A 48,262-nucleotide genomic window follows, 5' to 3' on the forward strand; every position below is an offset into this window, starting at 1 on the left:
TGGGAGCGGGCTTGCCGAGACGTCGGACCGCCCGCGAAGCAGGCACCGCGCTGGATGGCACGGGCTTCGCCCGTGTTCGCGGGACAAGCCCGCTCACACAGGGATCGCGCAGCTTTCTAAGTTTTGTGAAAGACAGTTGCTCCCACCAGATACCGCGCTGACCCCGGATGCAGCACAGAATCTGTGGGAGCGAGCTTGCCCGCGAATAAGCCCTGGCAGATTTAATCAGACCGCCAGGCCAATCGCCGGCTGCACCTGCGACGCCCGGTACGCCGGGTAGATAGTCGCCAGGAAGCTCATCACCAAGCCCGCCGCGCAGATCATCGCCACATCGCCCCACTGCAACTCGGACGGCAAGCTGCTGATGAAGTAGACGTCCGAGGTAAAGATGTGCTGCCCGCTCACCCGTTCCAACCAGCCAACGATCTGGCTGACGTTAAACGCAGCGATCACCCCAAGTACCCCGCCAATCAATGTCCCGACGATGCCGATCAAGCTACCCTGGACCATGAAGGTGCCCATGATCTGCGCCGGCGTGGCACCAAGCGTGCGCAGAATAGCGATGTCCGGGCCCTTGTCGTTCACCACCATCACCAGCGTGGCGATGATGTTGAATGCCGCCACGGCAATGATCATCAGCAGCAACAGGCCGATCATGGTCTTTTCCATCTTCATGGCGCTGAACAGGCTGCCTTGGGTGTGCGACCAGTCATCGGCGCGGTAAGCGTCGCCCAGGCCAGCGGCGATCGCCTTGGACACCTGCGGGGCGGCATACAGGTCGTGCAGCTTGAGGCGCACGCCCTGCACCTGACCCGGCGCCCAGCGCTGCATCTCGCCAGCGTCGGCTACATGCATGTAGGCCTGCGAGCCGTCCAGCTCGGCGCCCACCTTGAAGATGCCGACCACGGTCAGGCGCTGCATGCGCGGGGTGATGCCGCCCGGCTCCTTGCTGATTTCCGGCACGATCAGGGTCAGTTTGTCGCCGGTATTGAGGCGGAATCGCCGTGCGGTCAACTCACCGATCACCACGCCATACTCGCCCGGCTGCAGGTCCTGCAGCCGGCCCTGAACGATGTGCTGGCCAACGATCGAGACCTTGCCCTCCTTGGCCGGGTCGATACCGCTTACCTGGATCGGCTGCATCGCGCCTTTGTAGGAGAGCATGCCCTCCATTTCGGTGATCGGCGCCGCTGCCATCACCGCAGGGTTCTGCAAGGCGGCATCGGCGGCCTTGCGCCAGTCATCCAGCGGCTGCACGCCGAGGATGCTGGCGTGCGGCACCAGGCCGAGGATGCGCGAGCTCATTTCGCGCTGGAAGCCGTTCATCACCGACAACACCACGATCATCGCCAGCACGCCCAGCGACAGGCCGATCATCGAGGTCATCGAGATGAACGAGATGAAGTGGTTGCGGCGCTTGGCCCGGGTGTAGCGCGCGCCGATGAAAATGGGCAAGGGTCTGAACATGTTTGAAACACCCAATGAAAACTGAAAAACGGGGCGGCTCAGGCCTCCCCGTGCAAGCGGCTCAGATCGCCACCAGGTGACCGTCGTCGAGCTTCAGCACGCGATCCATCTGGCGCGCCAGGTTGAGGTCGTGGGTCACCACCAGGAACGCGGTGCGCGAGGAGCTGGACAGTTCCCGCATCAATTCCTGGATGCCCTGGGCAGTGTGGTGGTCGAGGTTGCCGGTCGGCTCGTCGAGCATCACCAGGCCCGGGCGGTTGACCAGTGCACGAGCAATGGCCACGCGCTGGCGCTCACCGCCAGACAGCTCGGCCGGCTTGTGATGCAGGCGGTGGCCCAGGCCGACACGCTTGAGCAGCGCCTCGGCACGCTCGCGGGCCTCGGGGATCGCGGTGCGGCCGATCAGCAGCGGCATGCACACGTTCTCCATCGCGGTGAACTCCGGCAGCAGGTGGTGGAACTGGTAAACGAAGCCCAGCTCGCGGTTGCGCAGCAGGCCGCGTGCGCGCTCGCCCAGGGCCGACAGCTCTTCACCGGCCAGCCAGACACTGCCCTGGGTCGGCCGGTCGAGGCCACCCAACAAGTTGAGCAAGGTACTCTTGCCCGAACCGGAACTGCCGACGATGGCAACCCGCTCACCGGCGTGCAGCTCAAGGTTGAGCCCGGACAGCACCTGCACCGACTCCGGGCCCTCGTCATAGGACTTGCCCAGGTTGCGGCAACTCAGAACGGCTTTATCACTCATGCGCGACTCACTCATAACGTAGCGCCTCTGCAGGCTGGGTGCGCGCCGCGCGCCAGGCCGGGTACAGGGTGGCGAAGAAACTCAGGACCAGCGCCGCACCGCAGACCATGTACACGTCCTGGGCCTGGATCTGCGACGGCAGGTAATCGATGAAATACACGTCGGCGTTGAGGAACTTGTGCCCGATCAGCGTCTCGATGCCGGCGATCGCCGCGCTGACATTGAGCGCCGCGAGGATCCCGACCACGGCGCCGATCAGGGTACCGATCACCCCGATCACCGTGCCCTGGACCATGAAGATGGCCATGATCTGCCCGGGCGTGGCGCCCAGGGTACGCAGGATGGCGATGTCTCCGCGCTTGTCGTTGACCACCATCACCAGGGTGGAAATGATGTTGAACGCCGCCACGGCGACGATCAGCAGCAGCAGCAGGCCGATCATCGCCTTTTCCATGCGGATCGCCTGGTACAGGTTGCCGTGGGTACGGGTCCAGTCGCGGCTGTAGTACTCCTGGTCACCCAACTGCTGGGCGATGCTCCAGGCCACGCGCGGCGCCTGAAACAAGTCGTCGAACTTCAGGCGCAGGCCCTGCACCTGGTCCGGCTTCCAGCGATGCAGGCGGGACAGGTCAGCGATGTTGGTCAGGCCCAGGTAGCCGTCGATTTCGCCGGCGCCGACGTGGAAGATGCCGACCACGGTGAAGCGCTTCATGCGTGGAAACATGCCGGCCGGGGTGACGCTCACCTCCGGGGCGACGAAGGTCAGCTTGTCGCCGATGGCCACACCCAGCTTGGCGGCGGCCTTGTCACCGATCATGATGCCCCACTCGCCCGGCGCCAGCTGGTCGAGGCGGCCTTGCTGGATGAAGTTGTCGATGATCGACACCTCACGCTCGCGGTCCGGGTCGATGCCGTTGAGCAGCACCTTCTGCACCTTGCCATCGTGCGTCAGCAGGCCCTGCATCTGGGTGTAGGGCGCAACCGCCAGTACCTGCGGATTCTGCTTTACTTGTTGGGCAAGGGCAGGCCAGTCGTTAATGGGCTGGCCGCTCTCGAGCGTGGCGTGAGGGACCATGCCCAGCACGCGGGTACGCATCTCGTGGTCGAAACCGTTCATCACCGAGAGCACCACGATCATCACCACCACGCCCAGGGCGAGGCCGATCATCGAGGTCAGGGAAATGAACGAGACGAAGTGGTTACGGCGCTTGGCACGGGTGTAGCGCGTACCAATGAATGCGAAAAGAGGTCTGAACATGTCGGGGCTTGTTCGGAGGAAAGGGAACGTCCTTGTGGCGAGGCGCCTGTGGCGGCTTTACACTCGGACCACCGCCGCTACCATGGGTTCGCCATGACGACATTAGACGAAGAAGATCGCCGCGAATACTACCGCATCGAAGATCGGATCGCACTGGAAATCAGCCCCTTAAGCGCGGCCGAAGCCCTTGAGCCAGAACTGTTGCAGGATGATTCCCCGCTGTTCAACCTGCTCAGTGAGCTGCACTTGTCCGACTTCGAATCGCAGCACCTGCTGCGCCAACTGAGCGAAAAGGACCGTACCCTCGCCGCCTTCCTGCGCGCGCAGAACAAACGCCTGGACCTCCTCAGCGCAGTAGTCGCGCAAACCCTGATTGGCGAAATCGGCCAACCGCAGCGGGTGGTCATCTCCGAAGGCGGCATCGAATTCGCGCAAGCCCAGCAGATTGCCCCCGGCACCCGGGTCAAGGTGAAGATGGTGCTAATGCCCCGCGCCCACGGCCTGCTGCTGCGCGGCAAGGTCACCCACTGCGACTCGCGCCCGGAGGGCGATTTCGAGGTAGGCACGGAATTCACCGACATGACCGATGCCCAACGGCAACTGCTGGCCCGCTATATCCTGCAACGCCAACAGCAGCAACGGCGTCAGCAACTGGAACAAGACGGCCCCGCCTCCTGAAGCCCATTTCTCTGATTTGAAGGAACGAACGTGACCCTGATCTACGGCCACCGCGGCGCCAAGGGCGAAGCGCCCGAGAATACCCTGCACAGCTTCCGTCAGTGCCTGTCCCACGGCGTTACCCGCTGCGAACTGGACCTGCACCTGTCGGCCGACAACGAGCTGATGGTCATCCACGACCCCACCCTCAAACGCACCACCGGCCGCCGCGGCAAGGTGGTCGAGCACCCGGCGGCCGACCTGGTCACCATCGATGCACGCAAGGGCGGCCCGGGCCATGTCCAGCCCTGCCCTATCCCACGCCTCGAAGAACTGTTCGAAAAGTGCGCCTTCGAGCACTGGCAGCTGGAGGTCAAGAGCGCCTCGCGCACCCGCGCTGCCACCACAGTGCTGGCCATCCGCGAACTGGCGCAGCAGTACGGCCTGCTGGACAAGGTGACCATCACCTCGAGTTCACGGGAAGTATTGGGTGCCGCGCTGGAACTGGTGCCGGACGTGAAGCGCGGCCTGGTCGCCGAGTACGCCTGGCTCGACCCGCTGAAGGTCGCGCAGAACTACGATTGCGAGATGCTGGCGCTGAACTGGACACTGTGCACCCCCGAGCGCCTGCTCAAAGCCCAGGGCCAGGGTTTGCATGTGTCGGTGTGGACAGTCAACGAACCGGCACTGATGCGCCGGCTCGCCGATTTTGGCGTGGACAGCCTGATTACAGACTTTCCCGGTTTGGCCAAGACCACCCTCGGGTAGGGCTGAAATCGGTCTCCCCGACCGGCTCAGGCCACCGGCCGGAGCCGCTCAAAAAAGCCGGTTCAGGCCGTCGTAGGCAGCTACCCGATAGGCTTCAGCCATGGTCGGGTAGTTGAACGTGGTGTTGACGAAGTACTTCAGGTTATTCAGCTCACCCGGCTGGTTCATGATTGCCTGGCCGATGTGGACGATTTCCGAAGCCTGGTAGCCGAAGCAGTGCACACCGAGGATTTCCAGGGTTTCGCGGTGGAACAGGATCTTCAGCATGCCTTGCGGCTCGCCGGCGATCTGCGCACGCGCCATGCTCTTGAAGAAGGCCTTGCCGACTTCGTATGGCACCTTGGCCTGGGTCAGTTCCTGCTCGTTCTTGCCGATCGAGCTGATTTCCGGAATGGTGTAGATGCCGGTCGGCACGTCGTTGACGAAGCGCCAGCTGCCGTTGTCGACGATGCTGCCTGCCGCCGAGCGGCCCTGGTCGTGGGCGGCGCTGGCCAGGCTCGGCCAGCCGATCACATCACCGGCGCCATAGATGTTCGGCACGCTGGTGCGGTAGGCCTCGTCGACTTCGATCTGGCCCCGGCTGTTGACCTTGATGCCGATGTTTTCCAGGCCCAGCTTGTCGGTGTTGCCGGTACGGCCGTTGCACCACAGCAAGGCGTCGGCTTTGATCTTCTTACCCGACTTCAGGTGCAGGACCACACCATTGTCCAGGCCTTCGACCCGCTCGTAGTCTTCGTTGTGGCGGACGGTGATGTTGTTGTTGCTGAAGTGGTAGCTCAGCGCCTGGGAAATTTCCGAGTCGAGGAAGCTCAGCAACTGGCCACGGTTATCGACCAGCTCGACCAGCACGCCCAGGCCGCTGAAGATCGAGGCGTACTCGCAACCGATCACACCGGCGCCATAGACGATCAGCTTGCGCGGGGTATGGCTGAGGCTGAGGATGGTGTCGCTGTCGTAGACGCGCGGGTGATGGAAGTCGATGTCGGCCGGGCGATAAGGGCGCGAGCCGGTGGCGATGATGATGTGCTTGGCATTGAGTTTTTCTACCACGCCGTTGGGGCAGACCACCTCGACGGTCTGCTCGTCGGCGAAGCTGCCGGTGCCGAAGAACAGGTCGACGCGGTTACGCGCGTAGTAGCCGGTGCGCGAAGCGACCTGTTTGGAGATCACCCGCTCGGCGCTCTTGAGCACGTCGGGGAAGGAGAACCAGCGCGGTTCACCGATGGCCCGGAACATCGGGTTGGTGTTGAACTGCATGATCTGCCGCACCGAGTGACGCAGTGCCTTGGAAGGGATGGTGCCCAGGTGGGTGCAGTTGCCACCGACCTGACGACGGCTGTCGACCATCGCCACCTTGCGCCCTGCTTTGGCGGCGTTCATCGCCGCACCTTCTCCGGCCGGGCCGGAACCCAACACCACTACGTCGTAGTTGTAGACAGCCATGCGTACTCCTTCAGAACTGGCCCGCTGGCCACGGTCGCCGCGGGACTCGATCATGCCGCCGCGGCGCCATGAGAAAATTCGGGTGCAGTCTAATCAAGCGTGAACGCCGCGCACATTAACCCTTGGTCGCGTCGTAGGCCAATTTTGCCTGCACTACATGTGCACTCACCGGTCCCTGGCGATCATCCTTGCTTGCGCTTTCACTCGCCTTTCAGCGCCCGTTCGAACGCGGGCGTAGCTCGAGAGACGAAGCCACCCTCGGCCCGAGTCACCAATACCGCCGCCAGGTCGTGGGCGATGGCGAAGTCCCAGCCCTGCTCAGGGCCAAGAATCAACAGCAACGTCGAATAGCCGTCGGCCTGCAGCGCCGAGGCATCGAGCACGGTGACGGCGGCCAGGTCATGATCGACCGGGCGCCCGAGGCGGGCATCGAAGGTGTGCGAATAGCGCCGGCCATTCTGCTCGAAATAGTGCCGATAGTCACCTGAGGTCGACACGCCCAAGCCATTGATCGGGACGACCTGGCGGGCGATCTGGCGGTCTTCGCGGGGCAGTTCCAGGGCAATGCGCCAAGGACTGCCGTCTGGCTTATGGCCAACCGCCTTGAGTTCACCGGTGGCTTCAGCGATGAAATTGCCAATACCCATGGCGCGCAGCCGGGCGGCGATCAGGTCCACGGCGTGGCCGGCGGCGATGCTGTTGAAGTCCAACTGCACCGGGGCATCCTTGCACAACGCCTGGCCCTCGATGCGCAGGTGCTGGTAACCCACGCGCTGGCGGGCCTGGGCCAGGGCCAGTGGGTCGGGCACTTGTTCGTGGCGGGCCTGGGGGCCGAAACCCCAGAGGTCCAGCAGCGGTTCGACGGTGAGGTCGAATGCGCCATCGCTCTGTTCGGCCAAATGCTGGCCGAGGGTCACCAGTTCGAGCATGTCGGGTGGTAAGGCCAGGCACTGGTTCACAGGGAGCTGGTTGAACTGGCTGACGGTGGAATCGCCGCGGTAGGTCGAGTAGTGCTTATCGACGTCCTGGAGGATGGTTTCCACAGCTGCCTGAACCTGAACTGGCGCAGGGCCGCCGGGTTCGCGCACGTACTGGATGCTGTAGCTGCTGCCCATGGTGGGGCCGCCAAGGCGCTCCAGGGTCGAGCCCTGGTTGCAGGCGGTCAGGAGCATCAGGGTGAACAGGAGGGCTGTGCGCAATATTGGGCTCTCGGTTGCCTGTGCTGGCCTCTTCGCGGCTAAAGCCGCTCCCACAGGAATTTCAGCACCTACTGTGGGAGCGGCTTTAGCCGCGAAGAGGCCAGCAAAGGCAACACAAAATCTGGATAAAAAAACGGGAACCCGAAGGTTCCCGTTTCTTTAGCACTTTACAAGCGGATCAGCGTGGAAACGCTGGCGGGTTCACACCAGCCATGTCTTCCATCACACGCACCACCTGGCAGCTGTAACCGAACTCGTTGTCGTACCAGACGTACAGAACAACGCGGTTATCGTTGGCGATGGTCGCTTCAGCGTCAACTACACCGGCGTGGCGCGAGCCCACGAAGTCGGTGGAAACCACTTCCTGCGAGCTGACGTAGTCGATCTGCTTGTGCAGCTCCGAGTGCATGGCGGTCTGGCGCAGGTACTCGTTGATTTCTTCGCGAGTGGTGGCCTTCTCGAGGTTCAGATTGAGAATAGCCATCGAGACGTTCGGCGTCGGTACGCGAATGGCGTTGCCGGTCAGCTTGCCCTTGAGCACTGGCAGCGCCTTGGCGGCAGCAGTGGCGGCACCGGTTTCGGTGATGACCATGTTCAGCGGCGCGGCACGACCACGACGGCTGCCCTTGTGGAAGTTGTCGATCAGGTTCTGGTCGTTGGTGAACGAGTGAACGGTCTCGACGTGGCCATTGACGATGCCGTACTGATCGTTGACAGCCTTCAGCACCGGCACGATGGCGTTGGTGGTGCAGGAAGCGGCCGAGATGATCTTGTCATCGGCGGCGATCTCACCGTGGTTGATGCCGTGCACGATGTTCTTCAGCGCGCCCTTGCCAGGTGCGGTGAGGATCACGCGGGCAGCGCCCGGGCAGGCCAGGTGCTGGCCCAGGCCGTCGGCATCACGCCATACGCCGGTGTTGTCGACGATCAGCGCGTTTTCGATGCCGTACTGGGTGTAGTCGACTTCGCTCGGGCTCTTGGCGTAAATGATCTGGATCAGGTTGCCGTTGGCGGTGAGGGTGTTGTTGGCCTCGTCGATGGTGATGGTGCCATCGAACGGGCCGTGCACCGAGTCACGACGCAGCAGGCTGGCGCGCTTGACCAGGTCGTTTTCAGCACCCTTGCGCACGACGATGGCACGCAGGCGCAGGCCGTCGCCGCCACCGGTCTTCTCGATCAGGATACGCGCCAGCAGGCGGCCGATGCGGCCAAAGCCGTACAGGACGACGTCGGTGCCTTTGCGCGCCGAAGCGTTCTGTTGGCCAACCACGTCGGCCAGCTCTTCACGGACGAACTGCTCGGCGCTGCGGCCGTTGCCTTCCTGCTTGAACTTGTTGGCCAGCTTGCCCAGGTCAACCGAAGCGGCGCCCAGTTTCAGCTCGCTCATGGCCTTGAGCAGGGGGAATGTCTCGTGGACGGACAGTTCGGTTTCGTCAGTTTGACGGTGACGCGCAAAGCGGTGGGCTTTGAGGATCGAGATAACCGAACGGTTGATCAGGCTGCGGCCATAGATCGAGCTCACCACATTGTTGTTGCGGTAGAGCTGACCGATAAGCGGGATCATAGCTTCAGCAAGCGCTTCACGATCGATCCACTCACCAAGACACTGGTCGGGCTTCTGAGTCACGGGAACCTTCCACATGTAGGGACAGAAAAAAGGGGCTACATTATGACGCCCCAACGCGTAACCGGCAATGAGCGCCTGTCGCAGTAGCCAAAGCCTGCGGTCATGCCCCTTTGGAGCCTGACAGCACGCACCGGCACCGGTACAATCGATCTCTTTGCCGCAACGCTTGGAGTGCAATCTCCCGTGTCAGTTCTGCGCCTACCGCAAATGTCGGCCACGGCCGGCAAACAAACCTGGGGCAACCTGCCCGGTGCCGCCCTCAGCCTCGCCATCGCCGAGGCCGCCAGCAGCGCTGGCCGCTTCACCTTGTTGCTGACCGCCGACAGCCAAGCTGCCGACCGGCTGGAACAGGAGCTGCGTTTCTTCGCCCCGGACTTGCCGGTGCTGCCGTTCCCGGATTGGGAAACCCTGCCCTACGACCTATTCTCGCCGCACCAGGACATCATCTCCCAGCGCATTGCCAGCCTCTATCGGCTGCCGGAGCTGAGCCATGGCATCCTCGTCGTGCCGATCACCACCGCCCTGCACCGCCTGGCGCCGACGCGCTTTTTGCTCGGCAGCAGCCTGGTGCTGGACGTAGGCCAGACCATCGACGTCGAGCAGATGCGCACGCGCCTTGAGGCCAGCGGCTACCGCTGCGTCGACACGGTCTACGAGCACGGCGAATTTGCCGTGCGCGGTGCGCTGATCGACCTGTTCCCAATGGGCAGCAAGCTGCCCTACCGCATCGACCTGTTCGATGACGAGATCGAGACCCTGCGCACCTTCGACCCGGAGACCCAGCGCTCGATCGACAAGGTAGACTCGATTCGCCTGCTGCCTGCGCGCGAATTTCCCATGCAGAAGGAAGAAGTGACGCGCTTCAAAGCGCGCTTTCGCGAACGTTTCGACGTTGACTTCCGCCGCAGCGCGATCTTCCAGGACCTGGCCAGCGGCATCATCCCAGCCGGTATCGAGTACTACCTGCCGCTGTTCTTCGAAGAAACCTCGACCCTGTTCGACTATCTGCCCAGCGACACCCAAGTATTCTCCCTGCCAGGCGTCGAACAGGCTGCCGAGCATTTCTGGAACGATGTGCGCGGGCGCTATGAAGACCGCCGCGGTGACCTGACCCGGCCCCTGCTGCCGCCGGCCGAATTGTTCCTGCCGGTGGAAGACTGCTTCGCCCAGCTTAAACAGTGGCCACGGGTAGTGGTCAGCGCCGACGACGTCGAAGCTGGCGTCGGCCGCGAGCGCTTCCCGGCCCGCGCCTTGCCCAATCTGGCCATCGAGGCCAAGGCCAATCAGCCAGTGGCGGCATTGTCGGCGTTTCTCGACCAGTTCGACGGCCGCGTGCTGTTCACCGCCGAATCGGCGGGCCGCCGCGAAGTGCTGCTTGAATTGCTCGAACGCCTCAAGCTGAAGCCGCAGACGGTCGAAGGCTGGGCCGACTTCATCACCGGCAACGCGCGCCTGGCGATCACCATTGCCCCGCTCGACGACGGCCTGCTGCTCGAAGACCCAGGCCTGGCCCTGGTCGCCGAAAGCCCGCTGTTCGGCCAGCGCGTGATGCAGCGTCGTCGCCGCGACAAGCGTGGCGAGGCGGCCAACGACGCAGTCATCAAGAACCTCACCGAGCTGCGCGAAGGCGCGCCGGTGGTGCACATCGACCACGGCGTCGGCCGCTACCTGGGCCTGGCCACGCTGGAAATCGACGGCCAGGCCGCCGAGTTCCTGACCCTCGAATACGCCGAAAACGCCAAGCTCTACGTGCCCGTGGCTAACCTGCACCTGATCGCCCGCTACACCGGCAGCGACGACGCCCTGGCGCCACTGCACCGGTTGGGCTCGGAAGCCTGGCAGAAGGCCAAGCGCAAGGCCGCCGAACAGGTCCGCGACGTTGCCGCCGAGCTGCTCGACATCTATGCCCGCCGCGCGGCGCGCAAAGGCTATGCATTCGCCGACCCGGCCGCCGACTATGCCACCTTCAGCGCCGGCTTCCCGTTCGAAGAGACTCCCGACCAGCAGAACGCCATCGAGGCGGTGCGCACCGACATGCTTGCCGCCAAGCCGATGGATCGCCTGGTATGCGGCGACGTCGGCTTCGGCAAGACCGAAGTGGCCATGCGCGCGGCCTTCATCGCCGTGCACAGCGGCCGTCAGGTGGCAGTGCTGGTGCCTACTACCCTGCTCGCCCAGCAGCACTACAACAGCTTCCGCGACCGCTTCGCCGACTGGCCGGTGACGGTCGAGGTGATGAGCCGCTTCAAGTCGGCCAAGGAAGTGGCCGCCGCCGCCGCCGACCTCGCCGAAGGCAAGATCGACATCCTTATCGGCACCCACAAGCTGCTGCAAGACGATGTCCGCTTCAAGGACCTGGGCCTGGTGGTGATCGATGAAGAGCACCGCTTTGGCGTGCGCCAGAAGGAACAGCTCAAGGCCCTGCGCAGCGAGGTGGACATCCTCACCCTGACCGCCACGCCGATCCCGCGAACCCTGAACATGGCCGTGGCCGGCATGCGCGACCTGTCGATCATCGCCACGCCGCCGGCGCGGCGCCTGTCGGTGCGCACCTTCGTCATGGAGCAGAACAACAGCACGGTGAAAGAAGCCCTGCTGCGTGAACTGCTGCGCGGCGGCCAGGTGTACTACCTGCACAACGATGTGAAGACCATCGAGAAATGCGCCGCCGACCTCGCCGAACTGGTCCCGGAAGCGCGTATCGGCATCGGCCACGGGCAGATGCGCGAGCGCGAGCTGGAACAGGTGATGAGCGACTTCTACCACAAGCGCTTCAACGTGCTGATCGCCTCGACCATCATCGAGACCGGCATCGACGTGCCCAGTGCCAACACCATCGTCATCGAACGCGCCGACAAGTTCGGCCTGGCCCAGCTGCACCAGCTGCGCGGTCGCGTCGGTCGCAGCCACCACCAGGCGTATGCCTATCTGCTCACCCCGGCGCGACAAAAGGTCAGTGCCGACGCCGAAAAACGCCTGGAAGCCATCGCCAACACCCAGGACCTGGGTGCCGGTTTCGTACTGGCCACCAACGACCTGGAAATCCGCGGCGCCGGTGAACTGCTCGGCGAAGGCCAGAGCGGGCAAATCCAGGCTGTGGGCTTCACGCTGTACATGGAAATGCTCGAACGTGCGGTCAAGGCCATTCGCAAGGGCACCCAGCCGAACCTGGAGCAACCGCTCGGCGGCGGCCCGGAGATCAACCTGCGCCTGCCGGCGCTGATCCCCGAGGACTACCTGCCTGATGTCCACGCGCGACTGATCCTTTACAAGCGCATTGCATCGGCGGCCGACGAAGAAGGCCTCAAAGACCTGCAAGTGGAGATGATCGACCGCTTCGGCCTGCTGCCCGAGCCGACCAAGAACCTGATGCGCCTCACCCAGCTCAAGCTGCAGGCGGAAAAACTCGGCATCAAGAAAGTCGACGCCGGCCCCAACGGCGGCAAGCTCGAGTTCGAGGCCGAAACCCCGGTCGACCCGCTGACCCTGATCAAGCTGATCCAGGGCCAGCCCAAACGCTACAAGTTCGAAGGCGCCACCCAGTTCCGCTTCCTGGTGCCCATGGAACGCCCCGACGAACGTTTCAACACTCTTGAGGCGCTTTTCGAGCGCCTGACCCCACAGACAGCCTAAGGAAGATCCATGCGTGCCATCCGTTGCCTGACCTTGTTGCTTGCGCTGATCGCGCCGGCCGCCTTCGCCGAAGGCCAGTATCAGGTGGAAATGATGCTTGTGCGGCAAAACAGCGTGCCAGCCTTCACCAGCCAGTTCGCGCCGGAAAGCTGGAGCGCTGGCGCCGCGCGCCTGGACAAAGGCGCCGAACGCCCATTGGCGCTGGAAGATGAAGCCACACGGCTGCAGGCGACCTCCGATTACACCGTATTGCTGCACAAAGCCTGGCAGCAGCCGGTCGTCGACGGGCCGAGCCGCATTGCACTGAGCGATGGCCAGGAGCAGTTCGGGCACTTTCCAATCGAGGGCAACCTGAGCATCACTTCCGGGCGGTTCATAGCCGTGGATGCCAACTTCTGGGTCAACCAGCTGGACGGCAATGGCAACGTGCAGCAAAGCGAGCAGTTCAAGCAGAGCAACAGCAACATGAAAGGTGGCCAGCTGACCTTCCTCGACGGCGGGCACTTGGCACTGCTGCTAAAGGTCACGCCGCCGGGAACACCAAAGATGCCGGTGATGGACCCGGAAATGATGGAGCAGTGATGTGAGCAAGGGCGATGCCCAGCAGTTGTTGAGAGCCTATCCGGACTGGGTCGATTTCATCGACGCCGGCGCGTTGGCACGGGGCCGCAAGTATGCGGCGCAGGGGCGCATCCGCATCCTGGCGCTTCACGCTACTGAGGTTGAAGCGGTCTGCACGGGTTCTGCGGGCCAGGCGTACAACCAGGAAATCAAACTGGTCCTCAACCGGGGAGAGCTTCGTGTCTTTGGCAGTTGCAACTGCCCGGTACGGGTGAATTGCAAGCACTGCATCGCCGCACTCCTGCATCTGGAGAACGATGGCAGCGGGCGTGAGCCTCCGGTTAGCCAGGCGCAAGCTGCGTTATCGCTGCCACCGGACCTGAATCAGTGGGTGCAGGCCCTGGAATCACCCGCACAGCCTGCGGCCAGCCACGAACCTGTGCGCAAAGGCCCGGCAATCTACTACCAGATCCGCAAGGACCAGGAGCACTATCGACTCGAACCGGTCAAGGGCACACGGCAGGCCGACGGCTCACTGAAGATCGGCCGCATCACCTCGATGCCTGAGATGATCTATTACACCCCCCGCTACGTTACCGACGACGATGCGCGGCTCTTGCGCCTGATCGATGCCCGCAGCCCGACCATCACACCAGTGGTGCAACTGGAGGGCAAACAGGGCGCTGAAATCTTTAGCTACGCTTTGGCAACTGGCCGTCTTCTGATCGAAGACGACCCTGAACCACTTGCCTACGGGCCTCAACTGCATGCTGACTTCCGCTGGGTCAGGCTGGACAATGGCAGCTACCGAGGCGCTTGGTACCATGATGATCATCTGCAACTGCAGGTGCTGCCCCTCGAACCTCTACATTATCTCGACGGGCAGTCGCACAAGACTGGCATCCTGAACCACGACCTCGACCCCTTCATCGCCAGCCAGCTTGCACGCGCCCCAGTGGTGCCGGAACACCTGGTCGTGCCTCTGAGCCATCGACTGAACGCCTTGAATCGCCAAGTCCCCACACCGACCGCCGTGAGCACCGAACAGATCGAAAACATTGCACCAAAAGGTCGGCTGACCCTAGGCAGCCTCGAATTCAGCGCCTACGTGCCCAAGACCGGCCGCATGCAGCGCCAGATGCAGCACCGCGCGGCGCTGTCTTTCGACTATGACGGCCTGCGCGCCAACGGCAGCGACGACAAGCCGCTGACCCGCCTGGTCGACGCCACCAGCCAACGTATCCGCCGCCAGCCCCAGGCCGAGCAGGCGCTGCGCAAGAGCCTGCGCGACCTGGGCTTCAAGCCCGCCACCCGGCAAAGCAAGGCCCTGCCCGACAGCGCCGGCGAAATGCTTCAGCTGCCCGACGACGAAGCCTGGCTGCGTTTCGCCCGCGAAGGCCTGCCGCGCCTGCGTGAGGCCGGCTGGGACATCGACACCCACCGCGACTTCGCCTTCAACCTGCAGGACGTGGACGACTGGTACGCCAGCATCGATGAAGCGCCGGGCCACGAATGGTTCGACCTGGAGCTGGGCATCGTCGTCGAAGGCCAGCGCCACAGCCTGTTGCCGATCGTGCTGCAGCTGCTGCGCAGCAACCCCGAACTGCTGCGCCCCAGCGAGCTGGCCCGACGCAGTGACGACGAGCACCTGCTGATCGACCTCAACCGCGGCCGCGTGGACAGCCCTGCGCTGCGTGTCGCCCTGCCCTACGGGCGGATCAAGTCGGTCATGGGCACCCTCGGAGACTTGTACCTGCATGAGGACAGCGCTGGCCCCGCTCTGCGCATGGACCGCGCCGACGCAGCACGCCTGAACGACATCGAACACCTGCCGCTGCACTGGGAAGGTGGCGCTCATCTACGCGACCTCGGCCGGCGCCTGCGCGATGCACGCGACCTGCAAGTTGAACCGCCCGCCGCGCTCAACGCCACGCTGCGCCCTTATCAACAGCAGGGCCTTAACTGGCTGCAAGCGTTGCGCGAAATGGGCACTGGCGGCATTCTTGGCGACGATATGGGCCTGGGCAAAACGCTGCAAACCCTGGCCCATTTGCTGTTGGAAAAGCAGAACGGGCAGCTGACCCACCCTGCCTTGGCGGTCATGCCGACCAGCCTGATCCCCAACTGGCTCGACGAAGCCAAGCGCTTCGCCCCTGACCTGCGCGTGCTGGCCCTGCACGGCCCGGGCCGCAGCAAGCATTTCACCAAGCTGGATGAGTTCGACCTGGTATTGACCACCTACGCCTTGGTACCACGCGACCTCGAACACCTGCGTGCGCAGCCCTGGAGCGTGCTGGTGCTGGACGAGGCGCAGAACATCAAGAGCAGCACCAGCAAGGCCGCCCTCGCTGTCTGCGAGTTGGAGGCCAATCAGCGCCTGTGCCTGACCGGCACGCCGATGGAAAACAACCTGGGCGAGCTGTGGTCGATCTTCCACTTCCTCATGCCCGGCTGGCTGGGAGACGTCAAACGCTTCAATCAGGACTATCGCACCCCGATCGAGCGCCATGGTGACGCCGAACGCCTTGCCCACCTGGTGACCCGCATCCGCCCGTTCCTGCTGCGCCGGACCAAGGAGCAGGTGGCCACCGAGCTGCCCCCCAAGACCGAGATGGTCCACTGGGTCGAACTCAGCGATGCCCAGCGTGATACTTACGAGGCCGTGCGTGTGGCCATGGACAAGAAGGTGCGCGACGAAATCGCCCGCAATGGCGCAGCGCGCAGCCAGATCGTGATCCTCGATGCCCTGCTCAAGCTGCGCCAGGTGTGCTGCGACCTGCGCCTGGTGAAAGGGGTCGAGACCAAGGGCAACCAGGCCGACAAAGGCAAGCTCGGCGCGCTGCTGGAAATGCTCGAAGAGCTGCTCAGCGAAGGCCGCCGGGTGCTGCTGTTTTCCCAGTTCACCTCGATGCTGGCGCTGATCGAGCAGGAGTTTGAAAAGCGCAAGATTCGCTACAGCCTGCTCACCGGCGACACACGTGACCGGCGCACGCCGGTACAGCAATTCCAGCAGGGCGACAGCGAAGTGTTTCTGATCAGCCTCAAGGCTGGCGGCGTAGGGCTGAACCTGACCGCGGCCGACACGGTGATCCACTTCGACCCGTGGTGGAACCCGGCCAGCGAGAACCAGGCTACCGACCGCGCTTATCGCATCGGCCAGGACAAGCCGGTGTTCGTGTTCAAGCTGATCACACGCGGCACGGTGGAGGAGAAGATCCAGCAGTTGCAGCAGGAAAAAGCGGCGCTGGCGGCGAGCTTGCTCGATGGTGGGGAGGCTGGGCAGTGGCGTCTGGGGGACGAGGAAATCGAGGCGTTGTTTGCGCCGTTACCAGGAAAGCGGGGGCGTTAGTACCGGCCTCTTCGCGGGCAAGCCCGCTCCCACAGGTTCAACACCGCCATTGAGAACGGTGCTGTATCTGTGGCAGCGGGCTTGCCCGCGAAGAGGCCGGTGTGATCAGTCGACCAACTGCGCCTCGCGCAACGCTCCCATCGCCTCCAGCCAGCGCGGCTGCTGGCGATAATCGGTACGCGCAAAGCCCTGCCCACGCATCCGCGCAATCCGCGGCGATGGCGTGACTTTCAGCCGCTGCGCCGCGCCCAACGCCAGCTCCGCCGCTGCCCGGTCGTTGCACACCAGGCCCATGTCGCAACCGGCACTCAGCGCCGCTTCGATGCGATTGGCCGCATCGCCGACCACATGCGCACCGGCCATGGACAGGTCATCACTGAAGATCACCCCGTCAAAGCCCAGCTCACCGCGCAGGATATCCTGCAGCCAACGACGGGAGAAACCGGCAGGCTGATTGTCGATTTGTGGATAGATGACATGCGCCGGCATCACCGCCGCCAACTGGCCGCTCAAGCGGGTGAACGGTACTAGGTCGGCCTGACGCAGCTGCTCAAGGCTACGCTCGTCAGTTGGAATCGCGACGTGCGAGTCCGCCTCGGCCCAGCCGTGGCCTGGGAAGTGCTTGCCACACGCCGCCATGCCTGCGGCGTTCATGCCACGGATGAACGCGCCGGCCAATTGCGTCGCACGCTGCGGGTCGCCCTCGAAGGCACGACTGCCAACCACGGCACTGCGCTGGTGATCGAGGTCGAGCACCGGGGCAAAGCTCAGGTCGAGGCCGACCGCCAGGACCTCGGTAGCCATCAACCAGCCACACTGTTCCGCCAGGAGGTCGGCATTGGCGTTATCGGCGATCGCGCGCATCGCCGGCAGGCGCACGAAGCCCTGGCGCAGGCGCTGCACCCGCCCACCTTCCTGGTCGACAGCCAGAATCAGATCGGGACGTATGGCGCGGATCGACGCGCACAGCTCACGCACCTGGCGCGGGCTTTCGATGTTGCGGGCAAAGATGATCAGGCCGGCCACTTCCGGCTGGCGCAGGAGCTGGCGGTCTTCGGCGGTCAACCATTTACCGGCGATATCCACCATCAGGGAGCCTTGCAGGCTGGCGGTCATAGGCAATCCTTCATTGCAGACTTAAAGAAGCCCACTGGGGGCATGCGGCCTCGTCGATGCGCACCGGACAATGCGCCGGGACACGCTCGAACAGGCTAAGCAGATCGGTGTTGCGCAGGCGTATGCAGCCATGGGACAGCGGAATGCCCAAGGGTTCCGTGTCGGGCGTGCCATGCAGGTAGATATGGCGACGGAACGTGTCCACTGCACCCAGGCGATTGATGCCTGGCTCGCAGCCACTCAGCCAGAGAATGCGCGTGAGTATCCAGTCACGCCGGGGGTGTTGCCCATGCAATTCGGGCGACCAGACCTCACCCGTCCAGCGCCGCCCGCTCAGCACGGCATTGAGCGGCAGGCCCGCACCGATCATCGCGCGCACCTGGTGCAGACCGCGCGGCGTGCAACCCGAGCCGTTGCGCTCACCGCCGCCTCTGCGCGCGGTGGACACGTCAAGGCGCAGGCACAGCCGCCCGTGGGCAAAGCCATAAAGGCGCTGGTCGGCGAGGGAGATGTGCAGGAAATCGAGGTCTGGCATGGGCGCTAGCTTAGCCGAAGCGCCCTGTCCCGCCCAGCCTTCAGGCCTTGGCCGTGGTGCTGCCAGTCTTGCTGCGCGGGCGCAGCTGGGCGGCGGCCATGGCGTCGTCGGTCACACCGCTGTCGGCGCGCATGCCGGCGGCCAGGAATGGCACCATCAGGCGCATGACCTGCTCAATGGACGTATTGATACCGAAATCGGTTTCGGCAATGGCACGCAGCGCCTTGATACCGGACATGCTGAAGGCTGCGGCACCGAGCATGAAGTGCACGCGCCAGAACAACTCGATCGGCGGAATGCGCGGCGCGGCTTCGTTGACCAGCAGCATGTAGCGGCGGAACACCTTGCCGTACATGTCTTCCAGGTAACGCCGCAAGTGCCCCTGGCTCTGGCTGAAGGCCAAGCCCAGCAAACGCATGAAGATCGACAGGTCGTTATTGCTCCGCGGTTGCACCACCAACGCCTGCTCCACCAGCATTTCCAGCAGCTCTTCGAGACTCGGCTTCTGGTCAGGCTTGGCCTGGCGACGCTCCAATTCGCGGTCGAGGCTGGCGCAGAACGGCCCGAGGAAACGCGAGAAGACCGCCTGGATCAACGCTTTCTTGGAGCCGAAATGGTAGTTGACCGCCGCCAGATTGACACCAGCCTTGCTGGTAATCAGCCGCAACGAGGTTTCCGCGAACCCTCGCTCTGCGAACAGCTGCTCGGCAGCATCGAGAATGCGTTCAACGGTTTCCGATTGGGCCATGACCACTCCGCCAGACAGACAAACAAACAGGTGTTTGAAACATACGTTTCAGTCCTGCCGATGTCAAGGCTCGGTGACTGTGCGGTCGCCATTAGAAAGCCCCGAGATGCAAGCTGCAAGCGGTAGATCGGGGTGAGAGGCTTTTTCTTGCTGCTTTAAGCTTGCAGCTCATCCAGTACTGTATATAATCCCAGTCACTGTATAAAAAGACAGAGCGCCCGCCATGTTGAAACTGACGCCACGCCAAGCCGAAATCCTGGCCTTCATCAAACGCTGCCTCGAAGACAACGGCTTCCCGCCGACGCGCGCGGAGATCGCTCAGGAGCTGGGCTTCAAATCGCCAAACGCCGCTGAAGAGCACCTCAAGGCTCTCGCGCGCAAAGGTGCCATCGAGATGACCCCCGGGGCTTCACGCGGGATCCGCATTCCAGGCCTCGAAGCCAAAGCCGAAGAAAACGGTTTGCCGATCATCGGCCGGGTCGCTGCCGGTGCGCCGATCCTCGCCGAGCAGCATATCGAGCAGTCCTGCAACATCAACCCGACCTTCTTCCACCCCCCTGCCGACTACCTGCTGCGGGTGCACGGCATGAGCATGAAGGACGTCGGCATCTTCGACGGTGATCTGCTGGCGGTGCACACCTGCCGCGAGGCTCGCAACGGCCAGATCGTCGTCGCCCGGATCGGCGATGAAGTCACCGTCAAGCGCTTCAAGCGCGAAGGCAGCAAAGTCTGGCTGATCGCCGAAAACCCCGAATTCGCCCCCATCGAAGTCGACCTGAAAGATCAGGAACTGGTGATCGAGGGTTTGAGCGTCGGCGTTATTCGCCGCTGATCCAGGAGGCGTCATGCAGCAGTTCGTCCAAGCACAACAGCAGATTCAGCTTCCGCTGTTCGAAGCGTTCCTTGCCCAACCGGTACTGCCGGGCCTGAAGGCCAGCGAGCAGGCACGCAAGCACAGCCAACCGGCCCAGTTCAGTGAATTATCCCTGCGTGGCGCTCCCGAACATTGCCAGAGCCTGCTGGCACCGGTTCTGCGCGAACTGAGCGAAGAGGAAGAAGCGCGCTGGCTGACGCTGATCGCCCCGCCCGCCAGCCTGACCCAAGCCTGGCTGCGCGAAGCCGGCCTCAACCGCGAACGCATCCTTCTGCTGCAACCGCGTGGCAATCAGAGCGCCCTGCAACTGACCTGTGACGCCTTGCGTCTTGGCCGCAGCCATACCGTGGTCAGCTGGCTAGGCAGCGTCAATGCCACCGCCCGGCAACAGCTGCTGCGTGCTGCCAGCGCCGGAAACGCACAAAGCCTGAACATCCGCCTCGGCTGATGTTCAGGCTTTGCCTGCATTCGAGTAAAACTGGGTATCAGTGAAGTACGCGCGGCCCTTCGTCGCGCTCCAGTTCGCCATCCATAAGGCGACCTGCCATCTGCACACCGACGCTCAGCATGGCCTTGGCGACCTCGACATGTTGGCCCTGCAGAAACACCTTGGCGTCTTCCGAGAAATCCAGGGTTACCAGGGAGCCTTCATCCTCGGCGCGACGCAGTTCGATCCGGCCATCAGGCAACTCGACAATTTCCAGAAAAGACGTAGACATAAAGGGCTGTTCTCCGCGAAAGGCCAGCATTGTACCAGCCACGGCGGCTATCAGCACTCACTCAACGCGTCACGGAAACGTCTCACCAAGCCTTTAAGATTATTCCGCCAGCTCTCCAGCTCGTGCCGCGACAGCCCAGGCTGCTCGATTTCGTCTAGATTGACGGCCTGAATCAGTGGCTGGGTGACATCGGTTTTTGCGGTTTTTGTCGCGACCGGTGGTCGGAACAAATCGGCATAAGCACTGAGCAACTGCGCCAACCAAGTCTCCCGCTGCCTGGCCAACTCCAACAACTCCGCAACTTCGGGGATGGCAATGCCATTGAGGGCGTCGTCGGCTAGCGCTTGCTCCACACTGGCTGCAATCGGCAGGCGGTAGAAGCCCCCAATCTCATGGCACAACCCCAGCAACGCCCCGTACAGATGGAACAGCGCCGCTTCACGCTCGGCCTGAACCAAACCCTGGGCGTTCATGGCTTGGCTTTCAGTCGCCTTGACCATGGATTCAAGGGCGAGGCCCGCAAAGAAGAGTTTCTGGTTGGTGCGGGTGTAGAGTTCCTGGGCCATCTCGAGTGACCTCCCTAAGGCAGCAAGGCGAATACCTGCAGTTTCAAGGATCGGGATGTACTTGTCACCAATGAAATGGGGCCGCGTAGCGGCCCCATTTATCGATCAGAACGATCAGCGCTTGTCTTCAACCTTCCAGCCGCTGCCGTCGTAGAAGGCCTTCCAGCCGGTAGGCTTGCCATCGACCTCGGACTGCACGTACTGCTCCTTGGTCTTGCGGCTGTAGCGGATCACCGCGGGACGGCCATCCGGATCCTTCTGCGGCGCCTCGCACAAGAAATGGTACTTCGGATCGATCTCATGCTTGTGCGGCACGATCTCCAGCACCAGCGGTGCGCGAGTTTCGCGGTTCTTCGGGAACTGACTGGCAGCCAGGAACAACCCCGAAGCACCGTCACGCAGCACGTAGGTATCGTCGACCTTCTCGCACTTGAGCTCAGGCATGTCCACCTTGTCCATCTTCGGTGGCGCCGCCTCACCGCTCTTGAGCAGTTTGCGAGTGTTCTTGCACGTCGGGTTGGTACAGCCAAAGAACTTGCCAAAACGGCCGGTCTTGAGCTGCATCTCGCTGCCGCACTTGTCGCACTCCAGGCTCGGCCCTTCGTATCCCTTGATGCGGTAGCTGCCCTCTTCGATCTCGTAGCCGACGCAGTCCGGGTTGTTACCGCAGATGTGCAGCTTGTGCTTCTCGTCGAGCAGGTACGCGTCCATCGCCGTGGCGCAGATCGGGCAGCGGTGCTTGCCCAGCAGCACGCGCGACTCCGATTCACCCTCGTCGTCCGCGGCAATTTCATCGCCCGGCACCAGGTTGACAGTGGCCTTGCAGCGTTCTTTCGGCGGCAGGCTGTAGCCAGAGCAACCGAGGAATACACCCGTGGAAGCGGTACGGATCATCATCGGCCGGCCACATTCCTTGCACGGAATGTGGGTCATGGTCGGCTGGTTGGCGCGCATGCCGCCTTCCGCCGATTCGGCAGTCTGCAGCTTCTTGCTGAAATCGCCATAGAACTCGTCCAGCACGTTCTTCCAGTCACGCTCGCCCTGGGCCACGTCGTCGAGGTTCTCCTCCATGCCGGCGGTGAACCCGTAGTCCATCAGGTTGGCGAAGCTTTCAGAAAGACGTTCGGTAACGATGTCGCCCATCTTCTCGGAGTAGAAACGGCGGTTGTGCAGCGTGACGTAGCCACGGTCCTGGATGGTGGAAATGATCGCCGCGTAGGTCGATGGGCGGCCAATGCCGCGTTTTTCCATTTCCTTGACCAGGCTGGCTTCGGTGAAGCGCGCCGGTGGCTTGGTGAAGTGCTGGCTCGGGTCGATCTGGATCAGCTTGAGTGATTCGCCCTGGACCATTTCTGGCAGTACGTCGTCCTCGCCCGGCTTGCTTTGTTGAGGCAGCACGCGGGTGTAACCGTCGAACTTGAGGATGCGACCTTTGGCGCGCAGCTCAAAGTCGCCCGCCGCCACGGTGACGCTGGTGGACAAGTACTGGGCCGGCGGCATCTGGCAGGCAAGGAACTGGCGCCAGATCAGCTCATACAGCCGCTCGGCGTCACGTTCCATGCCGTTGAGTTTGGTCGGATGGGTATTGACGTCGGAAGGACGAATCGCTTCGTGCGCTTCCTGGGCACCCGCCTTGCTGCCGTACACCACTGGCGCTTCCGGCAGGTATTGCTTGCCGAATTCGCGCTCGATGTAGCTGCGCGCCATGTCCAGGGCGTCGGCCGACAGGTTGGTCGAGTCAGTACGCATGTAAGTGATGTAACCCGCTTCGTAGAGTCGCTGGGCCATCATCATGGTCTTCTTCACCCCGAAGCCCAGGCGGTTGCTCGCCGCCTGCTGCAGGGTGGAGGTGATGAACGGTGCCGACGGCTTGCTGCTGGTCGGACGGTCTTCACGCTTGAGCACGCTGTAGCTGGAGGCCTTGAGCTTCTCCAGCGCGGCCATGGCCTGGGCTTCGTTGAGCGGCTTGAAAGCTTCGCCCTTCTCACGCGCCACTTCGAAACGCACCTTGGCATTTTTGCCGGTACCGAGGTCGGCGTGCACTTCCCAGTATTCTTCCGGGATGAAGGCGCGGATCTCGCGCTCACGCTCGACCACCAGCTTCACCGCCACCGACTGCACACGCCCGGCCGACAGGCCGCGGGCGATCTTGGCCCATAGCAGCGGCGAGACCATGTAGCCCACCACGCGATCGAGGAAGCGCCGCGCTTGCTGGGCGTTGACACGGTCGATGTCCAGCTCGCCCGGCTGCGAAAACGCATCCTGGATGGCTTTTTTGGTGATTTCGTTGAACACCACGCGCTTGTAGCGGGTGTCGTCGCCGCCGATGGCCTCGCGCAGGTGCCAGGCGATGGCTTCCCCCTCGCGGTCCAAGTCGGTTGCGAGATAGATGGTGTCGGCATCCTTGGCCAGGCGGCGCAGCTCTTCGATCACCTTTTCCTTGCCAGGCAGGATCTCGTACTTGGCCTTCCAGCCGTGCTCGGGGTCGACGCCCATGCGTGCCACCAGCTGACGCCGGGACTTTTCTTTCGGCGAAAGGGCCGGAGCCTCACCCGCAGCCTTGCCCCGCTTGGCAGCCGGCTCTTTGCTGGCGCTGGCCGAACCGCTGGTGGGGAGGTCACGGATGTGGCCGATACTCGACTTCACCACGTACTGGTTGCCCAGGTACTTGTTGATGGTCTTGGCCTTGGCCGGGGATTCCACAATGACCAGCGATTTGCCCATGGATCGGAGTATTCCTGAATCTGAAGATGAAAAACGCGTCAGGTGCCGGACGCGGCACCGCTATATATAGTGGCGAAACAGTGAGGTCAAGCGCAGTCGATCATTCGTGCGCCTTGCCAAGCAGTTCCGGCAACCCCGCTTCGGCCTTGACCAAAGCAAAGCGTGGCACCTGCTCGCCGTCAACCTCGACGGACTCCTGGAACATCGACAGTGGCCGCACCCAGAAGCTGTAATCACCATACAGGCATTGGTAGAAGACCATCCACTCTTCGCTCTCGGAGTGCCGTGCGACACTGAAGACACGGTACTCAGGCCCTTTGTAATGCCGGTATACGCCTGGTTGTATCTGCATGTCGCCTTTCCTCTTGAAACAAAATCTGTAAAAAACAAAAACCGGGGCACAGGGCCCCGGCTGCTGCCTTGCAACGCGATCAGACGCGTTCGAAGACCGTGGTAATGCCCTGGCCGAGGCCGACGCACATGGTGGCGACACCCAGGGTACCGCCATTCTGCTTCATGACGTTGAGCAGGGTGCCGGAAATCCGTGCACCCGAGCAACCGAACGGATGGCCCAAAGCGATGGCGCCGCCGTGCAGGTTAACCTTCTCATTCATCTTGTCGAGCACTTTCAGATCTTTGAGCACTGGCAGGGCCTGTGCGGCAAAGGCTTCGTTGAGCTCGATGAAGTCGATGTCGGCCATGGTCAAACCGGCGCGCTTGAGGGCTTTCTGGGTCGACGGCACTGGGCCGTAGCCCATGATTGCCGGGTCCACACCCGCGACGGCCATGGAACGGATTACCGCCAATGGCTGAATGCCGAGGTCCATCGCGCGCTGGCCAGACATGACGATCATGCACGAAGCGCCGTCGGTGATCTGCGACGAGGTACCAGCAGTGACGGTACCGCCTTTGGGGTTGAACGCTGGCTTCAGCGATGCCAGGCCTTCGAGGGTGGTTTCCGGGCGAATGGTCTCGTCGAAGTCGAAGACCTTCAGGAAACCGTTCTCGTCGTAGCCCTGCATCGGGATGATCTCATCCTTGAACTTGCCTTCGACCGTCGCCTTGTGGGCGAGTTGATGCGAACGCACGCCGAACAGGTCTTGCTGCTCACGGGTGATGCCGTGCATCTTGCCAAGCATCTCGGCGGTAAGGCCCATCATCCCGGAAGCTTTGGCGGCGTGCAAGGACAGGTGCGGGTTGGGGTCGACGCCATGCATCATGCTGACGTGGCCCATGTGCTCGACACCACCGACCACGAACACGTCGCCATTGCCGGTCATGATCGCCTGGGCGGCAGTGTGCAACGCACTCATCGACGAGCCGCACAGGCGGCTGACAGTCTGGGCGGCCGAGGTGTGCGGGATCTGGGTCATCAGCGAGGCCATGCGGGCGATGTTCCAGCCCTGCTCCAGGGTCTGGTTGACGCAGCCCCAGATCACGTCCTCGACTTCTTTCGGGTCGACCTTGCCATTGCGCTCAAGCAACTTGCTGATCAGGTGCGCCGACATGTCTTCGGCGCGGGTGTTGCGGTGCATGCCACCCTTGGAGCGGCCCATCGGGGTGCGACCGAAGTCGACAATCACGACGTCTCTTGGATTCAGGCTCATATCAAATTTCTCGCTCTAGCTCGTTGACCACTCAGTTGAAGAAGCGCTGGCCGTTCTTGGCCATTTCACGCAGCTTCGCGGTCGGGTGGTACAGCGGCCCAAGGTCGGCGTACTGGTCGGCCAGGGCAACGAATTCAGCCACACCGATCGAGTCGATGTAGCGCAGCGCACCACCGCGGAACGGAGGGAAACCAATGCCGTAGACCAGGCCCATGTCAGCTTCGGCAGCGGTCTCGACGATGCCGTCTTCCAGGCAGCGCACGGTCTCCAGGCACAGCGGGACCATCATCCAGTTGATGATGTCCTCATCAAGGACTTCACGCTGCTCGAAGACGACGGGCTTGAGCACGTCGAGCACGGTGGCATCGAAGACTTTCTTCGGCTTGCCGCGCTTGTCGGTCTCATAGGCGTAGAAGCCTTTGCCGTTCTTCTGACCCAGGCGGTTGGCCTCGTACAGGGCATCGACAGCGGAGCGACGGTCGTCCTTCATACGGTCCGGGAAGCCATCGGCCATCACGTCACGACCATGGTGGCCGGTGTCGATGCCCACCACGTCCATCAGGTAGGCAGGGCCCATCGGCCAGCCGAACTTCTCCATGACTTTGTCGATACGTACGAAGTCGACACCGGCGCTGACCAGCTTGGCGAAGCCGCCGAAGTACGGGAACAGTACGCGGTTCACCAGGAAGCCCGGGCAATCGTTGACCACGATCGGATTCTTGCCCATCTTCTTGGCGTAAGCCACGGTGGTGGCAACCGCCACTTCACTGGACTTCTCGCCACGGATGACCTCCACCAGCGGCATCATGTGCACCGGATTGAAGAAGTGCATGCCGACGAAGTTTTCCGGCCGCTTGAGCGCCTTGGCCAACAAGTTGATGGAGATGGTCGAGGTGTTGGAGGCGAGGATCGCATCCGCCTTCACCTGGCCTTCCACTTCCGCCAGCACGGCCTGTTTGACTTTCGGATTTTCGACCACGGCCTCGACGACGATGTCGACGTTGGCGAAATCACCGTAGGACAGGGTTGGACGAATGGCGTTGAGTGCCTCGGCCATTTTCGCCGGGGTCAGGCGACCTTTTTCGACGCGATTGCCGAGCAGCTTGGAAGCCTCGTTCAAGCCCAGCTGGATGGCGTCTTCGCGGATGTCCTTCATCAGGATCGGCGTGCCCTTGACCGCCGACTGGTAGGCGATACCGCCGCCCATGATGCCGGCGCCGAGCACGGCAGCCTGCTTCACGTCGCGAGCGATTTCGTCGTGGGCCTTGGCCTTGCGCTTGAGCTCCTGGTCATTCAGGAACAGACCGATCAGGCTTTCGGCGACCGAGGTCTTGGCCAGCTTGGCAAAACCCGCGGCTTCAACTTCCAGGGCCTTGTCACGGCCAAAGTTGGCGGCTTTCTGGATGCTCTTGATGGCTTCGACCGGGGCCGGGTAGTTCGGACCGGCCTGGCCTGCGACGAAGCCCTTGGCGGTCTCGAAGGCCATCATCTGCTCGATGGCATTGAGCTTGAGCTTTTCCAGCTTTGGCTGGCGCTTGGCCTTGTAATCCAGCTCGCCGCTGATGGCGCGCTTGATCAGGTCCAGGGCACCGGCCTGCAACAGCTCAGGCGCAACCACGGCGTCGACGGCACCGACTTTGAGGGCGTCTTCGGCACGGTTTTCCTTGCCGGCGGCGATCCACTCGATGGCGTTGTCCGAACCGATCAGGCGTGGCAGGCGCACGGTACCGCCAAAGCCCGGGTAGATGCCCAGTTTGACTTCCGGCAGGCCGATCTTGGCGGTGCTGGACATGACCCGGTAGTCGGCCGCCAGGCACATTTCCAGGCCACCACCCAGCGCGATGCCGTTGATCGCGGCAACGGTCGGCACTTCGAGGTCTTCGAAGGCATTGAAGATGCGGTTGGCTTCCAGGTTGCCGGCGACCAGCTCGGCCTCGGGCAGCTTGAAGTTGTCGACGAACTCGGTGATGTCGGCGCCGACGATGAACACGTCCTTGCCACTGCTGACGATCACGCCCTTCACCGAGGCGTCGGCCTTGATGGCATCGACGGCCTGGCGCAGCTCGTCCAGGGTCAGGCGGTTGAACTTGTTGACGGACTCACCCTTGAGGTCGAACTTCAGTTCGACGATGCCACTTTCAAGAGCCTTAACCGTGATGGCTTTACCTTCGTAAATCATCAACTGATCTCCACGATATGGAAGCTGAACTGTACACGCCGATCGCTGGTGGAAAGCAGCCGTTCGCTGCCCTTGCCCAGGCACACCCGTCAGCGCGCTAGTCGGAACTATGAATGAGCGGTGTGACATACAAACGCTCAATTCATACGCCCGTTTGATTTGGGTATGCACACATTCTCCGAAAAGATCGGCGTTGTCAAATGATCTAAAGCACCGTGAAAACGCGACTTTCCGGTCACTTTGTATCGTCCTGGTACAAATCATGGTGACAGTGATTGCCGATCATTCATGTCAGCGATTGACCACATAGAAAGCCTGCCGCTGCATTTTTTTCATGCACCGCCCCACAGGATGGCTACACTGCGACTGGCTTGAAGAAATTCCCGGCCTGCCTGGCCTTTTCTGCGCGGCAGAAACGACAAAGCGGCAACCTGGCACCTACCCTCATTGGGGTGCTGCCAGGTTGCCGCTTTGTCGTTATGGAGGCGTTAAGCGAGGGTTTCGAAGGCGTGGGCAATATCCTGCAACACAGATTTATCGCCACGCTCGCTCCAGTACAGGGCAATCATGCGCTTATCGGCTTCGACCTTGTAGACGGTTGCAGGCAGCCGCGTGAACACCTCGTTCAGGCGCGGTTCTTCACACACTTCACGCCACTGGTTCCACCACACCCCTGGGCTGACCTGCCAGTAACACCAGCTGTCCTCGCGCCCCCGACTGCGCCCGCGGTGGTACTGCGGGCATGGGCTCGGCGGCTCTTTTTCCAGCCAGTGCGGCCACTGCTGCGGCGCCAGCTGCATGGCCAAACCCATGCGCCGCGCTTCCAGGCGCAGGCTCATCTGCTCACCCTGCTTGCGCGACTGGCGCAGCCAGGCGAACGGGCTGAGAATCAGCGCAAGGATTGACACCACCAGCAATACCGTCATATCTGTAGATCCCATAAAGCGTTGCAAATGAGCGGGTTACTCGGTTTCACGGAAGATCCGCCCGAAAGCGACCATACTTCTACTATCGCGATTGTCAGGAGTACTGCACATGTCCTATGAACATCTTCTGGTCGCTGTCGACCTGACCGAAGAATGCGACCCGGTGATCAAGCGCGCCAAGGCAATTGCTCTGGCGAGCGGCGCGAAGGTATCACTGGTCCACATCGTCGAGCCCATGGCCATGGCCTTTGGCGGTGACGTGCCGATGGACCTGTCGCAGTTGCAACAGCAGCAGTTCGACCAGGCGAAGGAGCGCATGGAGCGTCTGTTCAACAAATACCCGGATATCAATCGTGGCGATTCGCATCTGGTCTATGGCCAGCCGCGCCAGGAAATCCACCAACTGGCCAAAGACCAGAAGTGCGACCTGATCGTGGTCGGCAGCCATGGCCGGCATGGGCTGGCGCTTCTGCTGGGATCTACCGCCAATGACGTGCTGCACGGCGCGCCGTGCGATGTGCTGGCGGTGCGGTTGCAGAAGAAGGAATGATCTAGCCTGCACCGGCCTCTTCGCGGGACAAGCCCGCTCCCACAGATACTATGCACACCTTGTGATTTGTGCAGTACCTGTGGGAGCGGGCTTGCCCCGCGAAGAGGCCGGTGCAGACTAAAAGCAAATCAACCTTCCAGCTCAGCCCAGCGCTCTACCAAGGCATCCAGCTCGCCCTGCATCTGCTCCAGCTTCGCCAGCACCGCTGCGGTTTCCTCGATAGGCCGCTGATAGAAGCCCGGTGCAGCAACCTCTTCCTGAGCCACTGCCATACGCTGCTCGACTGCGTCGATCTGCCCAGGCAGCATCTCCAGCTCACGCTGCAGCTTGTAGCTGAGTTTTTTCTTCGACGCATCGGCCACGGCTGCCACTGGAGCTGTTGCGGCTTGCACTTCCTGCTTCTCGACCACCGCACTGTTGAGCTCGGACTTGCCGCTCTTGCTCTCGGTCACGCCCAACAGCCGCGGCGAACCGCCCTGACGAATCCAATCCTCATAGCCGCCGACATACTCGCGCACCTTGCCCTCGCCTTCGAACACCAGGGTGCTGGTGACGACGTTGTCGAGGAAGGCCCGGTCGTGGCTGACCATCAGTACGGTGCCCTTGTAGTTGGACAGCACTTCTTCCAACAGCTCGAGGGTTTCCACATCCAGGTCGTTGGTCGGTTCGTCCAATACCAGCAAGTTGGCTGGTTTACTGAACAGCTTGGCCAGCAGCAGGCGCGCACGCTCGCCACCCGACAGCGCTTTGACCGGTGTGCGGGCACGCTGCGGGCTGAACAGGAAATCGCCGAGGTAGCTGAGCACGTGGCGGTTCTGGCCGTCGATTTCGATGAAATCGCGGCCTTCGGCCAGGTTGTCGATCACGGTCTTTTCCAGCTCAAGCTGGTGGCGCATCTGGTCGAAGTAGGCCACTTCCAGCTTGGTGCCGCGCTCAACCTTGCCAGAGGTGGGTTCCAGGTCGCCGAGCATCAGCTTGAGCAACGTAGTTTTGCCGGTACCGTTGGCACCCAGCAGGCCAATACGGTCCTGACGCTGCAGAACCATGGAGAAGTCCTTGACCAACATAGGACCTTCGGCGTGATGGAAACTGACGTTTTCCAGCACCATGACCTGCTTGCCGGACTTGTCCGCCGCCTCGATCTGGATGTTGGCCTTGCCCTGACGCTCCCGGCGCTCACCGCGCTCTACACGCAAAGCCTTGAGTGCACGCACACGGCCTTCGTTGCGGGTACGACGGGCCTTGATGCCCTGGCGAATCCACACCTCTTCCTGGGCCAGGCGCTTGTCGAACAGCGCATTGGCGGTCTCTTCGGCCGCCAGCGCCGCTTCCTTGTGCACCAGGAAGCTGGCGTAATCGCCGTTCCAGTCGATCAGCCCACCGCGGTCCAGTTCGAGGATCCGCGTGGCCAGGTTCTGCAGGAAGGAACGGTCGTGGGTGATGAACAGCACCGCACCGTTGAAGCCGCGCAGGGCCTCTTCGAGCCAGGCGATGGCACCGATGTCCAGGTGGTTGGTCGGTTCATCGAGCAGCAGCAGGTCGGGTTCCGAGACCAACGCCTGTGCCAGCAGCACACGGCGGCGCCAGCCACCGGACAGCTCGGCCAGAGTCTTGTCGGCCGGCAGTTGCAGACGGCTCAAGGTGCTTTCCACCACTTGCTGCAAGCGCCAGCCATCACGGGCTTCGAGCTCGTGCTGGACGTGCATGAGCTTGTCCAGGTCGTCGTCGCCCTGGATGTTCTGGCTGAGGTGATGGAACTGCGCCAGCAACTCGCCAACGCCATCCAGGCCTGCGGCCACCACGTCGAACACCGTCCGCTCATCAGCGACCGGCAGCTCCTGCGGCAACTCGCCGATCTTGAGGCCGGGGGCGCGCCAGATCTCACCGTCATCGCCTTTCTGCTCGCCCTTGACCAGGCGCAGCATGCTCGACTTACCGGTGCCGTTGCGGCCGATGATGCACACCCGCTCGCCACGGGCGATCTGCCAGGACACTTTGTCCAGCAGCGGCATCGCGCCGAATGCAAGCGACACATCGCTGAATTTGAGCAGGGTCATGTTCGTCTCCAGAAAGCGGGCGCGCATTCTACCTGAGTTGGGCCATTCCGGCATTAAGTTGACTGCGCTGCCAGGGCATTGCGACATCCGGTCGATGTTAATGCCTTGATACAAGCGCAGTGCTTTCACCCGTAGCCGGCAAACGGCTAAGCTAACGCAATAGCTTCCAACAGTGCTGGCATCGCCGTCACTTTCCCATGGTTCAAACGCCCGGACGTATCATGCGCAGCCGCCTGTTACAGATTGCCTCCTGCCTGCTGCTTAGCGCCGCCACCGCCAGTGCGGCGCAGGCCATCGACCTCTCACAGCAACGTCAGTACTACGACGAGGCCAAGCGCGCGCTGGCCAAGGGCGACAAGGGCCCTTACCTGCGTTACTCCCAGGCCCTGCGCGACTACCCGCTCACGCCCTATCTGGCCTACGACGAACTCACCGCGCGCCTGAAAAGCGCCAGCAACGAGGAAATCGAAGGTTTCCTGGCCAAGCATGGCGACCTGCCCCAGGCCAACTGGATGAAGCTGCGCTGGTTGCGCTGGCTGGCCGAGCGTGGCGAGTGGAATACATTCGTCAAATACTACGACCCCAAACTCAATTTCACCGAACTGGACTGCCTCAACGGTCAGTACCAGCTGAGCCACGGCAAGCGAGCCGAAGGCTACGCCAGTGCCGAAAAGCTGTGGAACGTGGGCAAGTCGCAACCGGCCGCCTGCGACACCTTGTTCGGCATGTGGGCCGCCGAGGGGCAGCTGACGGAGGCCAAACGCTGGAATCGCGCAAAGCTGGCAGCCCAGGCGCGCAACTATACCCTCGCCAACAACCTGGTCAGCTCGCTCACCACCCTGGCCCCACAGGGCCGCCTCTTGGTCGATGTGGCGCAAAAGCCCGAGCTGCTGAACCAGCCGTCGCGCTTCACCCCGGTCAATGAAGCCATGTCCGACGTGGTCAGCCTGGGCCTTCGCCGCCTGGCCCGCCAGAACCCGGAGCGCGCCATGGCGCTGCTCGATGACTACGCCCAGCGCATGCATTTCTCCCGCGACGAGAAGGTCGCCATTGCCCGCGAGATCGGCCTGACCTTGGCGCGCCGCTACGACCCGCGCGCCCTCGACCTGATGACCCGTTACGACCCGGAGCTGCGCGACAATACCGTTAGCGAGTGGCGTCTGCGCCTGCTCCTGCGCCTTGGCCGCTGGGAGGACGCCTACGAGCTGACCAAGCGCCTGCCGCAGGACCTGGCCAGCAGCAACCGCTGGAAGTATTGGCAGGCGCGCAGCCTGGAACTGGCGCAGCCGAACAACCCGCAGATCCCCCAGCTGTACAAGATGGTGGCGCGCGAGCGTGACTTCTATGGTTTCCTCGCCGCCGACCGGGCGCAGACACCGTACCAGCTGAACAATCGACCGCTGGTGCTGAGCCCGCAACTGGTCAAAAAAGTGCGCAATACCCCGGGCGTCCAGCGCGCCCTGGAGTTTCACGCCCGCGGCCAGATCGTCGATGGCCGTCGCGAGTGGTATCACGTCAGCCGCCACTTCAACCGCGACGAGATGGTTGCCCAGGCGCGCCTGGCCTATGACCTGCGCTGGTACTTCCCGGCCATTCGCACCATCAGCCAGGCGCAGTACTGGGACGATCTGGACATCCGTTTCCCGATGGCCCACCGCGACACCCTGGTGCGTGAGGCCAAGGTACGCGGGCTGCATTCGAGCTGGGTGTTCGCCATCACCCGCCAGGAAAGCGCCTTCATGGAGGATGCACGCTCCAGCGTGGGCGCCAGCGGCCTGATGCAGCTGATGCCGGCCACCGCCAAGGAAACCGCGCGTAAGTTCAGCATTCCACTGGCGTCACCGCAGCAGGTGTTCAACCCGGACAAGAACATTCAGCTCGGCGCGGCCTACCTGAGCCAGGTGCACGGCCAGTTCAACGGCAACCGAGTACTGGCCTCGGCAGCCTATAACGCAGGCCCAGGGCGCGTGCGCCAGTGGCTCAAGGGTGCCAAGCACTTGAGCTTCGATGTGTGGGTGGAATCGATCCCGTTCGACGAGACGCGCCAGTACGTACAGAACGTGCTGTCGTACTCGGTGATCTACGGGCAGAAGCTCAATTCACCGCAGCCGTTGGTGGATTGGCACGAGCGGTATTTCGACGATATGTGAATCAGTTCCGCCCCCTTCGCGGGGCAAGCCCGCTCCCACAGGTGCTCACTAGTTTCAGATTCAGTGGCAAACTGTGGGAGCGGGCTTGCCCCGCGAAGAGGCCAGCACCAACAAGCACTATTCCAGCACTTCTACGTCCATCCCCACCTCAACCCGCCCACTGCCATCCACCGCCAGGTTCTGCCCGAACAGAATATCCCCTTCCTTTTCCCGGAAGGTCTTCAGCGTGGTCAATGGCTCACGGTCCAGACTGCGCTCCCCAGTTGCAGGATCAAGCGTGGTTAAAATGCAACGCACGCTGGGCTTGAGCACGCGAAACTCCAGCTCGCCAATACGAATCCGCTTCCAACCATCTTCGGCAAACGGCTCAGCCCCCTGCACGACCAGATTCGGGCGAAATCGCAGCATCTCCATAGGGCGGCCAATCCGCCTGCTTAGCTCATCGAGTGAGCCTTGCCCTATCAGCAACAACGGAAACCCATCGGGGAACGCCGCCCGATCACTGTTCAAGCCATAACCGCTGGGCAAGTAGCGTGCTCGTTGTTCCGGGCAATAAACCAGACGCACAGGCTTACCGAGCAACTGCGACAACCAGGCCGCCGCTGCGTCGCCGCCATCGGGCACGCGCAGGGTGTCACGCCAGATCGTCACACCGCGCAGGTCATCATCGGCAGGTGGCAGCGCCACGTGCAACGGCTCCATCCCCGTAGCCTCCAGCAACAACCCGCCATCCGGACCGTCGCTCGCCTTGAGCCGGCCAAGCAGCGGCCAGGCGCGCTGGGTAAGAAAGCGGCCATTCTCTTCCTCGACCACCATCCAGCGTCGATCACCCAGCAATCCCAGGTGCCCCACCGACGAACCCTGCAGGCGTTGCGCCTGCCCCGACTTCACCGGATAACGATACAACTCACTCAGATACATCCCTGCCTGCCTCGTGCCACGCCAAAAGCCGAGCTTAAACCCGGTAGGCGGAGAGATCACGCAGTGGTTGTATCCAGGAGCAGGCGTTGCTTGACCACATCGACAAGGCGATCAGGCTGGAACTTTGAGAGAAAATTGTCACAGCCGACCTTTTTGACCATGGACTCATTGAAGCTGCCAGACAGCGAGGTATGCAGCACCACGTAGAGCTTGCGCAGACGCGCATCATTGCGGATTTCGGTAGTCAGCCGGTAACCGTCCATTTCGGGCATCTCTGCGTCGGTGAACACCATCAGCAGTTTTTCGCAGACATCCTCGCCCGCATCGGCCCAGCCCTTGAGCATACGCAAGGCTTTCAACCCATCACTGGCCACGTGCAGTTTCACCCCCAGTTGCGACAGGGTGTCGCGCAGTTGCGCCAGGGCCACGCTGGAGTCGTCCACCAGTAGCACTTCCCGTCCACGGGCGCGGGCTAGGACCGGGTCGGCGAGCTTGTCGTTGGACACCTTTGCGCTGTAGGGCACGATCTCGGCCAGCACCTTTTCCACGTCGATCACTTCCACCAGCTTGTCCTCCACCTTGGTGATGGCGGTCAGGTAATGCTGGCGGCCGGCACTGGTAGGCGGCGGCATAATGGCTTCCCAGTTCATGTTGACGATACGGTCGACCCCGCCCACCAGGAACGCCTGCACCGAGCGGTTGTACTCGGTAACGATGATGGTGCTGTCCGGCCCAGGGGTCAGCGGCCGCATGCCGATGGCCTGAGACAGATCGATCACTGGCAAGGTCTGCCCACGCAGGTTGACCACGCCACAGACGAAAGCGTGGCGCTGGGGCATCAAGGTCAGCTTGGGCAATTGCAGCACTTCCTGCACCTTGAATACGTTAATGGCGAACAGCTGACGTCCTGCCAGACGAAACATCAGGATTTCCAGGCGGTTCTCACCCACCAGTTGCGTGCGTTGGTCTACCGTGTCGAGAATGCCAGCCATTGGAAAAAGCCCCGGGAAATGTCAATTGATCCATCTAGTATCGGCGGCTCGCAGCGCAGCTTGACCCTTGAATGAAAATGCCGCTTAGGTAATTGATATCACATTACCATCATGCTTTACTGGGCAAGTCCCAACTTGGATCCATTGCTGGGGCAACCTGTCGCACCTTAGCCCCCATCAGGGAAACCCCTAGCGGCAATCAGGTGCAACCTGATATTCGCGATATCCATTAGCCATTAATGTGACGCCATTCTCACTGCATGAATGGAGTCAGGCTTTTGCTAGCGATCGACATGGCTTGGCCATCCCCCGCTCCCGCCCTGCGCGCCGGAGCCTCATGATGGAAAGCACAGCCTTCAACAGCAGCGCACTGCAAGAGTTCTTGCTGGATGCGCAAGTCTTGCTGACCCAGTCTCAGGAATGCCTGCAGCACCTTGAACTGATCGACAACGACCCCGACGCCTGCCATTGCCTCGACAACGCCCTCGATACCCTCGCCCGGCGCGCCAGCGGCCTGGGCTTGCTCGAAGTGGCGCATTACACCTGTGCGCTGCAGCAGCTGCTCGCCCCGGCATGCCGACACTTGCACCTGCACAGCAAGGCCCTACCTGCGCTGTCTGCATGCTTGACCTTGCTGGCGTGGCAACTGGAACTGGTCGACAAGCAAACCGGGCGACTGGCCCTCGATGCCAGTGAACAAATCGCTCTGCTGGCCGAACTTGCAACCACGCTGGATCAGCCGCTACCGCAAACGTGTGCGCCTTGCCACGACACCGCGTGCATTCACCCGCACAAGGCGGACCCCGCCTTGTCCAGCCTGCCAACTCAGGCGCACTAGCGGGCGCTTTTATCGTGCAACTAAGTGCATTATTCAAGAACAACGGAGAAGGAACTTGCCCGGCGCTGCAAGTTCCGACGCTTGCACGCTTATTGCTGTCAGAAACGTTGGATTTACTACAGCCTTCATCGGCGCGCGCAATATCACTTGGCCACCCAGCAGCCCCCGGAAACCCTGAGGTTTCAAAGCATTACCCAGCCGCGACCAGAGCAGCACGAAGTGTTACCATGCGCACTAACTAGCATTGGCCACCCGTATCTCGGCGATTGTTGAAAGCACCTTGCCAAGCCCTGGGCAAGTCAGGTGCAAGGCCTCCATCAGCAAGAATTCAGTGGCATCCCATCTATGCTCCCACGCTTGAAGATCCCTCTGCGTTGCCGTTCCCGCGCCCCCTTGCTGCGTTGGGCGACCGCATTGCTGTGCGTGGCTTCGCTGTCGGCCAACCTGCTGCTGTGCCTCAGTGGCCAAGCACTGCCTGTCAGCCTGTTATTGCTGCAATTGGCAGCCATGCTCGGGGTCGGCTGGCACCTGAGCCACGGCGCACGCTCGATCAGCCTGCGCCCGGCAGAGCTGGCCGACCGCATGCTCAAGGTCCAGGAAAGTGAACGTCAGCACTTGAGCCGTGAACTGCATGACGACATCGGCCAGTTGCTCACCGCCGCCAAACTCCAGCTGGAATGGATGCAAAGACGGCTGCCGAGCGATTTGCAGGCGCACTGCGGCGGTCTGCGCAGCACCCTTGAAGATACCTTGAGCAAAGTGCGCGACGTCTCCGCCATCCTCAATCCCCGGCAACTGGCCAGCCTGGGCCTGGAAGCCAGCCTACGCGCGCATTTGGTGCGCACCCTGGCAAGCACCGACATGCACTGGAGCCTGGAGTGCCATCAGCGCCTGGGCGGTATTTCCGAAGATGTGGCCATGGCCGCCTTCCGCATTACCCAGGAAGCGCTCACCAATATCCTGCGCCATGCCAAGGCGCGCAACTTGATTGTCCGCCTGCAGCGCAGCCCTGCGGGGCTGTTGCTGTCGATTCAGGACGATGGCCAGGGCTTCATCCCTGCCGTCAACCCGGCCGAGGCAGGCCAGCGCGGCATGGCTGGCATGCAGGAGCGCGCCACAGCACTGCAAGGCAACCTGGAAATCACTAGCCAGCTCGGCCTGGGCACGCGGATCGAGGTGTTGTTCCCGTGGCCACCGCGCACCCACGAACGCGCCAGGACCCCTGCTTCCCGATGACCTCCAGACTGCTGCTGATAGATGACCATTCACTGATCCGCGCCGGAGTCCGCGCGCTGGTTTCCGACATCCCGGGCTACGCCGTGGTGGGCGAGGCCGATGATGGCGACCAGTTGCTTGAGCAGGTTCAGCAACTGGCGCCCGACATCGTGTTGCTGGACATCTCCATGCGCTCGACCAGCGGCCTCGATGCCCTTACCCTGCTGCGCGCCACTGGCAATACCTGCAAAGTGCTCATCCTGTCCATGCACACCGACCCAGACATGATCATGCGGGCCCTGGAGAGCGGCGCCCACGGCTACCTGCTCAAGGATGCCACCGCAACCGAGCTTGAGCAGGCCCTGGCCGCGTTGCGCAATGGCGAGCGCTACCTCAGCCCCGCCATTGCCCACACCGTTATCAACCAGGCCCTGATGCGGTCGCAGCAGGGCATGCAACCCAACGCCGACCGCCACAACCTGACCGCTCGGCAGCTGGAAATCCTGCGTTTGATCGTGCGCGGCAAATCCACCCGCGAGATCGCCGCCGGCCTTGGCCTTTCGATCAAAACCGTCGAAACCCATCGGTCGCAGATCATGAAACGCCTGCAGATCTACGACGTCGCCGGTCTTGTGCTATTTGCCGTACGCGAAAAAATCATCAGGCTGGACGACTGAGCAGCGGCGAGTTCGGCGGCAAGTGCACCCGCAACGCCGCAGGCACGGACTCGAAGCGCAGGCTCTCGGCCTGCAACGGTTCGCCGTCAAGGTTGATGTCCAGGCCTTGGGAGCTCTTGATTTCGACCCAGGGCAAACGCGCACGCACGAACAACCCTTCCCCGGCCAACAGGTCGCGCAGCGCGCCGACCATTTCCTGTGGTGCTGGCAGAATGGCAATGTCGAGCAAGCCGTCATCCACCACTGCCTCGGCGCACAACACTTGCCCGCCACCGGCTTGTCGACCATTGCCGATGCCCAGTGCCAGCAAGTCGCCTTGCCATTGGAAGTCCGGGCCGGTCAGTTCCACCGAGGCGGCCTGCAGTTCGCTGAAACGTGACAACCCGGTGAACAGGTAGGCCGCCGCACCCAGCACTTTCTTCAGGTCTTCGGACGTGTTGGCCGTGACCTGGCTGCCGAAACCGCCCGTGGCCATGTTCAGGAACAGTTGGTCGCCTACCTTGCCCAGGTCGATCGGCCGTGCCGGCAGGTCCAACAGCGCCAGGGCTTCGGCCGGCTGTAACGACACCCCGGCGGCCTTGGCGAAGTCATTGGCGGTGCCCAGCGGCAGCAACGCCAGGCTAGCCTCGGTGTCGGCCTGGCCCATGGCTTCAGCCACATCGCGCAACGTCCCATCACCGCCCCCCGCGACCACATGGGTGTAGCCGGCCGCCAATGCTTCATCGACCAGCCGCTGTGCATCACCCGCCTCCCAGGTCACCCGAACATCCAGCGTCCAACCACGCTCGCGTTGCGCGACCACGGCCTTGCGCACCTCTTCGTTCATCGCCTGCTTGCCATGCAGGATCACTATCGCCTTGCGCATCGCGCTTCTCCATGGGGACCGATCAGTCAAAATCTCGACCATCGCCAGGGGCATAATGCTGCATGCAGCGGAAAAATAATCGCCAAACCAAGACATGATCAAAGTGCCGAGCAGCGGGTATTTGGGCGAAGAACAAATCGTGCGCTTTACTGATAGCTATGGACGCGTCCCGGCAGCCGCCATCGGCTGACTGCCAACGGGCGCGTTTTTTGTCCGCGGCCTTTAACGAGGATTGTGGTTCATGCGCATACTCTGGACACTGCCCTACCTGCCCTGGCCCACCACCAGCGGCAGCAAGACCCGGCAATACCACCTGCTGCGTGCGCTCGCGCAGCATGGCCACCGGATCACCTTGCTGGTGCAGTCGAAGATACCGCTCAATGATGCCACCCGCGAGGCCCTCGAACCGCTGGTCGAGCGCCTGATCGTGCTGCCCCGACGGGCATTGCACAGTCCGCTCAACCTGCTCGCCTCACCGATCATCGATTACCCGATGCGCGCCATCATCAATGGCTTGGCGCCCTGCCTGCGGCATCGCTTCGAGCAGTTGCTGGACGAACCTTGGGACGTTATCCAGATTGAGCACAGCTATGGTTTTCAACCTTTTGAAAAGGCCCTGCAGGCGCGCGGCGCGCCCTACATGCTCAGCGAGCACACCCTCGAATCGGTGATGGGCGCCGCCTGCCACGACCGCTTGCCCCTGTGGCTGCGCCCGCTCAATGCGTTCGACCGCTGGCGCTACCGCCGCTGGGAGCAACGCGTGCTGCGCCAGCCCAGTGAAGTGGTAGCGGTGAGCAGCCATGATGCCGAACTGATCAGCCAGATCAGTGGGCGCCCGGTGAATGTGGTGGTCAATGGTGTGGATTGCGATTACTACCAGGATGTGCGCCCTTCTCTGCACAGCCAGCGCCTGCTGTTTGTCGGCAATTTCGAGTACGGCGCCAACTTGGAAGCTATCGAATGGGCGCTGGAAGAAATCCTTCCACAAGTCTGGATGAGCAATCCGGCGGTACGCCTGGCCATTGCCGGGCATGCCCTGCCGGCCAGCTGGAAGCTGCACTGGAACGACCCGCGCATCGAATGGGTTGGCTACCGCCCCGACCTGCGCGAACTGCAACGGCGCTCGGCGCTGTTCTTCGCACCCTTGCGCTACGCCGGCGGCTCCAAGGTGAAGATCCTTGAAGCCATGGCCGCCGGGCTACCCGTGATCACCACCGGCAAAGGTGTTTCAGGCCTTGCGGTGAACAATGGCGAGCATTACCTGGGCAGCGATGACGGCGGCCAGCTGGCCCTGCTGATCACCCAGTTGCTCAACCAACCCTGGCGCATGTGCCAACTCAGCGAAGCCGGCCGTCAGTTTGCCCGGCAGCGTCACGACTGGAGCGTGGCGGCCCAGCAATTGGAGAACGTACACATGCGCCTGACCCAGTCGGCACCTGCCGATGCCTCGCAACCCGCTGGCGCCTGGCTCGGGCGGTCAACCAAGTAGTTCGCTCAAAGGTATGAACGGCACGCTGTCACCCTGCTGTGGCGTGCTACCTTCGCGCACCTCCACCAAACCCTCGGCCCAGGCGGCGCTGCGCAGCACGCCGGAGCTTTGATTCTTGTAGATACGTACGCGACCGTTGTCGATGCGTGCGCGCAGGTACTCGCGGCGGGTACCTGCCTTGGGCCAATCGAACCCTGCGGGTACGTCGAAACGCAGTGGCGTGACCTCGGCAACGCCCTGGCGACGCAGCAGGTACGGGCGCGTCAGCAGGCCAAAGGTCACCAGCGTCGACGCCGGGTTACCTGGCAGGCCGATCACGGGGACGCCTTGATAGTGGCCAAAGGTCAGCGGCTTGCCTGGCTTGATCGCCAACTTCCACAAGGCCAGCTCGCCGGCTTCGCGCAGGGCTGCGCCGAGGTAATCGGCTTCGCCCACCGAAACGCCCCCGGTGGACAGAATCAGGTCGACATCGCCCAAGCTGGCCAGGCACTGGCGGGTGCGTACCAGGTCATCGGGAAGGATACCCATGTCGCGCACCTCGCAGCCCAGACGCTGCAACCAGCTGACCAGCAGGCGCCGGTTGCTGTTGTAGATCTGCCCTGGGCCCAATGGCAGGCCTGGCTCGACCAGCTCGTCACCCGTCGACAACACCGCCACGCGCACCCGCCGCACCACTTCAAGCTGCGCATGCCCCAGGGTCGCGGCCAGGCCCAGCTCGATAGGCCCCAGGCGCGTGCCAGCCGCCATGACCTGTTCGCCCTTGCGGGTTTCCTGGCCCTGAGGGCGCACGTTCTGGTCGAGCCTGAGCGGCTCGAGGAAGCGCACCCGGCCATCCTCGAGCACCTCGGTGTTTTCCTGCATCTCGACGCAATCGGCCCCGGCCGGAAGCGGCGCGCCGGTGAAAATCCGCGCACAGGTACCAGGCTGCAAGGGCTCGGGCGCGTGACCGGCGAAAATACGTTGGCTGACCGACAGGGGTTCACCCTGGCAATCGGCGAGGCGTAACGTATAGCCGTCCATGGCGCTGTTCGGCCAGGGCGGCAGGTCGAGCGAGGCCACCAGATCGGTTGCCAACACCCGGCCCTCGGCGTCGGCCAGCGAGACGGTCTCGACGTCCTCGATCGGCGCTGCCTCGGCCAATGCCAGCAACTGCGCCAACGCTTCCTCCATCGGCATCAGCGGCCGGGCCTGAGGCGCCTCAGCCACGGCTTTCACAGGCAGCTGCCTGCTTCAGGTGCGGGACGAAATTGCAGGGTCGATGGCGGGCATCCAGCTGCTCGGCGAGGATGCCATCCCAGCCGGTGCGCACGGCGTTGGTCGAACCCGGCAGACAGCACACCAACGTACCGTTGGCCAGGCCAGCCAGTGCCCGCGACTGCACCGTCGAGGTGCCGATATCGGCCACTGAAATCTGCCGGAACAACTCACCAAATCCTTCCACCTGCTTGTCCAGCAGGCAGGCCACGGCTTCCGGCGTACTATCGCGCCCGGTAAAGCCGGTACCGCCGGTGATCAGCACCACCTGCACCGTGTCATCGGCAATCCAGGTAGCAACCTGGGCGCGGATCTTGTACAGATCGTCCTTGAGCAGCACGCGTGCCGCCAACTGATGGCCCGCTGCGCTCAGGCGGTCGACGAACATCTGCCCGGAAGTATCGGTTTCAAAGGTACGCGTGTCGCTGACCGTCAGCACGGCAATGTTCAGCGCCACGAACGGGGTATCTGCCTTGGCTTTCATGAGTGTCCATCGCAGGGGAAAGGGATGGCCGCATTTATATCACAGGCAGCGGTGAGCAACCTCGACAGACCCAGGTCAATACCCCGGCATTGACGCTATGCTGCACTGTGAAAGGAACTTGCGCAGACGCCCCGCGTCATAAAGTCATCTAGCACCATCGCACTGGAGAAACACGATGATTCAACGGACTCTTCCCGCCTTCCTGCTCGCCCTGGGCATGGGCGCCCTCGCAGGCTGCGCTTCGCCTACCGTGATCACCCTGAACGACGGCCGTGAGGTCCAGGCAGTGGACACCCCGTCCTTTGACGAAGACTCTGGCTTCTACGAGTTCGAACAACTCGACGGCAAGCGCACACGCCTTAACAAAGACCAGATCCGTACCGTCAAAGAACTCTGATCCAGCGCCTTTTTTGAGCACGAGGTCGTGTCACTACAAGGACTTGTGCTCAAAAAAACCATGCAGTAGGATTTCGTTCATCGGAGTGTAGCGCAGCCAGGTAGCGCGTCTCGTTCGGGACGAGAAGGCCGCAGGTTCGAATCCTGTCTCTCCGACCAGATCCTGCTCAACAAAGCCCGCCATGTGCGGGCTTTTTGCTGCCTGTGATTCGGCCTATGCCGTCAGCCGCGAAGTCACTTCGCCCAGTTGCCCCGACAACCCATGCAAGCGCTGCCCGGCCTGCTCGGTATGCTGTACCGCCTCCTGGTTGGCGGTGGCGATACGGGTGATCTCGATCAGGTTGCGCGAAATGTCCTCGGCCACGCTGGTCTGCTCTTCGGCCGCCGTGGCGATCTGCCGGTTCATGTCGCGGATGGCTTCCACCGCCGTGGTGATGCGCTGCAACATCTGCCCGGCTTGCTGTACCTGCTCGGCGCCCTCCTCGCTGCGCTGCTGGCCACTTTCGATGGCCTTGACCGCCTCCACCGCCCCCGACTGCACGGCCTCGATTATCTGATGAATTTCGGCGATCGACGCCGCCGTGCGCTGGGCCAGGCTGCGCACCTCGTCGGCCACCACCGCGAAGCCACGCCCCGCCTCACCCGCGCGGGCCGCTTCGATGGCCGCGTTGAGCGCCAGCAGGTTAGTCTGCTCGGCAATGCCGCGGATCACTTCGAGCACCTTGCCGATGCGCGAACTGTCATTTTCCAGGTCGCGGATCACCGCAGCGGTATCGGCAATCTCGCGGTTCACTGCGCTAATGATGTCGATGGTCTGCTGCATCACCTGCTCCCCCGCCTGGGCGCTGTGGTCGGCATCATCGGCCGCACGCGCGGCCTCGGCGGCGTGGCGGGCGACCTCCTGGGCGGTGGCGGACATCTCGTGCATCGCCGTGGCCACTTGGTCGGTGCGCTGGAACTGGTCCTGGGTGCCACGCGCCATGTCGCCGGCGATGTTGCGTAGTTGGCCACTGGCGCCTTCCAGCTCCTGGGCATTGTCCTTGAGGCGGCCAACGGTTTCGGCCAGGAAATCACGCAGGGTGTTGGCGGCACGCGCCAGGCGACCCAGTTCATCCTCGCGTCGGCTGTCGACCCGGGCTCCAAAGCGGCCCTGGCTCAATTGCGCGACGTATTCGATCAGCTGGCCGATCGGCTCGATCAGGCTGCGGTTGACCCGCCACAGGCTGAGCAAGCCCACCAGCAGCGCCGAGCCGAGCATCACCAGCACGCCCAGCCAGACCGTGCGCTGGGCACGGGCATTGATGCTGGCAGCGCGTTCACGGGCGTCGCTGCGCAACTGCTCCACCAGCGCACTCATCTGGTCACTGGCGGCGCGGTCGACACCTTTGACGGCCAGGTCACCGGCCACGGGGTCACCTGCAGCAGCCAGGAAGGCCTGGCGACCTTGTGCGTAAGCCACGCCTAACTGGCGGTGGCTTTCACGCAACTGCTGCAACGGCACCTTGAGCTTGTCGTCACTGCTTTCGATCAGTTGCCCAAGCAGTTGCTGAACCTGCTGCTCACGCGCCTGAAACTGCTGCCAATACTTGTCCAGCTCGGCCGGTTGACGGCCGCGCAGCAGCACGTTCTTCCACTCCTGCACCTGGATCTTGAACTGCAGGTTGGCTTCGTCGATCACTTGCGAGGCGCGCAGCGGCCCATCGACCAGCTCGGCATAGCCGCGCACGCTGGAGGACAGGAACTGGAAGCACACCAGGGCGATCAGCAGTATCGCTGCCAGGCTGCCGCCAAGCAGAGCAAGAATTTGCACTCGGAGGGATTTACGCAACATCGCGGGTCTCGGGAACAAGGAAGTAGGAATCAGCGCGCCGTTGGCAGCGCCGCGACAGACATCCTTGTCCTCGTTCGCAAGGCAAAAAAAAGCTGCCATCAATCGATAGCAGCCAGTTCGAGCACTTACACAACAGTTGCAAACGATACTCTCAAGCAATTGCTACAAAAATGTTACAGATGTACAACGATTAAGCTGTGGTGAACTGCAGCGCGGCCAGGCGAGCATACAGCGGGCTTTTTTCGATCAGCTGACGATGCGTGCCCACGGCCACTACGCGCCCCTTGTCGATGACCGCAATGCGGTCGGCATGCTGCACCGTCGCCAGGCGATGGGCGATGACCAGTGTCGTACGACCAGCCATCAGGCTTGGCAGCGCCTGCTGGATCAGGTGCTCGCTCTGTGCGTCGAGGGCGCTGGTGGCCTCGTCGAGCAGCAGGATCGGCGCATCCACCAGCAACGCACGGGCAATGGCCAGGCGCTGTCGCTGCCCCCCTGAGAGGCCGACTCCGCCCTCGCCCAGCGGGGTCTGGTAACCCTGCGGCAATTGCCGGATGAATTCGTCGGCATGCGCGCCCCGTGCCGCGGCCTCGACCTCCGCCAGGCTGGCCTCGGGGCGGCCGTAGCGGATGTTGGCCTCGACCGTACCGCGAAACAGCGAAGGGTTTTGTGCGACCAGGGCGAACTGGCGGCGCAGGTCCGCCAGTGCCAGCCCGGTGATCGGCTGGCCGTCCAGCAGGATACGGCCCTGTTGCGGGTCGTAAAAACGCAGCAACAGATCGAACAGGGTCGACTTGCCCGCCCCCGACGGCCCTACAAGCGCCACGGTCTGGCCGGGCTCGATGCTCAGGCTCAGATTGTCGATCGCGGCCACCGATAGCCGCGACGGGTAGGCGAACTCCACCGCTTGCAGCTCGATACACCCGACCGCGCGCGCCCCATCCAGTGCAAGCACCTTCTCTGGCTCGACAATGCTACTGTGCGCTGCCAGCAGTTCGGCGATGCGTTCTGCCGCGCCCGCAGCGCGCTGCAGTTCACCGATCACCTCGCTGAGGGTACCGAAGGCGCTGCCGACGATCAGGCTGTAGAACACGAATGCCGCCAGTTCACCGGTGGAAATGCGCCCTGCGATCACATCCATGCCGCCCACCCACAACATCACCCCCACCGCGCCCAGCACCAGCACGATCACCAGGGTAATCAGCCAAGCCCGCTGGGCGATGCGCTGACGCGCCACGGCGAAAGCCGCTTCGACGGTACCTGCGAACAATCGGCGATCCAGCGCCTGATGGTTATAGGCCTGCACGGTCTTGATCTGCCTCAGCGTCTCGGCCACATAGCTGCCCACATCCGCCACCCGGTCCTGGCTCTGCCGCGACAGGCTGCGCACGCGGCGGCCAAACAACAGGATTGGCGCCAGCACCAATGGCAGTGCCACCACGACGATGCTGGTGAGCTTCGGGTTGGTGATGAACAGCAGCACCACGCCACCGATCACCATCAAGGCATTGCGCAGGAACATCGACAGCGATGAGCCGATCACCGACTGCAGCAAGGTCGTGTCGGCGGTCAGCCGGGACTGGATTTCCGAACTGCGGTTGTCTTCGAAAAAGCCCGGGTGCAACCCGATCAGATGATCGAAAACGGCGCGGCGGATGTCAGCCACGCAGCGCTCTCCAATCCAAGAAACCAGGTAGAAGCGGCTGAATGTCCCGATTGCCAACGCCAATACCAGCAACAGAAACAACCCGATGGTCTGGTTCAATTGGTGTGCTGAACGGGTCATGAAGCCCTGGTCCACCAACAGGCGAATGCCTTGGCCCATGGACAAGGTGATGGCGGCAGTCGCCACCAGTGCCAGCAAGGCCAGCAGTGCTTGCCGACGGTAGGGACGCAAGAATTGCCAACACAGGAGCAAGGCGCGACGCTGACGAGAAGTAACCGGTTCGGGCATGACAGTGGCCACAGCAACAGTGAGCCTGCAGCCTAGCACTCATCGGCCGTGCCGGTGGCTATAGCCCATCGTTCTAAAACGCCTCTGGAGGTTTGCCGGCGTTTCTGGTGGACTGTCAGTGTCGTGAAACCCAAGAGGAGACTGTAAATGAGTCTGCAGCAAGGCAGCGACACCCAGAAGCCCCAGAGTACTCAGCAACCGAAACCCTGCGGTTCGATCATCGACGCCCAGGGCCACGAAGTGCCGATCACGGAGCAGATGATCCAAAAAGCCTGCAAGGACCTTGAGGAAAGTCGGGTCCGGAAAGTGCGCAAGGGCTGAGCGAAGAATTGATTGCAACCCGGCGCATGCGCCGGGTTTTTATTGGCCGTCAGACCACCACGCCGCCCAGTGCACTGACCATCTGCGCCAACTGCGGCGCCTCGCCCCGCAAGCGTACCGCCAGCCCCTCGATCTCGCGCCGTGGCGGGTAATGTTTGCGCAACTGATCGAAAGCTGCACGTTGCTCGGCGGCATCGTCACTCAAGCTGCGGCGAAAATCGGCATCGTCGCGGCGCGGGTCGTACACCGCACGGCACAAGGTCGCCAGCGCCCAATCCAGGTTCGTATCAGCATCCAGCTCGATCTGCGCCAGCGGCGGCTTGGGCAGCAAATCTTTCAACTGCACGTGCTCAGGCTCACCGACAAAGCGGCACAAGGCCTGGTAGATCTGCGCCGTACCGCGCTGGCGGCCGTCCAGGCTGTAGCCGGCAATGTGTGGAGTGGCCAAGGTGCACAGGTCGGCCAGCTGCAGGTCGACTTGCGGCTCGCCCTCCCACACATCGAGCACAGCGTGCACGTCTTCGCGGTCCAGCAGCAGCTCGCGCAGTGCCGCATTGTCCACCACCGGCCCACGGCTGGCATTGATCAGCCACGCGCCGGGGCGCAGGCGCGACAGCTGCGCGTCACTCAGCAGGTGCCAGGTCGGGTACTCGCCGTCGCGTTGCAACGGGGTGTGCAGGCTGATGACATCACACTGTTCCAGCACCGTGTCGAGGCTGACGAAGTCGCCGCCCTCGACGGCTTGACGCTGCGGGTCGCAGACCAGCACCTTCCAGCCAAGGCCATGCAGTACACGCACCAGTCGGCCACCCACTTCACCAGCACCCACCACGCCATAAGTACGTTGTGGCAGCGCTACGCCATCCAGGTCGGCCAAGGTCAGCAGGCTGCCCAGCACGTAGTCGACCACGCCGCGCGCGTTGCAGCCCGGCGCGCTGCTCCAGTGGATACCCGCTTGGGAAAAGTAGGCCAGATCCAGGTGGTCGGTGCCGATGGTGCAGGTGCCGACGAAGCGCACCTTGCTGCCTTCGAGCAGTTGCCGGTCGACCTTGGTCACCGAGCGCACCAACAGCACGTCGGCCTCTTTGACGCTGGCAGCGTCGAGGCTCCTGCCAGGGTAGCGGCGGATCTCGCCGAAGCCTTCGAAGAAGGCATCGAGCAGCGGGATATTCTCGTCGGCAACTATCAGCATGGCGCTCTCCTGTCTGGGGAACGCAGTGTAGGTGCTATGGCAGGCGCGATCCAGAGTGGATCAGTCGGCTTTCTTGCGGATCCAGTACAGGTAGGTGCCCGCCTCTTCCTGTTGCTCCAACAGCTCGTGGCCAAGGAAGTTGCAGAACTTCGGGATGTCGCGACGGGTCGAGGGATCGGTGGCGATGACCTTGAGCAGGCCGCCAGCGGCCAGGTTGCGTACGTGGGTGTGCAGCATCATGACCGGTTCCGGGCAGTTCAGTCCGGTGGCGTCGAGGATGGCATCGGGGGTGAAATCAGTCATGAGGGGCTCCGCAAATGATCGCTATTGTGGCGCATCCTGTGGCGCGGACCAATACCCAGCCCCATCCCCTGC

41 protein-coding genes, 1 tRNA gene and 1 pseudogene are annotated in these 48,262 nt (G+C 62.7%); 16 read left to right on the forward strand and 27 right to left on the reverse strand.

The window, feature by feature from the left end:
• Positions 1-225 precede the first annotated feature (225 nt).
• From ACZ6YA_RS07255 to ACZ6YA_RS07265, 3 genes are all read right to left on the reverse strand, one after another.
• Complete coding sequence (locus ACZ6YA_RS07255) at positions 226-1,467, reverse strand: lipoprotein-releasing ABC transporter permease subunit (RefSeq protein ID WP_465896460.1); 1,242 nt, start codon at positions 1,465-1,467, stop codon at positions 226-228.
• A gap of 61 nt (positions 1,468-1,528) precedes the next feature.
• On the reverse strand, positions 1,529-2,212 hold the full coding sequence (gene lolD / locus ACZ6YA_RS07260; RefSeq protein WP_465896461.1) for a lipoprotein-releasing ABC transporter ATP-binding protein LolD: 684 nt from the start codon (positions 2,210-2,212) through the stop codon (positions 1,529-1,531).
• 7 nt (positions 2,213-2,219) lie between these two features.
• Positions 2,220-3,470, reverse strand: coding sequence for a lipoprotein-releasing ABC transporter permease subunit (locus tag ACZ6YA_RS07265; protein ID WP_465896462.1), 1,251 nt, complete (start codon positions 3,468-3,470; stop codon positions 2,220-2,222).
• A gap of 93 nt (positions 3,471-3,563) precedes the next feature.
• Between ACZ6YA_RS07265 and ACZ6YA_RS07270 the strand changes: the two genes are divergently transcribed.
• Both ACZ6YA_RS07270 and ACZ6YA_RS07275 read left to right on the forward strand, forming a co-directional pair.
• Entirely contained in the window at positions 3,564-4,148 is a 585-nt protein-coding gene (locus tag ACZ6YA_RS07270; RefSeq protein ID WP_465896463.1) for a PilZ domain-containing protein, read from the forward strand.
• A gap of 30 nt (positions 4,149-4,178) precedes the next feature.
• Positions 4,179-4,895, forward strand: a complete 717-nt coding sequence (locus ACZ6YA_RS07275; protein WP_403132767.1) for a glycerophosphodiester phosphodiesterase — start codon at positions 4,179-4,181, stop codon at positions 4,893-4,895.
• 48 nt (positions 4,896-4,943) lie between these two features.
• Here the strand turns inward: ACZ6YA_RS07275 and sthA are convergent, their stop codons facing one another.
• From sthA to ACZ6YA_RS07290, 3 genes are all read right to left on the reverse strand, one after another.
• On the reverse strand, positions 4,944-6,338 hold the full coding sequence (gene sthA / locus ACZ6YA_RS07280; protein WP_465896464.1) for a Si-specific NAD(P)(+) transhydrogenase: 1,395 nt from the start codon (positions 6,336-6,338) through the stop codon (positions 4,944-4,946).
• 200 nt (positions 6,339-6,538) lie between these two features.
• Positions 6,539-7,537, reverse strand: a complete 999-nt coding sequence (locus tag ACZ6YA_RS07285; protein WP_465896465.1) for an FAD:protein FMN transferase — start codon at positions 7,535-7,537, stop codon at positions 6,539-6,541.
• Between the two features lie 178 nt (positions 7,538-7,715).
• Positions 7,716-9,179 carry a glyceraldehyde-3-phosphate dehydrogenase gene (locus ACZ6YA_RS07290; RefSeq protein ID WP_465896466.1) on the reverse strand — a complete coding sequence of 488 codons (1,464 nt, stop codon included), beginning with the start codon at positions 9,177-9,179 and terminating at the stop codon, positions 7,716-7,718.
• A gap of 168 nt (positions 9,180-9,347) precedes the next feature.
• Here ACZ6YA_RS07290 and mfd point away from each other — a divergent pair, with 168 nt between their 5' ends.
• The 3 genes from mfd to ACZ6YA_RS07305 are packed head-to-tail and all read left to right on the forward strand — an operon-like array spanning position 9,348 to position 16,707.
• A complete protein-coding gene (gene mfd / locus ACZ6YA_RS07295; RefSeq protein WP_465896467.1) occupies positions 9,348-12,797 on the forward strand; it encodes a transcription-repair coupling factor in 3,450 nt (1,149 codons plus the stop codon).
• Between the two features lie 9 nt (positions 12,798-12,806).
• Positions 12,807-13,379, forward strand: a complete 573-nt coding sequence (locus ACZ6YA_RS07300) for a CsiV family protein (RefSeq protein ID WP_465896468.1) — start codon at positions 12,807-12,809, stop codon at positions 13,377-13,379.
• Between the two features lies 1 nt (position 13,380).
• Positions 13,381-16,707, forward strand: coding sequence for a DEAD/DEAH box helicase (locus tag ACZ6YA_RS07305; protein WP_465896469.1), 3,327 nt, complete (start codon positions 13,381-13,383; stop codon positions 16,705-16,707).
• A 105-nt stretch (positions 16,708-16,812) separates the two neighbouring features.
• On the opposite strand, the gene nagZ is transcribed toward ACZ6YA_RS07305, so the two are convergent.
• The 3 genes from nagZ to ACZ6YA_RS07320 are packed head-to-tail and all read right to left on the reverse strand — an operon-like array spanning position 16,813 to position 19,106.
• Positions 16,813-17,811, reverse strand: coding sequence for a beta-N-acetylhexosaminidase (gene nagZ / locus ACZ6YA_RS07310; RefSeq protein ID WP_465896707.1), 999 nt, complete (start codon positions 17,809-17,811; stop codon positions 16,813-16,815).
• Positions 17,812-17,833: 22 nt separating this feature from the next.
• Positions 17,834-18,358 (reverse strand): L,D-transpeptidase family protein, encoded by a 525-nt coding sequence (locus tag ACZ6YA_RS07315; protein ID WP_465896470.1) that lies wholly within the window; start codon positions 18,356-18,358, stop codon positions 17,834-17,836.
• 40 nt (positions 18,359-18,398) lie between these two features.
• Positions 18,399-19,106: a TetR/AcrR family transcriptional regulator gene (locus ACZ6YA_RS07320; RefSeq protein WP_465896471.1), complete on the reverse strand. Its 708-nt coding sequence runs from the start codon at positions 19,104-19,106 to the stop codon at positions 18,399-18,401.
• Between the two features lie 223 nt (positions 19,107-19,329).
• Between ACZ6YA_RS07320 and lexA the strand changes: the two genes are divergently transcribed.
• On the forward strand, positions 19,330-19,938 hold the full coding sequence (lexA, locus tag ACZ6YA_RS07325) for a transcriptional repressor LexA (RefSeq protein ID WP_403132785.1): 609 nt from the start codon (positions 19,330-19,332) through the stop codon (positions 19,936-19,938).
• Positions 19,939-19,951: 13 nt separating this feature from the next.
• Entirely contained in the window at positions 19,952-20,428 is a 477-nt protein-coding gene (sulA, locus tag ACZ6YA_RS07330) for an SOS-induced cell division inhibitor SulA (protein ID WP_465896472.1), read from the forward strand.
• Between the two features lie 37 nt (positions 20,429-20,465).
• Here sulA and ACZ6YA_RS07335 read toward each other — a convergent pair whose 3' ends face one another.
• The 7 genes from ACZ6YA_RS07335 to ACZ6YA_RS07365 all read right to left on the reverse strand — a co-directional run bounded on the left by ACZ6YA_RS07335 (position 20,466) and on the right by ACZ6YA_RS07365 (position 28,701).
• Positions 20,466-20,699, reverse strand: coding sequence for a hypothetical protein (locus tag ACZ6YA_RS07335; RefSeq protein WP_003248777.1), 234 nt, complete (start codon positions 20,697-20,699; stop codon positions 20,466-20,468).
• Between the two features lie 50 nt (positions 20,700-20,749).
• Positions 20,750-21,265: a DUF6586 family protein gene (locus tag ACZ6YA_RS07340; protein WP_465896473.1), complete on the reverse strand. Its 516-nt coding sequence runs from the start codon at positions 21,263-21,265 to the stop codon at positions 20,750-20,752.
• Positions 21,266-21,379: 114 nt separating this feature from the next.
• Entirely contained in the window at positions 21,380-23,989 is a 2,610-nt protein-coding gene (gene topA, locus ACZ6YA_RS07345) for a type I DNA topoisomerase (protein WP_465896474.1), read from the reverse strand.
• A 100-nt stretch (positions 23,990-24,089) separates the two neighbouring features.
• Positions 24,090-24,341: a DUF1653 domain-containing protein gene (locus ACZ6YA_RS07350; protein WP_465896475.1), complete on the reverse strand. Its 252-nt coding sequence runs from the start codon at positions 24,339-24,341 to the stop codon at positions 24,090-24,092.
• 79 nt (positions 24,342-24,420) lie between these two features.
• The gene (gene fadA / locus ACZ6YA_RS07355; protein ID WP_465896476.1) at positions 24,421-25,596 is read right to left on the reverse strand and encodes an acetyl-CoA C-acyltransferase FadA; all 1,176 of its coding nucleotides are present in this window, start codon (positions 25,594-25,596) and stop codon (positions 24,421-24,423) included.
• A gap of 31 nt (positions 25,597-25,627) precedes the next feature.
• Complete coding sequence (gene fadB / locus ACZ6YA_RS07360) at positions 25,628-27,775, reverse strand: fatty acid oxidation complex subunit alpha FadB (protein ID WP_465896477.1); 2,148 nt, start codon at positions 27,773-27,775, stop codon at positions 25,628-25,630.
• Positions 27,776-28,263: 488 nt separating this feature from the next.
• A complete protein-coding gene (locus ACZ6YA_RS07365) occupies positions 28,264-28,701 on the reverse strand; it encodes a hypothetical protein (protein WP_465896478.1) in 438 nt (145 codons plus the stop codon).
• Between the two features lie 109 nt (positions 28,702-28,810).
• On the opposite strand from ACZ6YA_RS07365, the gene ACZ6YA_RS07370 reads away from it, so the two are divergent.
• A complete protein-coding gene (locus ACZ6YA_RS07370; RefSeq protein WP_465896479.1) occupies positions 28,811-29,251 on the forward strand; it encodes a universal stress protein in 441 nt (146 codons plus the stop codon).
• A 128-nt stretch (positions 29,252-29,379) separates the two neighbouring features.
• Here the strand turns inward: ACZ6YA_RS07370 and ACZ6YA_RS07375 are convergent, their stop codons facing one another.
• Positions 29,380-31,308 carry an ATP-binding cassette domain-containing protein gene (locus tag ACZ6YA_RS07375; RefSeq protein ID WP_465896480.1) on the reverse strand — a complete coding sequence of 643 codons (1,929 nt, stop codon included), beginning with the start codon at positions 31,306-31,308 and terminating at the stop codon, positions 29,380-29,382.
• Positions 31,309-31,529: 221 nt separating this feature from the next.
• Here ACZ6YA_RS07375 and ACZ6YA_RS07380 point away from each other — a divergent pair, with 221 nt between their 5' ends.
• The gene (locus ACZ6YA_RS07380; protein WP_465896481.1) at positions 31,530-33,458 is read left to right on the forward strand and encodes a transglycosylase SLT domain-containing protein; all 1,929 of its coding nucleotides are present in this window, start codon (positions 31,530-31,532) and stop codon (positions 33,456-33,458) included.
• Positions 33,459-33,575: 117 nt separating this feature from the next.
• On the opposite strand, the gene ACZ6YA_RS07385 is transcribed toward ACZ6YA_RS07380, so the two are convergent.
• Both ACZ6YA_RS07385 and ACZ6YA_RS07390 read right to left on the reverse strand, forming a co-directional pair.
• Entirely contained in the window at positions 33,576-34,379 is an 804-nt protein-coding gene (locus ACZ6YA_RS07385; protein WP_465896482.1) for an MOSC domain-containing protein, read from the reverse strand.
• Between the two features lie 56 nt (positions 34,380-34,435).
• Positions 34,436-35,371, reverse strand: a complete 936-nt coding sequence (locus ACZ6YA_RS07390) for a chemotaxis protein CheV (protein ID WP_465896483.1) — start codon at positions 35,369-35,371, stop codon at positions 34,436-34,438.
• A 340-nt stretch (positions 35,372-35,711) separates the two neighbouring features.
• Here ACZ6YA_RS07390 and ACZ6YA_RS07395 point away from each other — a divergent pair, with 340 nt between their 5' ends.
• The 3 genes from ACZ6YA_RS07395 (at position 35,712) to ACZ6YA_RS07405 (ending at position 38,101) form a co-directional block, all read left to right on the forward strand.
• On the forward strand, positions 35,712-36,209 hold the full coding sequence (locus ACZ6YA_RS07395) for a histidine kinase (protein ID WP_465896484.1): 498 nt from the start codon (positions 35,712-35,714) through the stop codon (positions 36,207-36,209).
• A gap of 345 nt (positions 36,210-36,554) precedes the next feature.
• Positions 36,555-37,445, forward strand: a complete 891-nt coding sequence (locus ACZ6YA_RS07400) for a sensor histidine kinase (protein ID WP_465896485.1) — start codon at positions 36,555-36,557, stop codon at positions 37,443-37,445.
• Positions 37,442-38,101 carry a response regulator gene (locus ACZ6YA_RS07405; protein WP_465896486.1) on the forward strand — a complete coding sequence of 220 codons (660 nt, stop codon included), beginning with the start codon at positions 37,442-37,444 and terminating at the stop codon, positions 38,099-38,101. The genes ACZ6YA_RS07400 and ACZ6YA_RS07405 overlap by 4 nt, the downstream gene beginning before the upstream one ends.
• Here the strand turns inward: ACZ6YA_RS07405 and yegS are convergent.
• Positions 38,085-38,966: a lipid kinase YegS gene (gene yegS / locus ACZ6YA_RS07410; RefSeq protein ID WP_465896487.1), complete on the reverse strand. Its 882-nt coding sequence runs from the start codon at positions 38,964-38,966 to the stop codon at positions 38,085-38,087. The genes ACZ6YA_RS07405 and yegS overlap by 17 nt on opposite strands.
• A gap of 241 nt (positions 38,967-39,207) precedes the next feature.
• Between yegS and ACZ6YA_RS07415 the strand changes: the two genes are divergently transcribed.
• Entirely contained in the window at positions 39,208-40,455 is a 1,248-nt protein-coding gene (locus ACZ6YA_RS07415) for a glycosyltransferase family 4 protein (RefSeq protein ID WP_465896488.1), read from the forward strand.
• Here ACZ6YA_RS07415 and ACZ6YA_RS07420 read toward each other — a convergent pair.
• On the reverse strand, positions 40,444-41,670 hold the full coding sequence (locus tag ACZ6YA_RS07420) for a molybdopterin molybdotransferase MoeA (protein WP_465896489.1): 1,227 nt from the start codon (positions 41,668-41,670) through the stop codon (positions 40,444-40,446). The genes ACZ6YA_RS07415 and ACZ6YA_RS07420 overlap by 12 nt on opposite strands.
• A complete protein-coding gene (moaB, locus tag ACZ6YA_RS07425; protein ID WP_465896490.1) occupies positions 41,654-42,193 on the reverse strand; it encodes a molybdenum cofactor biosynthesis protein B in 540 nt (179 codons plus the stop codon). Before moaB ends, ACZ6YA_RS07420 begins: the two co-directional genes overlap by 17 nt.
• 175 nt (positions 42,194-42,368) lie before the next feature.
• Between moaB and ACZ6YA_RS07430 the strand changes: the two genes are divergently transcribed.
• Positions 42,369-42,590 carry a YgdI/YgdR family lipoprotein gene (locus tag ACZ6YA_RS07430; protein WP_465896491.1) on the forward strand — a complete coding sequence of 74 codons (222 nt, stop codon included), beginning with the start codon at positions 42,369-42,371 and terminating at the stop codon, positions 42,588-42,590.
• 81 nt (positions 42,591-42,671) lie between these two features.
• Positions 42,672-42,748, forward strand: a tRNA-Pro gene (locus ACZ6YA_RS07435).
• A 55-nt stretch (positions 42,749-42,803) separates the two neighbouring features.
• Here the strand turns inward: ACZ6YA_RS07435 and ACZ6YA_RS07440 are convergent.
• The 3 genes and pseudogenes from ACZ6YA_RS07440 to ACZ6YA_RS07450 all read right to left on the reverse strand — a co-directional run bounded on the left by ACZ6YA_RS07440 (position 42,804) and on the right by ACZ6YA_RS07450 (position 46,374).
• The gene (locus tag ACZ6YA_RS07440) at positions 42,804-43,571 is read right to left on the reverse strand and encodes a methyl-accepting chemotaxis protein (protein WP_465896708.1); all 768 of its coding nucleotides are present in this window, start codon (positions 43,569-43,571) and stop codon (positions 42,804-42,806) included.
• Positions 43,572-43,736: 165 nt separating this feature from the next.
• Positions 43,737-44,519 (reverse strand): annotated as a pseudogene (locus ACZ6YA_RS07445) (methyl-accepting chemotaxis protein); the annotation flags it as partial.
• A 91-nt stretch (positions 44,520-44,610) separates the two neighbouring features.
• A complete protein-coding gene (locus ACZ6YA_RS07450) occupies positions 44,611-46,374 on the reverse strand; it encodes an ABC transporter transmembrane domain-containing protein (protein ID WP_465896492.1) in 1,764 nt (587 codons plus the stop codon).
• Between the two features lie 147 nt (positions 46,375-46,521).
• Here ACZ6YA_RS07450 and ACZ6YA_RS07455 point away from each other — a divergent pair, with 147 nt between their 5' ends.
• Positions 46,522-46,695, forward strand: a complete 174-nt coding sequence (locus ACZ6YA_RS07455) for a PA1571 family protein (RefSeq protein ID WP_465896493.1) — start codon at positions 46,522-46,524, stop codon at positions 46,693-46,695.
• A 49-nt stretch (positions 46,696-46,744) separates the two neighbouring features.
• On the opposite strand, the gene pdxB is transcribed toward ACZ6YA_RS07455, so the two are convergent.
• Together pdxB and tusA are read right to left on the reverse strand one after the other, a co-directional pair.
• Positions 46,745-47,887: a 4-phosphoerythronate dehydrogenase PdxB gene (gene pdxB / locus ACZ6YA_RS07460; protein WP_465896494.1), complete on the reverse strand. Its 1,143-nt coding sequence runs from the start codon at positions 47,885-47,887 to the stop codon at positions 46,745-46,747.
• Positions 47,888-47,947: 60 nt separating this feature from the next.
• Positions 47,948-48,190, reverse strand: a complete 243-nt coding sequence (gene tusA, locus ACZ6YA_RS07465) for a sulfurtransferase TusA (protein WP_403132828.1) — start codon at positions 48,188-48,190, stop codon at positions 47,948-47,950.
• Positions 48,191-48,262 lie beyond the last annotated feature (72 nt).

The organism is Pseudomonas sp. NPDC090752, assembly GCF_055584805.1.

Coding starts and splice junctions, on each gene's coding strand:
- sthA (WP_465896464.1), bottom strand. CDS start 6,338: ATGGCTGTCTACAACTACGACGTAGTGGTGTTGGGTTCCGGCCCGGCC.
- ACZ6YA_RS07440 (WP_465896708.1), bottom strand. CDS start 43,571: ATGGCGCGTGGCACCCAGGACCAGTTCCAGCGCACCGACCAAGTGGCC.
- ACZ6YA_RS07265 (WP_465896462.1), bottom strand. CDS start 3,470: ATGTTCAGACCTCTTTTCGCATTCATTGGTACGCGCTACACCCGTGCC.
- ACZ6YA_RS07380 (WP_465896481.1), top strand. CDS start 31,530: ATGCGCAGCCGCCTGTTACAGATTGCCTCCTGCCTGCTGCTTAGCGCC.
- tusA (WP_403132828.1), bottom strand. CDS start 48,190: ATGACTGATTTCACCCCCGATGCCATCCTCGACGCCACCGGACTGAAC.
- ACZ6YA_RS07270 (WP_465896463.1), top strand. CDS start 3,564: ATGACGACATTAGACGAAGAAGATCGCCGCGAATACTACCGCATCGAA.
- lolD (WP_465896461.1), bottom strand. CDS start 2,212: ATGAGTGATAAAGCCGTTCTGAGTTGCCGCAACCTGGGCAAGTCCTAT.
- ACZ6YA_RS07370 (WP_465896479.1), top strand. CDS start 28,811: ATGTCCTATGAACATCTTCTGGTCGCTGTCGACCTGACCGAAGAATGC.
- ACZ6YA_RS07400 (WP_465896485.1), top strand. CDS start 36,555: ATGCTCCCACGCTTGAAGATCCCTCTGCGTTGCCGTTCCCGCGCCCCC.
- topA (WP_465896474.1), bottom strand. CDS start 23,989: ATGGGCAAATCGCTGGTCATTGTGGAATCCCCGGCCAAGGCCAAGACC.
- fadA (WP_465896476.1), bottom strand. CDS start 25,596: ATGAGCCTGAATCCAAGAGACGTCGTGATTGTCGACTTCGGTCGCACC.
- pdxB (WP_465896494.1), bottom strand. CDS start 47,887: ATGCTGATAGTTGCCGACGAGAATATCCCGCTGCTCGATGCCTTCTTC.
- ACZ6YA_RS07405 (WP_465896486.1), top strand. CDS start 37,442: ATGACCTCCAGACTGCTGCTGATAGATGACCATTCACTGATCCGCGCC.
- ACZ6YA_RS07385 (WP_465896482.1), bottom strand. CDS start 34,379: ATGTATCTGAGTGAGTTGTATCGTTATCCGGTGAAGTCGGGGCAGGCG.
- ACZ6YA_RS07350 (WP_465896475.1), bottom strand. CDS start 24,341: ATGCAGATACAACCAGGCGTATACCGGCATTACAAAGGGCCTGAGTAC.
- ACZ6YA_RS07390 (WP_465896483.1), bottom strand. CDS start 35,371: ATGGCTGGCATTCTCGACACGGTAGACCAACGCACGCAACTGGTGGGT.
- ACZ6YA_RS07450 (WP_465896492.1), bottom strand. CDS start 46,374: ATGCCCGAACCGGTTACTTCTCGTCAGCGTCGCGCCTTGCTCCTGTGT.
- ACZ6YA_RS07455 (WP_465896493.1), top strand. CDS start 46,522: ATGAGTCTGCAGCAAGGCAGCGACACCCAGAAGCCCCAGAGTACTCAG.
- ACZ6YA_RS07395 (WP_465896484.1), top strand. CDS start 35,712: ATGGAAAGCACAGCCTTCAACAGCAGCGCACTGCAAGAGTTCTTGCTG.
- lexA (WP_403132785.1), top strand. CDS start 19,330: ATGTTGAAACTGACGCCACGCCAAGCCGAAATCCTGGCCTTCATCAAA.
- ACZ6YA_RS07315 (WP_465896470.1), bottom strand. CDS start 18,358: ATGCCAGACCTCGATTTCCTGCACATCTCCCTCGCCGACCAGCGCCTT.
- ACZ6YA_RS07320 (WP_465896471.1), bottom strand. CDS start 19,106: ATGGCCCAATCGGAAACCGTTGAACGCATTCTCGATGCTGCCGAGCAG.
- ACZ6YA_RS07300 (WP_465896468.1), top strand. CDS start 12,807: ATGCGTGCCATCCGTTGCCTGACCTTGTTGCTTGCGCTGATCGCGCCG.
- ACZ6YA_RS07375 (WP_465896480.1), bottom strand. CDS start 31,308: ATGACCCTGCTCAAATTCAGCGATGTGTCGCTTGCATTCGGCGCGATG.
- ACZ6YA_RS07290 (WP_465896466.1), bottom strand. CDS start 9,179: ATGTGGAAGGTTCCCGTGACTCAGAAGCCCGACCAGTGTCTTGGTGAG.
- fadB (WP_465896477.1), bottom strand. CDS start 27,775: ATGATTTACGAAGGTAAAGCCATCACGGTTAAGGCTCTTGAAAGTGGC.
- ACZ6YA_RS07365 (WP_465896478.1), bottom strand. CDS start 28,701: ATGACGGTATTGCTGGTGGTGTCAATCCTTGCGCTGATTCTCAGCCCG.
- ACZ6YA_RS07415 (WP_465896488.1), top strand. CDS start 39,208: ATGCGCATACTCTGGACACTGCCCTACCTGCCCTGGCCCACCACCAGC.
- ACZ6YA_RS07340 (WP_465896473.1), bottom strand. CDS start 21,265: ATGGCCCAGGAACTCTACACCCGCACCAACCAGAAACTCTTCTTTGCG.
- sulA (WP_465896472.1), top strand. CDS start 19,952: ATGCAGCAGTTCGTCCAAGCACAACAGCAGATTCAGCTTCCGCTGTTC.
- moaB (WP_465896490.1), bottom strand. CDS start 42,193: ATGAAAGCCAAGGCAGATACCCCGTTCGTGGCGCTGAACATTGCCGTG.
- ACZ6YA_RS07430 (WP_465896491.1), top strand. CDS start 42,369: ATGATTCAACGGACTCTTCCCGCCTTCCTGCTCGCCCTGGGCATGGGC.
- ACZ6YA_RS07335 (WP_003248777.1), bottom strand. CDS start 20,699: ATGTCTACGTCTTTTCTGGAAATTGTCGAGTTGCCTGATGGCCGGATC.
- yegS (WP_465896487.1), bottom strand. CDS start 38,966: ATGCGCAAGGCGATAGTGATCCTGCATGGCAAGCAGGCGATGAACGAA.
- ACZ6YA_RS07255 (WP_465896460.1), bottom strand. CDS start 1,467: ATGTTCAGACCCTTGCCCATTTTCATCGGCGCGCGCTACACCCGGGCC.